Genomic DNA, 57,671 nt, shown 5'->3' with positions numbered 1-57,671 from the left:
GTTTATATACTATAATAATTGAATTTATAATTTAGTTAGCCTATAATTAAGGCATTAGTTGAATTTTGAGGTAAAAATATGAATAAAGATTTGAAATTGGAACAAGAAATATTAAAGGAAAAAAGGAAAAAGATAGATAATGAGCTTTTAGAGAAAAAAAAGAGTTATGAAGGTATAGAAACTAAGCTAAGAGCCTTAACAAAGGAATCAAAAGGAAATTATAACGAGGAAAAAGAAACTACAGAAAAAATATATTCTGTATTAAGAAAAGATATAAAAAATTATGAGGAGGCTATAAAGGTTCCTTATTTCGGCAGAGTTGATTTTAGAGAATTAAGAGGGCAGGATGAAAGTATATATATAGGTAAACAATCAGTAAGTTCAACTTTAGATGGAGAAGAAATAGTAGTAGATTGGAGAACTCCAGTAGCTGATTTATATTATAGTGGAACTGGGGGATACGCATATTATAAATCGCCAGTAGGAATAATAGAAGGAAATCTAGCACTAAAAAGAAAATTTTTATTTAAAGAAGATTCACTAAAAGAGATATTCGATGAAGGTATAAATGAAATTATAATAAAAACTAGCGATGAAGGAAATGACTTAGTTGATGAATTTTTAAAAATAAATCTTGAGGAAAGTAGAGGGAAAAAATTAAAAGAAGTAGTAGCAACTATTCAAAAAGAACAAAATGATATTATAAGATGGCCCAAAAATCTACCTATTATAGTTCAGGGGTCAGCTGGTTCAGGAAAAACTACTATAGCTTTACATAGATTGGCATATTTGATTTATAGATACTCAGAAACTATGAATGGAAAAGATATTTTAGTTCTAGCTCCCAATAAGTTGTTTTTGGATTATATTTCAGAGATATTACCGAATTTAGGTGTTGATGAAGTAAAGCAAACTACTTTTCAAGATTTGGTACTTAAGTATTTAAAAGTTAAAAGTAAGGTAAAGGGAAAAGATGAAAAACTTAAGGAATTAATTGAGTCTATAGATGCAGAAAAATGTAAGTTAATAATAAATTCATCTAAAATAAAGGGAACATTAACCTTTAAATCTATTATAGATAGATACATTACATTACTAGAAAGCGATTCTGTTGATATAACAGATATAATGATTGGAAATTATGTATTGTTTAACAAAAGGGAAATAATGAGACTTTATCTTAAGGACTTGAAAAATTATCCAATAAATAAAAGAAAAGATGAAATAAAAAGATATCTAGGATTAAAGCTCAAAGAGAGAATAGAAATTCTTTGTCTGCAAGTAGATTTAGAATGGGATATAAAGATTAAAGAAATAAAAAATAAACAAGAGGATTGTGGAGATAGGAGAAAGCAATTAATAGAAATTTATTCAGAAAGAGATGAAATTAAAAATAATATAAAAAATAATTCAAAGAAAGAAATGAATGAGTACTTTAAAAGCTGGAGAGGAATAACCTCTAAGGATATATATGTGGATTTATTTAAAAATGAAGAGTTTTTTGAGCTTGCAACTTTAAATAAAATACCAAAAGAACTATCACAATTTATGAAAGAAGAAATAATTTCAAGTTATACTAAGGGAGTTATAGATGAAGATGATTTAGCACCACTTCTATATATTAATATTCTTTTAGAAGGTGTTGAAGAAAAAGAAAAATACTCACATATAGTAGTAGATGAAGCACAAGATTATAATCCATTCCAAATTTATTTAATAAATAGATTAACAAAAGGGAATTCCCTTACCTTAGTTGGAGATATCGCTCAGGGAATATATTATTATAAAGGCATAAAAAATTGGAGTGATATAGTAGAAAAAGTTTTTTACGGTAAGGCGACATATATGCAACTTACTCAAAGCTATAGATCTACAGTTGAGATTATAGATTTTGCTAATGGGGCATTAGAATCGCAAGGGTTAGATTTAAAAAGAGCAAAACCTGTATTAAGACATGGAGAATCTCCTAAAATAATAAAATGTAATAATAGTAAAGATGCAATAAAAAATATAAACAGTATAATTACTGAAGTTATGAATAAAGGTAAAAGTAGTATAGCAATAATAACAAAAGGTATAGAAGAAGGTAAAATTTTAGAAAAACTTATAAAAAAGAATTCCCCGTTTAAAGCAACATTAATAAAAGGAAATGAAAAAGAGCATAATGATGATATATTGATAATACCATCTTATTTAACAAAGGGATTAGAATTTGATGCAACTATTATTTATAATCCGAGTGAGTCTAACTTTAAAAATACCTTATTAGATCAAAGGCTTTTATATGTATCATTAACAAGAGCATTACACTACGAATATATTATAGAAGTTGATAATATAACAGATATGATAAAATTGTAAAAAAAATTATAGAATAATTAAAATATATATAATAAATATATAAAAAAAGTCGAATTTCATAATTGTTTGACAAATATATTTATGGTAAAATATTACTAGAGTATTTAGATAAGAAAGATTAAAGTTGGAGGTAGGGATATGTTACAGGAAATGCTAAAAGATAATATATATTGGATAGGGGTTAAAGACCCAGATTTAAAAATATTTGATATAATAATGGAAACAAAAAAAGGAACAACCTATAACTCTTACGTAATAAATGACGAGAAAGTAGCAGTAGTTGATACTGTTAAAACAGGATTTTATAATGAGTTTAAAAATAATTTAAAAGAAGTAATTGGTGATAAAAAGGTAGATTATGTAATAGTTCAGCATACAGAATTAGATCATAGTGGATCTCTTATAAGATTAATTGAAGATTATCCAGAAATAAAAGTAGTTGCATCTAAAGCTGCATTAAATTACTTGAAAAATATATTGAATAGAGATTTTAATGCTGTAGAAGCTAAGGAAGAAATTTTACTTGGTAAAACAAGTCTTAAATTTATAAGTGCACCTAATTTACACTGGCCAGATACTATTTTCACATATGTAAAAGAAAGAAACTTATTATTTACATGTGATTTTACTGGATCTCATTATTGTCCAGAAGGCGGTATTACAGAAAGCTTAAATCAAGATTATTTTGTGGAAATGGAATACTATTTTAATTGCATAATGGGACCGTTTAAGAAATTTGTATTAATGGGCTTAGAAAAGATAAAAGATTTAAATATAGAATGTATTGCACCTAGCCATGGACCAGTTCATGTTGTTAATATAGATAATATTTTAAATTTATATAAAGAATGGGCAACGGAAGTAGAAGTAGATAAAAATAAAGTGGAAATATTCTATATTTCTGCATATGGTAATACTGAAAATATGGCTAACTTTATGAAGGAGAAGCTAGAAGAAAAGGGATTTGACGCAGATGTAACAGAAATAACCACTATTCCTTTAGAAGAGAGTATAGCAAAGATAGAAAGAGCAAGAGGATTTATGGTTGGATCTCCAACAATAAATCAAGATGCAGTTAAACCCTCTTGGGATTTATTATCTTTAGTTAATCCTATAATAAATAGAGGAAAGCCAGCATTAGCATTTGGATCTTATGGATGGAGCGGAGAAGGAGTAAGAATGCTAACATCAAGACTAAAAGATTTAAAACTTAAAGTAGTTGATCCAGGATTATCATTCTGCTTTGTTCCATCAGAACAAGACTATAAAAATGCAGAAGAAATAGTAAATAAGTTTATAGAACTAATGTAATTATAAAAAATTAATAAATAAAAAAACCTGTGAATAAAAAATCACAGGTTTTTTATTATTTTACGATTAAATATTACTAAAGATATATAATTACAAGGAAAAAGTGTTGGTGATGAAAATTCTCATATATATAATCCAATATAGATAAAAAATAATTAAATTAAAAAAATTTATTCCCTAAACAAGCATCTTAAGAATATCTATATAGTAAATACTAAAAAAAGGGGGGAAACTGCTTCTTAATAATTGCTAAAGCAATTTTAAAGTGGGAAATATATGAGAAAAGAGTTAACTTCACAAGAAGTAAAATTTAATTTTAAATTTAAAGAAAGTGATTTGGAAGGCAGTGTAACAAAAATTCCTGAAATAGATAGTGAGTATGAAAAGATTGGAAGAGCTCTTAATATAAATAAAGAAGGCTATAATCTTTATTTAATTGATTCATTTTCTAAGGAAAAATTAAGGAAGCTGCAAGATTATATAGAGGAGCAGTATAAATATCTGGAACCTCCAAAAGACATTTGCTATGTTTCATTAGAGGATGATAAGAAGCCAGAAGTATTATTTGTTAGCAATGGTAATGGTAAAAAGCTGAAGGACGCAGTTGAAGAAATAAGAAATAATTATATAGAAATAGTAGAGGAGTTCTATAATGCTTCATCTGAAGATGAAAAGGATGAACTTATAGAAGAAATACAAAGTAAGAGAAATGATTATATAAGCGAATTGATGGAAATGGCGAAGAAGGAAGATTTTGAAGTAAAAGTTACTAATAAAGGTTTTGCTTTTATTCCATTAATAAGTGGTAAAGTAATTAGCGAAAGAGAATATGATAATTTAGAAAAAAATAAGAAAGAAGCTATTGTGGCAAAAGCATCTATTTTAAAGAAAAAAGCAGAAGTAGTTTTAGGAAAACTAAAAGAAATAGAAACTAAGTCAATAAAAAAGTTAAAAGAAATATATAGTGATTTTCTAACAAATGAAATGGAAGGATATAAGGATGAAGTTTTACTTGAGTTTATAAATGATGATGCAGCTTATGAATATTTAGAAAAATTATTTATATCAATTGAAAAAGAAATTATAAGTTGCTATACAATGGATATTGAAGAAGATGAAGAACAACTTTATCAAGTTATAAATAAGTATGGTATACATTTACTTGTTGACAATAGTTTAAGAGATACACCACCTGTTATTTATGAAGAGGACCCAAATCTAAATAATTTAATGGGTTTTATAGAGTATGAAAATCATAATGGTGTATATACGACGGATATATCATTAATAAACTCAGGAACTTTACTAAAAGCAAATGGGGGATGTTTAATTGTTAGAATAAATTCACTTGCTAATAATTCATATTCTTATTATCATTTGAAAAAAGCTCTTATAACTAACAAATTAACATATGATATTTCAAAATCATATGTTGAAGTAATTTCAATAAGTGGATTAAAGCCACAACCAATACCTATAAATGTAAAAGTAATTTTAATAGGAGATCAAGAGACTTACGATACACTATACACTTTAGATGAAGATTTCAGAAAGCTATTTCCACTAAGGGCTGAGTTTAATCCTATTGTAGAAACTAATGATAATGTTACAGCTTATATAAATAAGGCTATAAAAGATAAGGTAAAGAGTAATAATCTTATGCCTATTACAGAGGATGGAGTAAATGAAATCATTAAATATTTATCAAGATCTGCAAATAGTAAGACAAAAATAAATATAGATACTACGGAAATAGAAAAATTAATGATTTTGGCTAATGATAATGCAAAAAAGAGAAATTCATTAATGATAAAATCTAAAGATATAATAGATATTGCATATGTTAAAGAAAGAATAGAAAATGAATATGATAAACTTTATAAAGAAAGTAAAATCTTAATATCTGTTATAGGAAAAAAAGTAGGAGTTATAAATGCACTAGCAGTTTTAGATACTGGATATCATTCTTTTGGAAAGCCTATGAGAATAACGTGCGTATCTCATAAAGGATCAGGAAGAATAATAGATATTCATAAGGAAAGTAGACTAAGTGGAAAAATACATGAAAAATCAATAAATATATTAAAGGGATTATTGAATAATATAATTAATCCATATGAAGAAATACCGGTAGATTTCTATTTGAGTTTTGAACAAATTTATGGGTTACTTGATGGAGATAGTGCATCAGTAGCAGAGATGATATGTATTTTATCTTCATTAAGCAAAAGACCTATAAAGCAAACAATTGCAGTAACTGGATCTATAAATCAATTAGGTGAGGTGCAAGCAATAGGAGGTGTTAATGAAAAAATTGAAGGTTTCTATAGAGTATGTGATTTCTTAGATATAGTTAAAAATAAAGGAGTCTTAATTCCTTCTTCAAATAAGGATGAGTTAATATTAATACCAGAAATTGAAAAGTCTATAGAAAACGGGGATTTTCATATATATACTATGGATAATCTAGATGATGCAATAGAAACTTTAATATTAGAAGAGGGAGAATCTTTAGAAGATTTTTATACAGCCCTAAAATCAGAAATAAAAAAATATAAAAAGGTTATGGGAAAAAAAGAAGATTAATATATAAAAAGAATTAATATGTATATGCGTATTAATTCTTTTTATATAAAAAAAGTGTAAAAATTTAAAGTTTTGAAATTATGAGTATATAATTTTTTTTATTACTTTAACATCTAAAAAGAGACTGGGTTCATAATATCTTTATATAGATCACATTAACTTATAGAATTTGTATTATATAATAAATTAAATGTACTGATTTTTCATTAAATTAAATATAATAAGATAAAAAGTTATTATTTTATTTGACTATGAATAAAATAGTATGTTAAAATTATGGAAAAAGAAGGAAAATATTTGAAATAACTATTGAGGAGGTGAGTACTCTAAAGGAAGACTTTAGAGTAGTTTGTATGTATCTAAAATTCGATAAAAAAGAAGACAAACTAGTTGTTAGCTTAATGGGTGAATTAGACCATCATAGTGCTGAAGAGGTAAGAGTTAAAATAGATGATAGGATAGATAGGGATAACATAAAAAAAGTTATATTAAACTTTAATGGAGTAACATTTATGGATAGCTCTGGAATAGGTGTAGTAATAGGAAGATTCAAGAAAATGCAAAACAGGGATGGAAAACTTTGTGTAGCAGAGATAAATAGAACTGTTAATAAAGTTTTTGAAATATCAGGTATGTATAAAATTATTGATGTATATAGCAGTATAGATGAAGCTGTAGTCAATATTTAATGGAGGGGTTTAAAATGGTAGATAATAAAGTGAGTATAGAATTAATGAGTAAATCCCAAAACGAAGGGTTTGCAAGGGTTGCAGTTGCTGCATTTGTATCTCAATTAGACCCAACAGTAGAAGAACTAACAGATGTAAAGACAGCAGTATCAGAAGCTGTAACAAATTCTATAATACATGGTTATGAAAACAAAAAAGAGGGTATAATCAAAATAGAAGCTATTATAAGTGGAGGTGAAATAACTATAAGTATTGAAGATTTTGGTAGAGGAATTACAAATGTTGAACAAGCAATGGAACCATTATATACTTCAAAGCCAGAGCTAGAAAGATCAGGGATGGGATTTACAGTTATGGAGACATTTATGGATAGCTTAGAAGTAAAGAGCGAAGAAGGAAAAGGAACTAAAGTTGTAATGAAGAAGAAATTCAACACAGTAAGTTAGGTGAAGTATATGGAAAATGGAAGTGTAAGAAAAGAGGCGTATAATTATGAAGAAAATTCACAATTAATACCTCTAGCCAAAGCAGGTAATCAAGATGCTATGAATAAAGTCATTGAAATGAATTTACCTCTTGTATCATCCATTAGTAAAAAATTCCTTAATAGGGGGTATGATTACGAAGACATATTTCAAATAGGCTCTATAGGTTTAGTTAAAGCTATAAATAATTTCGATGATAAATTTAATGTAAAGTTTTCTACCTATGCAGTTCCTATGATAATAGGAGAAATAAAGAGGTTTATTAGAGATGACGGAATAATAAAGGTAAGTAGAAATGTAAAAAGTTTAGCAAGAAAATTACATTTTGACAAAGAACAGTTAACTAAAAAATTAGATAGAGAACCAACTATTGAGGAACTATCACAGTTCTCAGGGGTAGATAAAGAAGAGATATTATTTGCTATAGAATCTTCTGCTAGTATGCAATACTTATATGATACTATTCATCAAGATGATGGTGCTCCTGTTTTACTTATAGACAAACTAAGTGAAAAAGGCGAAGATGATAGTGATATGATAAATAAAATTGCATTGAAAGAAGCCTTAAGAAGTCTGGATAGTAAGTCAAGACAAATAATAATGCTTAGATACTTTAAGGATAAAACACAAGTGCAAGTTGCTAAAATGCTTGGTATAAGTCAGGTTCAAGTATCAAGAATTGAAAAGAAAGTACTAGTTTTAATGAAACAAAAGCTACAAGAATAAAGAAAGATAGTAAATTACAAATGATAATAAAGGAAAAGAAAAAATGAATAAGGAATAGTAAAAAATCTTTTGAAGTTATATCAAAAGATTTTTTTTATTGAAAGATTTTGAAGTATATTCCAGTGTTATATTTATTATAATTGGGATAATAAAACTATACATATTTAGAAAGGAGTAATATTATGGCTAAAAAGAAGACACCAAGTGAACAACAGATATTAAATAAATTTCAAACTATTACTAATCAGACAAATCCAAAGCCCAAAATAGTTAGAAATTGTACAAGAGCTTTTTTAGTTGGAGGAGCAATTTGTACATTAGGTCAAATTTTTCAAACGCTTCTAGTTAAATATGGATTTCAAGAAGAAGAAGTTAAAATGTTGTTACCAATAATTATGGTATTTTTAGGAGCACTATTAACTGGAGTAGGCATATATGATAAGATAGCATCTTTTGGAGGAGCAGGAACAGTAGTTCCAATAACAGGTTTTTCAAATGCTGTTGTTGCTCCAGCCATAGAATTTAAAAAGGAAGGTTTCGTGTTTGGAGTAGCAGCTAAAATGTTTACTATAGCAGGGCCAGTGTTAGTATATGGCATAGGAAGTTCTGTAATAATAGGTATTATTTATTATCTTATACAACTATTAGGATAAGAAAGGGGAATTACTATGAGCACTAATAATTTAAATATAAAAAAAGTTGGAAAGCAAACTGTAAAGCTTCAAAACCCCCCTAAAATAATAGCAACATATTCTATTGTTGGACCAAAAGAGGGTGAAGGACCTTTAAAGGAATATTTTGATGAAATATTAAATGATGATATGTTTGGAAAAGAAAGTTATGAAAAAGCTGAGAGCGAAATGATGTATACAGCAATAACAAGTGCAATAAATCGTGCTGGTATGAAAGAAGAAGACATAGATTATTTATTTGCAGGAGACTTATTAAATCAAATAACATCTTCATCTTTTGCTGCTAGAAAATTAAATATACCTTTTTTTGGATTATATGGAGCTTGCTCCACTATGTCAGAATCATTAAGTGTAGCGTCTATGATGATAGATGGAGGATTTGCAAATTATGTTGTTGCATCTACATCATCACATTTTAGTTCGGCAGAAAGGCAGTTTAGATTTCCTTTAGAGTATGGAGCACAAAGAAGCCCATTAGCTCAATGGACAGTAACAGGTTCAGGGGCTATGATTCTTGGGAAAAGTGGTGATTTTCCAGAGGTAACATATATAACAACAGGGGTTGTAAAAGATTATGGCATAAAAGACCCTAATAATATGGGTGCAGCTATGGCACCAGCAGCAGTAGACACCTTAGCAAGACATTTTAAGGATACAGGTAGAGATCCTAAATTTTATGATGTAATTGCAACAGGTGATTTGGGGAAAGTAGGTAAGGAAATAACAAGTAAATTATTATTAGAATATGGATATGATATAAGAGAAAATTATTTTGATTGTGGGGATATGATATTTGATGATACAGTTCAAAATACAGATTCAGGTGGAAGTGGATGTGGATGCTCTGCTGTGGTAGCATCAGGATACTTTTATAAAAAGTTAATGAGAAAAGAAATTAAAAATCTTTTATTAATTTCTACAGGAGCACTTCTAAGTACAACTTCGTCGTTACAGGGTGAAAGTATACCAGGTATTGCGCATGCTGTAGCAATAGAATATAAAGAAAAATAGAAAGGGGAAACTAGTATGGAATATTTAAGTGCCTTTATAGTAGGTGGAATAATATGTGTAATAGGACAAATTCTTATGGATACAACTAAGTTAACACCAGCAAGAATTTTAGTTATATTTGTAACATTAGGAGCAATATTAGGTGCTTTTGGAATATATGATAAATTAGTTGCTATAGGAGGTGCTGGTGCAACAGTTCCATTACCTGGCTTTGGAAATTCTCTTGCTAAAGGTGCAATTAAAGCTGTTGAAGAAAAAGGATTAATAGGTGCTTTTACAGGTGGAATAACCGGAACAGCGGCAGGAATAACAGCTGCAATTTTTTTTGGATACATAATGGCATTAGTATTTAATCCAAAGACTAAATCTTAATTAGTTTATAGTAAATATTAGAAATTAGTACTTTAAAAAAATAGCCTAACAACTTATACTATAAGTGTTAGGTTTCTTTTTTTTATTTAATTTTAAAAATTATATAATTAAAATAACTTTAAAAATTATAGTAATAAATGGCGAATTATTAGAGGTAGGAGGAGGAAAATGAATAGTTATTATGGCAATAGCTGGACTAAAGTAGTAGACTCACTGGGGAGTAATGTAAATAAAGGACTTTATGAATATGATTGTAATATAAGAAAAGAAGAAGAGGGAGATAATAAAATTTCTCTTCCATATTCCAGAGGTATATTTAAATTATCATTAGATATTTTAAAACAAAAATATTTATATGTATATTTATTACTTATAGCATTTTTTTTATTAAATAAATTTTACATGATTAGTTTACTAACAACATTTTTACTATTATTTAATTTAGGATTCAAATTATATCATGAAGTTTCTAAAGAAAAAGAAATAGAAATACTACAAAATCTAAATACTTCTCAAGTACTAGTTTTAAGGGAAGGGATAGAGAGACTAGTAGAAGCAGAAGATTTAGTAAAAGGAGATATAGTATATTTTAGAAAGAATTCTATAATTGCAGCTGATATTAGAATAATAGAATGTGAAAATCTTAAAGTAGATGAAAGTAGTGTAACTGGAGATAGGTTTTTAAAGAATAAATTTTCAACAAAGCTAGATAATAAAGTATCATCTATTAGTGAAATAAGTAATATGCTTTTTAGAGGTTCTTTAGTAAAAGAGGGTTCAGGAAAAGGTATAGTTGTAGAAATTGGTAATGACACACAATTAGGAAAATTAATAAGAATAATAGAAGACTCAAAGAATAAAAAAGATATTACTATAAATAGGGTAGAAGAAGTTTTATTTAAACTTGTATTATGTCTAATTATTGTACAAGCTATTTTCATAGTTGTATTTCCAGGGAAATTAATTGACAAAAAGCAACTGTTTGTACAGGGAACATTTGCAATAATTTGTATCTTTATTCCATTTATAATCATATATTATGGAAAATACGTAAAGGAAAAATTTTTAATAGAAGATGATATTGAACTAACAAATTTTTCAGCTTTAGATTTAATTAATGATATAAAAGTATTTTTCTTAGATAAACTTGGGACTATAACTAAAAAAGAATTGTTTTTAGATAAAATATATACAAATGAACAAATTTATAAATCTAATTCAATAGACATTACTGATATAAATATTAAAAGACTTTTAGATATATCAATACTTTGTAATAATGCAAAGTACAATAGTGATAATAATTGGTCAAAAGGAAATATGTTTGAAGTAGCATATGTAAAATATGGTGTTGAAAATTCTGTTTTTAAAGGTAATTTAGAGAGTAAAAATAAGAGGAAGTTCCAAATAACCAGAGATTCTAATGAAAATATTATAACTACAGTAAATAAAAATAGAAATGGATATAGAGCAAATTCTAGAGGGAGTTTAGAGGCTATATTAAACTGTTGTACACACATCCTTATTAATGGAGTAGAAAGAGAAATTTCTCCAGAGGATATAATGAAGATTAAACTTTCAGATTTAAATTTTTCAAAAGAAGGATTAATAACAGAAGCATTTGCATATAGAAGTTTTAATTATGAGCCTTCTGAGTTTGAAAATATAGAAAGCAATTTGGTATTTATTGGAATTATAGCTTTAGAGAATCCATTAATTGATGATGTGGTTGATGATATTGAAAATATTATGGATCAGGGTGTCTTGCCAATTATATTTACTGAGGATAATAAAATAGCTTCTGAAATACTTGGTAAGAAAATAGGTCTTATATCGTCATTGGAACAGATAACTACAGGAGTTGAATTAGAATCTTTAAGTGATGAGGAAATGATCAAAGTTGTTTCCAGAACAAGGATCTATTGTAAACTAAATCCAGAACAAAAGAATAAAATTATATCATTATATCATACTGATGGATATAAGTTTGCTATTGAGGGAGAAACATTAGGTGATATTTCTCTTATAAGTTTAGCAAGGGTTGGAATAGTTAAAGGAAAGTTATCCATGTTACTTAAAAAAATGGGAGATATATATACTCATAAAAGTAGTATTAAAGCTTTCTTTAAACTAAAAGAAAAACATGATGAAGTAGAAGAAGGAATAAAAAGAGGAATAAGTATATATACAATAGCTATGCTATGCGAAATTATATTTTTAAATTTAAAATATTTTATAACAAGCGGAACGGTAGTAGACGAGTATTTTATTATATTAATGAATTTTTTTATACTTTCACCTATAATACTTATAAATATGATATATGGTAACGATGTTTATAAAGGAAAAAAGGTAGTTTTAAGAGGCATATTATTTTGTGTTATACCTGGAGTTGCAATTTATTTTATAAAAGATAATTATGACATAATAGGGTTTTCTTTAATGGGAGTAATGCTTATTATAGATACTTTAATTAACTGTAGAATATTTAAAAAAGGAAATTTAAAAGGAGTAAAGCTATTAATATTTACTATATTAATTTACATAGCATGTTTATTCATATTAATTATGATAACTAAATTTACTTACTCAATGATATTTGTTATTGTGATATCTTGGTTAATATTTATTTTTTTATTAGGAGATTTAATTATAAAAAAATGGTAAAAATTATTAATGAGGTGTTGCCATTTGAACTATGAGGAAAAAATAAATATACTACCATATATATTTATTACTTTTATATTATCAAGCTATATATTTGTAATTTCAAATAGAAATATTGGGCTAGCAATACTTATTGCTAGCTGTTTTTTTATAATGCTAATATTAAAAATAAATTTGAAGTTAACTATTATACTTATAGCTTTCTTTTCCATACCAATAGTTAATAATATTTATTACTATAATTTGGAAGTGGGTAAAAAAGAAAATGTACGAATAATATCAATTAATTCGTATGGAGCAACTGCTGAGGTATCGAAAAGAAAGATATATTTATCTGGGAATTTAAAAAATATTAAATTAGGGGAAAGACTTATAATAACTGGAGAGTTTACTAAAGAAATAAATCAAGAAAAAGGAGTAGTAGGAGAATTTAAAGTAGATGACTTTAAGAAATTAGATGTCGATTTAAAAGGGAAAATATATAGAATTAGGGAAGATATATTTAATGCATTAAAAGAAAAATTGGGATATAGAAGAGCGGCAATAGTCACATCTATATCGTTCGGATACTCAGATTTTTTAGATAGAGATGATGAAGAGAATATGAAAAATTTAGGGATACTTCATGCAATTTCTGTATCAGGGCTACATATGGTTCTAGTTTATTCCATATTAAAAAGGATATTTGGAAGTAAATTTGCTCCTATAATTTCTATAATTTATGTAATATTTACAGGTGCTGCTTTATCAACCGTAAGATCATATATAATGATGTTATTTATGGGCTTAGCAACTCCTTTAAAAAGAAATTACAATCCTCTTGCATCATTATCTATGGCTGGAGTTATATTAATTTTATATAAGCCATATAGCGTTTTTGAAGTAGGGTTTCAACTAAGTTTTTTAGCTACTCTTGGGATAATACTATTTAACAAAGCAATAAATAAAAAGTTATATAAGTTTCCAAAGTTTTTAAGGGAAGGAATATCTATTTGTTTATCATCACAAGTCTTTACATTTCCAATTTTAATAATATATTTTAAAGAGTTTTCTTTGGGATTTCTAATGGGAAATTTAATACTATTACCTTTAATAAATATAGTAGTTGTACTAGGAAATTTATTAGCTGTTTTAGTTAAATTTAATGCTATTTTTAACTATATAGCTTTTATAACTTATTATGTAACACTATTTATAGATACATCAACAGAATGGTTACTAAATATAACTCCAAATGCCTTATATTTAAATGAGATGGTAATTATATGTTATATTATTATTTCAATTACATGTTATTTTTATTATAAAGGCTATCGAAGGGTTATTTATTTCCCATTAATACTTATTTTCTATTATTACATGTTAGTATATAGTCCATTTCCTAAGATAGAATATTATAAAGACGGAATAATAGCAATAAGCTTTAAAGGAGAACGAAGTATAATTGCCCTGAACAAAAGTGTAGATTTAGAAAAATATAAAATAGTAACTTTATCACAAAATTCATATAAAAATTTTAATAATATAAGAATAAATGATAATTATCAAATGTTAAAATACAATAAAGATATTATACTAAAAGGAAGAAATAAGAGTTATGTACTTAAGATATCAAAAGGGAAAAATGATTCTAATTATGATATAATAGATTGTAAATCAAGCAATTATAGTAAAATAATTTTGCTTGAAAATAAGATTTTAGTATTTAATTAAAGAAAGGTAGATTAATTTGATAGATTTTGATGCACTAGAAGGTGAAGTTAAAAAAAGTAAAATAGAAAATTCTTATATTTTTTGTGGTTTAGATGAGGAACTTATAAAAGAAGGAATAAATTTAATTGTAAATAGTACTGTAGACAAATCCTTGTTAGATTTAAATTATATAAGGTTAGATGGATTAACTACAAATTTTGATGAAATTATGAATGCTTGTGAAACAATGCCTTTTATGGGAGATAAAAAAGTTGTAGTTGTATATAGAGCAGCATTTTTAAAAGATAAAACAGATAGTGCAAACACTAAAATTTATAATGAAGTATTAAAATATCTAAAGGATTTACCACCTTATACAGTGCTAATAATGTATTATTTATTTAATGATAAAAGAGATACTCCTAAAAAAAGTAATAAAATAAAATCCCTAGATAAAGTTTCTAAAGTAGTTTATTTTGATAGGCTTAAAAAAGACAGGTATTATAAAAAGGTAGAAGAAGTATTTAAAGCTAATGGCAAAGAAATAGGAAAGATAGAAGCACGATATTTTGCTGAAAAAGTACAAAATAATTTTGATATAATTAAGAGGGAAGCAGATAAAATTATTTCTTATACTAATGGAAAACAAATAACTAAAAGAGATATAGATAAACTCATAGCTAATTCTAGTGAAGATGATATATTTGATTTAATTGATTTAATATCTCAAAGAAAAGCAGAAAGAGCAATTGATTTACTAGATGAATTATTATTTAAAAGTGATCAACATATGCTAATAATAAGTAATATAGAAAATAATTTCAAAAGACTATATGAAATTAAGATACTTAGTCAAAATGGGTTTAATATAAATGATCTTGCAAGTAAATATAAACTTCCAACTTTTATATGTGAAAAGCTTGTGAACCAGTGTAATAAATTTACTGTAAAGCAATTACAAAAATTAATGGAAGTTTGTTTGGAAACAGAAAATAAGCTGAAAACGTCTGGTATAGATAAAACTATGGAGATGGAACTTATGCTTTTTAATATATTTATGGTAAAGTAATTATGTAAAATAATAGCCGGTCCAGTGGACCGGCTTCTTATTTGATTACGCCATAGCGTTTAACTTTGCAGCTAATCTTGATTTCTTTCTAGCTACCATGTTCTTGTGACATACTCCTTTTTGAGCTGCCATGTCTAAAGCTTTAACAGCCTTAGGGAAAAGAACGTTAGCTTCTTCTGCATTATTTGCAGCAACAGCAGTTTCAAACTTCTTTATAGCAGTTTTTAAAGCTGATTTTATCATTCTGTTTTGAGCAGTCTTAGCTTCTGTAACTTTAATTCTCTTTTTTGCTGATTTAATATTTGCCATTCTAAATTCACCCCCTTAATAATTTTATAGGGTCTCTTTGCAGCTTTGGGGAAATCTGCGTTCGAGTTCGTTTTTAACATACTAGATTATATCATTGAAAGTTTATAAGTTCAAGTATTAAATTATAACATTAAGGAAAAATAAGAAGGATGGAAGAATTTTAGGAGGTATTAGTATGATAAATGTAAGAACAGATTTGGCTATAGAAGCACGAGACATGTATACAAAAGAAAATAAAAGGGAACTTGATGGGGTTATTGTAGAAGAAGAAAAGGAAGATGATATAAAAATAACTACAGTAACTATAGAAAGTGATGAAGCAGGAAAGGAACTTGGAAAACCTAAGGGTAATTATATAACTATAGATTTCCCAGAATTTACACACTATGATGGAGAATCTATGGATAAAGTATCTAAAGTTGTTGACAATGTATTGAAAAGGATGGTTGATATATCAGAAGAAAAGACGGCTTTAGTTGTAGGGCTTGGAAACTGGAATGTAACTCCTGATGCTCTTGGACCAAAGGTAACAGAAAAAATTATGGTAACTAGGCATTTAAAACAAGTGATGCCAGATGCAATAGACGATTCAGTAAGACCAGTTTGTTGTATATCTCCAGGTGTTTTAGGTGTTACTGGAATAGAAACAGGAGAAATAGTAAAGTCTTTAGTAGATAGAATAAAGCCAGATTTAGTTATATGTATAGACGCCTTAGGATCTAGAAAGTTAGAAAGAGTAAATAGAACTATTCAAATAAGTGATACTGGAATTTCTCCAGGAGCAGGTGTCGGTAATCATAGAATGAAGATAAATGAAGAAGTATTGGGCGTAAAGGTTATTGCAATTGGAGTACCAACTGTAGTTCATGCATCAACAATAGCAAATGATACTATTGACTTATTACTTGATGAACTTATAAGTAAGGCAGAAAGTGGGAAAGAGTTTTATAATATGTTAAAGTCAGTAGATAAGGTTGAAAAGAGCGCTTTAATAAAGGAAATATTAGATCCTTTTGTTGGAGATTTAATGGTAACACCTAAAGATGTAGATGCGGTTGTAGAGTCTTTAGCTAAAATAATTGCTAATGGGATAAACATGGCAGTACAACCTAATTTAGATATGGAAGATATAAATAAATTTATGAATTAATTAAATAAATTTAATAAATTTATTAATAATTATGTAACTCCCCTAATATAAATAATATAGAAAAGGGGGAGTTGCCGTTGTATTCATTAAGACAAACTATACCTAAGCAAAAACTAAGAAGTGTTAGGGGAAAACCAGCTTCATCTAAATCCGGCTTTAATTTTGGATATGTAATAATTATACTTGCTGTTATTGTATTTTTTATAAGAGCAATGGGAGTTATAAATAAATACAATGAGCGAGGTGGCTATGCATATGTTCAAATGTTAAACTTTACTATGCCAGTTGTAAAAACTCAAGTATATGATGAAGGTCAATATGTAGAAAACAATCTTTCAGTAAAGAATGTAGTCTTAGAAGCTTTAGGTCTTAGAGGGTTTAGTACTTATGGAATAGTTGGAAGAGAAATAAGCTTGTTTAAAGATAGTACTTTAGGAGATTCTACTTTAGGATCAGCAATAAAAAGCTTAACGCCGTTCTCATTGAAAAATGAAAGTATAGCAAAAATGACTTCAGAGGAAATTGCAGAATTAAATAAAGTAAGTGCAGCATATGATCCAAGTTTAAAGAAACCATTAGATAACTCAAAGCCAGAGGTGCTTATATTCCATACACATACAACAGAAAACTATGCAGAAGCAGGAAAAGATACTACGGATAGTAACTTTAATGTTGTAGGTGTTGGTGATGTTTTATCGAAAGAACTAGAAGAAGGATATGGAATATCAGTAATTCACGATAAAACAAATCATAGTGTTTCTTATAACGATTCTTATACAAGATCCAATCAGACGTTAACAAATTATTTGAATAAGTATGGCGATTTCAAAATAATAATAGATTTGCATAGAGATAGTGTAGCTAATAAAGATGCAGTGACAGTTAATTTAAATGATCAAAATTTAGCTAAGATGATGTTTGTTACAGGACAAAACAGTACAAGATATGAAGCTAATAGAGCATTGGTGGATGAATTGTATAATACAGCTAATACTTTATTTCCAGGGATAATTAGAAATACTTATGAATATGAAATTGCAGCAACATCTATCAATTATAGTTTAAGTGACAATTTTGTACTTATAGAAGTAGGTGCAAATGTAAATACTGCTCAAGAAGCAAAATTAACTGCAAAATATATAGCAAGAATTTTGGCAGAACACTTAAATAGGAATTAAAATTGAATAAAATTTGATATTTATGAGCATCCTTTTAGATAATAAAAAAACTAGGGGGTGCTTTTTTGTTTAATAAAAAAGTCTTGATAGGAACATTAATTTTTTCATTATTAGTTTTTATTGGATTCGTTCAAATTAACATTGTAAATACTAGAGCATTATCACCAATAGGTAATGGAGAAGATAACTATCAATTAGTAAAAGAAGAATTTGGAGAAGATTTTGAAGAGTTTATAAGAGATAATGCAGAAGTTAAAATTTACACTACTGATGAAAATAATGAAAATACAACAATAAAGGTATCAGATAAAGAGTTTATGATAAATGCTAATAATCCAATAACAGAAAAAATTTATATGTTAGGCAGTAGTATATATAATGGATTTAATAGTATAAAGAATAAAATTAATGAGAAAATAAAGAGTGATGACAAAGATGAAGAGTCAAATTCTATAGATGAAAGTAGTCAAGAAGATATAAATGAAAGTAATCAGCATGATGGAAATAATATAGAATCTGAAGAGAAAAACACAAACACAAACATGAATAATAATGATAAATTAGATAAAATAGTAGATGACTTTTTAGAAAAATCTAATTAGATATAGCATTTTACAGAGTTTAACAACTTCACATTTATATTGACATGTATCCTAGACATTGTGATATAATTTACTTTGATTTAATTATAATGGGGGTGAAGTGACTATTAACCAAAAATTCGGTTGTAGTTTTATATATGAGTAGTAATAGACAAAAACATATTAGAAATTTTTCAATAGTTGCCCATATAGATCATGGGAAGTCAACCCTAGCTGATAGATTATTAGAAGCCACAGGAACTCTAACACAAAGAGAAATGGAAGAGCAAATCCTTGACAATATGGAGATAGAAAGAGAAAGAGGAATAACTATTAAGTCTCAAGCCGCAAGACTTATATATAGAAGATCAGATGGAGAAGAGTATATACTAAATTTAATAGATACTCCTGGACACGTAGATTTTACATATGAAGTTTCAAGAAGCTTAGCTGCATGCGAAGGAGCAATTCTAGTTGTAGATGCTACACAAGGGGTTCAAGCACAAACTTTAGCTAACTGCTATTTAGCATTAAACAATGATTTAGAAATTGCTCCAGTAATAAATAAAGTTGACTTACAATCTGCAAGACCAGAGGAAGTTAAACAAGAAATAGAAGATATAATAGGTATAGAAGCACAAGATGCGCCAATGATATCTGCTAAAACAGGTCTAAATATAGGAGATGTTTTAGAAACAGTAGTAGAAAATATACCTGCACCAGATGGAGATGAAGATGCACCGCTTAAAGCATTAATATTTGATTCATATTATGATAGTTATAAGGGTGTTGTTTCATATGTAAGAATATTCGATGGTGTAGTTAAACCAGGAACTAAAATTAAGTTAATGGCTACAAATAAGGTATGTGAAGTAACAGAAGTAGGTGTATTTACGCCTAAGACACTACCGATAGGTGAATTGCGTGCAGGAGATGTAGGATATATTGCTGCATCTATTAAAAATGTAAGAGATGCAAGAGTTGGTGATACTATAACTGAAGCGGATAGACCAACAACTGAAGCGTTGCCAGGATATAAGCCAGCAGTACCAATGGTTTATTCAGGGATTTATCCGGTAGATGGAGCAAAGTATCAAGAACTTAAAGATGCTTTAGAAAAGCTTCAAATAAACGATGCTGCTTTAAGTTTTGAACCAGAAACATCTATAGCTTTAGGTTTTGGATTTAGATGTGGATTCTTAGGATTATTACATATGGAGATAATTCAAGAAAGAATTGAAAGAGAATTTAATTTAGATATAATTACAACTGCACCATCAGTTATATACAAGGTAATAAAAACTAATGGTGATATAATAGAGCTTACAAATCCTACAAATCTTCCAGAAGCAACAGAGATAGAGTATATGGAAGAGCCAATAGTTAAGGCAAGTATAATAGCACCTTCTGATTATGTTGGAGCTGTAATGGAATTATGTCAAGAAAGAAGAGGAACTTTTATTGACATGCAATACCTAGAAGAAACAAGAGTTTCTATAAATTATGATATTCCATTAAATGAAATAGTATATGATTTCTTCGATACATTAAAATCTAGAACAAGAGGATATGCATCATTAGATTATGAGTTTAAAGGATATACTCAAACTGAACTAGTTAAGCTTGATATAATGTTAAATGGAGATGTTGTAGATGCTTTATCTATGATAGTACCAAGAGAGAAAGCTTATGAAAAGGGAAGAGGAATTGCTGAAAAACTAAAAGAAATAATTCCTAGACAAATGTTTGAAGTTCCAATTCAAGCAGCAGTTGGTTCAAAGATTATCGCAAGAGAAACGGTTAAAGCTATGAGAAAAGATGTTCTTGCTAAATGTTACGGTGGAGATATATCAAGAAAGAAAAAACTATTAGAAAAGCAAAAAGAAGGAAAGAAGAGAATGAGACAAGTGGGATCTGTTGAAATACCACAAGAAGCATTCATGGCGGTTCTTAAAGTAGATAAATAAGTTTAAATATTAAAAGGCTAAGTTTCATAAAGAGACTTAGCCTTTTTAATAGATAACTATAAGAGTAAGGTGGTAATATTATATTTTATTATATTTAAATTTACCTAAAGTTGTGCATTATATTAAGTTATTTTAAATAAACATTTTCAATGTAATTGTATAAAGATGATAAGTCGTAAGTATTACCTATTAATTTCAAATAAGGGATGAATTTATAATCATCCATTTCAATAAACTTAGATATTTTAGGGTTTATTCTAAAATATTTAGATTTTAAAAATTCTTTGCAGTACATATCTTCTAAATCTGACATCCCATCCATTAAAAGAGCCAATAATGGAGACTTCATTTTAGATAGTGGGTGGAATGACCATTGTAATATTCCCCATTTTTCTGTTTTGCCATTTATTTTTTCAGGACTATCCCCAGTACCTATAGAAAGTAGTCTTATCTGATCTAGGTTATAAGATGGACCAAGTGCAGATAAAGCAGCTAATAATGAAATAGCTGTAGGGGAATTAGCAATGACACCTCCATCGATAAAGCCTTTATATGATGGAAAGTATGTAGGTGCAGCTGAACTTGATAAAATAGTATCTTTTACACTAAAATCACATGTTGAATTTGGGGATAAGTTATTAAAGAATATTGGTTCCCAAGAATTTCTGTTTAATCCCCTTACATGAAATGCAGGAATAAAGATATATTTTTTTAAGTCTCCAATTTTTAAGTTGTTATCAAAATGATTTGAGATAATATTTTTTAAATTAATATTATTAAACTTTGGACGAAATAGATTAAAATGAGATGGGGAAAAGATTTTTTTTGCAGTAGGATTACTATATAAATTACTTATCTCATTAATAGAAACACCTTTTGCTAGTAATGAAGCAATTATAGAACCAGTTGAAGTGCCTGTAAATAAATCTACTTCATCCAAAAAATTGGGATACTTAGAACAAATCCTACTTAAAATTTCTACACTTAAAGCACCTTTAATTCCACCACCATCGAAGGCGAGTATTTTAAATGTTTTCAAAACAAATATCTCCTTATATACACTATTTATAGATTGAGAATCTATAAATAATATATTCAATCAAAGAGTTATTGATATATAAGTTACAATAAAAATTTAGTATTTAATTAAAGCATAAGTAATTGCTAAAATTTAAATGAATTTAGCAATTTAGCAACCTATATAAAAGCTTAAATAATCGATACTTTTAATTTCGCTAATTAATTTAAATACGTAAATTAATTATTTACTATGTGATTAACTTTAATTATTTAGATAATAAGTTTAATATATAAATTTTTTATGAAATTAGTTACTTATAAATATATTAGTAATTAAATTTAAAGTAAGAAAATATATTTAAATTATATAAACTATTTAGGTGAGGTGTATATTATGTTGGAGGCAAAATTAAGAGATGCAAAAAAGAAAGGAAAAGTATTAAGAAACTTGGGGTTAGTAACTGGTAGCATTAAAAGAAAAAATGGAGAAACATCATTAATATCAATGGTTGGCTATAAATTAGAAACATATATTTTAAGAAACGGACTAAATGCAATAATGTCAGTAAATTTTAAAGGAAATGTAATCGATACAAAGATTAAACGAGCTCAGAAGGATATAGTATTACACAATATTATAAATATAGATCTTATAGAAGTATAAAAAGAGGAGAATAAATTATATTATATAATTTATTCTCCTCTTTTTATCTTTTAATTTTGAAGTAGTTATGTATAATAGCAATAAAGAGAAATTTAAATGATAGAAAGAGTGATTATAGAAATGAAAGATTTAAAAGAAATAGCACTTTATATACATATACCGTTTTGTAAACAAAAATGTTTTTATTGCGATTTTCCATCTTACGCTTCATTAGATCATCTTAAAGATGATTATGTAGATGCATTATGTAAGGAAATAGAAGAAAAAGTAATAGATTATAAAATAAAAAGCATATTTATAGGTGGAGGAACTCCATCATATTTGGAAACTAATCAAATATATAAGTTATTAAAAACTATAAGTAAGCTTAATCTAACTGAAAATATGGAATTTACTATGGAGTGTAATCCTGGAGCATTAGAAAAAGAAAAATTGGAAACCATGCTAAGTGGTGGTGTAAATAGAATAAGCATGGGACTTCAAGCAGTACAAAACTCACTTTTAAAAGACATAGGAAGAATACATAGTTTTAAGCAATTTAAAGAAAATTTCAATTTAGCTAGGGAAGTTGGCTTTAAGAACATAAATGTAGATTTGATGTTTGGATTACCAAATCAAAAAGTAGATGAGTGGAAAGAATCTCTAGAAACGATTGCAAAATTAAACCCAGAGCATATTTCTGCTTATAGTTTAATTATAGAAGAAGGAACAGCATTTTATAAACTATGGGAAAGAAATAAACTAATATTACCTTCAGAGGATGATGAGATAGAGATGTATTCTATTACTAAGAAAATACTTAAGGAGCATGGATATAATCAGTATGAAATATCTAATTATGCAAAATCAGGATATGAGTGCTATCATAATAAGATTTATTGGCAATGTGATGATTATTTAGGAGTTGGATCTGCTTCAAGCTCGTTTATAAATGGAAAAAGAATGAAAAATATAGAAAACGTGAAGTCTTATATAGAAAAAGTTAATAATAATGAGAGTGTTGTAGAAGAAATAATTGAAAATTCAAAAGAAGATAATATGGAAGAATTTATGTTTATGGGACTTAGAATGAATAGAGGCGTAAGCATTAATGAATTTAAAGGTAGATTTGGAATGCATATAAATAGTATATATAAAGATATTATAGAGAAAAATATAAATAAGAATTTACTTGTATTAGAGAATGATATTTTAAGACTAACTGATAAAGGAATTGAGTTATCTAATTTGGTTATGAGTGATTTTATATTATAAATGGAGTATATAGAAAAAACGAGAATAAATTTAAAAAAAAGCGAAAAATAAGGATAAATTAATAAAATTAAATGAGATTATTTAATTTATAAGTTATTCAAATTGACAAAAAAGGTAATAAGGAATATATTGATATTGTAGTCATTAGCACTCGATAATAATGAGTGCTAACAGATAGAGGTGATGTAATGGCTATTGATGAAAGAAAAATAAAAATACTTCAGGCTATCATTAATGACTATATCGTGACAGGGGAACCAGTAGGTTCAAGGACAATAGCTAAGAAATATGATTTAGGAGTTGGATCAGCTACAATAAGAAATGAAATGGCTGATTTAGAAGAAATGGGTTATCTAGAACAACCACATACATCTGCAGGTAGAATACCTTCAAATAAAGGATATAGGCTATATGTAGATAAGTTAATGGAAACTGGAAGGCTAACTCGAGAAGAGGAGCTTAAAATAAGGGAGTACATTATAAATTCAGCAATGTATGAGGTTGATAAGATAGTAAAGCAAGCTTGTTCATTGTTATCAGAGCTTACTAATTTAACTACTGTAGTACAGACTCCATCTGTAAGAAGTAGCTATATAAGATCTATTCAATTACTTACTATTGATAGTCATAATTTGGTTTCAGTAATAGTAGCAGATAGTGGAATTATTAAGAATCACAGAATAAGAATAAATAATATGCCAAAGCCTGAAACTATTCGAATAATAAATGAAGTCTTAAATATGAGGCTAAGGAATTTAACTATTGAAGAAATTAATTTGGAAGTAATTAATAAGCTCAAAGTAGAATTAAATGGCTACGATGAACTATTTAATGGAATATTACCAGCTTTATATGAAACACTAAAAGAAGCTAATAGTACAGAAGTATTTGTTGAAGGAACTACAAATATATTTAATTATCCTGAGTATAATAATATTGAAAAAGCTAAGGAAATTCTTTCTCTAATCAATGATAAAGATAATTTAATAGATTTGATAGAACCTAGTAGTGATATAACCATAAGAATAGGTGATGAAAATTATTTTCCAGAGGCTAAGGAGTGTTCAATTATATCAGCAGAGTATTCATTAGATGGAAGACCTATTGGTAAGATTGGATTGATTGGACCAAAGAGGATAAATTACTCTAAGGTTATAGCTATTATGGGGCAAGTTATGAAAGAGTTAAATAAAAGCTTAAGAAATCAAATTATAGAATAAAAGAGATGAGGTGTTGTTGTGGAAGATAACAAAGAGGTAGTAGAAGATATGGAAGAAACAGTTGAAACTGAAAATAATGAGGATGTAAATTCTACTATTGAAGCAGAAACAGATCAATCTTCAGATGATATAGTTGAAGAAAATAATGATAAGGAAAATGATCTAGATAATATGAGAAAATTAAAAGATGAAAATAAGAAGCTAAGCAATGAAGTAGAAGCATTAAAAGAAAGATTACTTAGAATATCAGCAGAATATGATAATTATAGAAAAAGAACAACTAAGGAAAAAGAAGGCATTTATACAGATGCGTGTACAGATGTATTAAAAGAAATGATTCCAGTACTAGATACATTAGAAAGAGCAATAGCTGTTGATGGAAGTGTAGAAGACTTTAAAAAGGGAATAGATATGACTATAAAGGGTTTTAAAGGATCCTTTGAAAAATTAGGAGTTGAAGAAATAGATGCAACTGGTGAGTTTGATCCAAATCTACATCAAGCAGTTATGCACGTTCAAGATGAATCATTTGGTACTAATTCAGTAGTTGAAGTATTCCAAAAGGGATATAAAAGAGGCGAAAAGATAATTAGACATACAATGGTAAAAGTAGCTAACTAATATTGATATTAACTAAACTTATTAAAAAGATAGTTTTTAGGAGGAAATAAATTATGGGAAAAATAATAGGAATTGATTTAGGAACAACTAACTCATGTGTAGCTGTTATGGAAGGTGGAGAACCAGTAGTAATCAGCAATTCAGAAGGGGCAAGAACTACTCCTTCAGTAGTTTCATTCCAAGCAAATGGAGAAAGACTAGTAGGTCAAGTAGCTAAAAGACAAGCGATAACAAACCCAGATAAAACTATAATATCAATAAAGAGACATATGGGTACAAATTATAAAGTAAATATAGATGGTAAAGATCATTCACCACAAGAAATATCAGCAATGGTACTTCAAAAGATAAAGGCTGATGCAGAAGCTTATTTAGGTGAATCTGTAACTCAAGCAGTTATAACAGTTCCTGCATATTTTAATGATTCAGAAAGACAAGCGACTAAAGATGCTGGTAAGATAGCTGGATTAGAAGTATTAAGAATAATAAATGAACCTACAGCTGCAGCACTAGCTTATGGTTTAGATAAAATGGATACAAATCAAAAAATCTTTGTTTATGACTTAGGTGGTGGTACATTCGACGTATCTATTCTAGAACTTGGAGATGGAGTATTCGAAGTTTTATCAACAAATGGAGATACTAAACTAGGTGGAGATGACTTCGACCAAAGAATAATGGATCATATAGCTGAAACATTTAAGGCTGAAAATGGAATAGATTTAAGAAATGATAAAATGGCACTTCAAAGATTAAAAGAAGCTGCTGAAAAAGCTAAGATTGAATTATCATCATCAATGCAAACAAACATTAATTTACCATTTATAACAGCAGATGCAACAGGTCCACAGCATATTGATATGAACTTAACTAGAGCTAAATTCAATGAAATTACACATGACTTAGTTCAAAGATCAATTGAGCCAATGAAAAAAGCTTTAGCAGATGCAAATCTTTCATTAAGTGATGTCAATAAGGTAATATTAGTTGGTGGGTCAACAAGAATCCCAGCTGTTGTAGAAGCAGTTAAAAACTTTACTGGAAAAGAACCTTCAAAGGGAGTAAACCCAGATGAATGTGTTGCTGTTGGGGCAGCTATTCAAGCAGGTGTATTAACTGGAGAAGTTAATGATGTATTATTACTAGATGTTACTCCATTAACATTAGGAATTGAAACATTAGGTGGAGTTGCTACACCACTTATTGAAAGAAATACTACAATTCCAGCTAAGAAGAGTCAAACATTCTCAACTGCAGCAGATGGTCAAACATCAGTTGAAATTCACGTAGTTCAAGGTGAAAGACAAATGGCAGCTGATAATAAAACATTAGGTAGATTTACATTATCAGGTATTGCTCCAGCTCCAAGAGGAATTCCTCAAATTGAAGTTACATTTGATATAGATGCAAATGGATTAGTTAAAGTATCAGCTGTTGATAAAGCAACTAATAAAGAAGCTAATATAACTATTACAGCTTCAACAAACTTAAGTGAATCTGAAGTAGAAGCTGCAGTAAAAGAAGCAGAAAGATTTGCTGAAGAAGATAAGAAGAGAAAAGAAAAAATAGAAGTTAAGAATAATGCAGATCAAGTTGCTTATCAAACAACTAAAACTTTAGAAGAACTTGGTGATAAGGTAACAGCTGAAGATAAGGCTAAGGTTCAAGCTAAACTTGATGAATTAAACAAAGTAAAAGATGGCGAAGATTTAGAAGCTATAAAGAAAGCTATGGATGAATTAAACCAAGAATTCTATGCAATATCATCTAAGATATATGCTGATGCTAATGCAAATGGTGAAGCAGGTGCTGGATTTGATCCAAACAATATGGGAGGAGCAGGTGCAAGCCAAACTCCAAATGATGATAATGTTGTAGATGCAGATTTCGAAGTTAAGGAAGATAAATAATATTTTAAAGAAGATAAATAGTTGTAACCTATTAATCTAATAGATATAATATATGAGGGAAGGCATAAGTCGTCTTCCCTTTTATAAAGTAAAAAAATGGTGGTGAAAATAGATGGCAAATAAAGACTATTATGCATCCCTTGGGCTTCAAAAGGGAGCTTCAGATGAAGAAATAAAAAAGGCCTTTAGAAAGCTAGCTATTAAATATCATCCTGACAAGAACCAAGGCAACAAAGAAGCAGAGGATAAGTTTAAAGAAATAAATGAAGCTTATCAAGTGCTTTCAGATCCAGAAAAAAAAGCGAGATATGATCAGTTTGGAACAGCGGATTTTGACGGAAGTGGATTTGGATCAGGTGGATTTGGTGGCTTTGACTTCTCAGATATGGGTGGTTTTGGAGATATATTTGATAGCTTCTTTGGTGGTGGCGGTGGTAGCAGTAGAAGAAGAAATGGACCACAAAGAGGTGCCGATTTAGAATATACAGTTAATTTAACTTTTGAAGAGGCTATATTTGGAGTAGAAAAGGAAATTTCTATAAATAGAAGTGAAACTTGTGATTCATGTAAAGGGAGTGGTGCTAAAACTGGCACTTCAGCAAAAACTTGTCCAACATGTAATGGTCAAGGTCAAGTAAGAGTCCAAAGACAAACACCTTTAGGAAGTTTTGTAAGTACTTCAACATGTAACACATGTGGTGGTAGTGGTAAAGTAATAGATGATCCATGTAATACATGTCATGGAAAAGGAAACGTTAGAAAGAATAGAAAGATAACTGTTAACATTCCAGCTGGAGTTGATACAGGAAATGTTATGCCGCTTAGAGGGCAAGGAGATCATGGAACTAACGATGGTCCTCCAGGAGACTTATATGTAAGAATAAATGTTTCTCCATCTAAAAAGTTTACAAGAAAAGGAAATGATATATATATAGATACTCATATATCTATGGGAAAAGCAGCGCTAGGAACTGAAATAACTGTTGCAACTGTAGATGGAGATGTAAAATATACAATTCCTGCGGGAACACAATCAGGTACTTTATTTAGATTAAAGGGAAAAGGTGTTCCAAGAGTAAATTCATCAGGTAGAGGAGATCAATATGTTAAAGTAATTGTTGATATTCCTAAGAATTTAAATGATAAGCAAAAAGATGCTTTAAAAGCATTTATGGAAGCATGTGGAGAAAACGCTGGTGAAGGAACTCCTCATAAAAAAGGACTTAAAGATTTATTTAAATAGAAGAATTAGCATGATGCTAATTCTTTTTTTTTTTTTTTTTCATAAAACATATAATATATGCACAAAATACTGAAAGTGGTATACTTATAATAAGTTTTCCCTATTATTACTATAGAAATATTCGATAAATCCATATTGTATTTAGTGATATAATTAACAATAGCATGAATTTAATAAAGAGGTGGTAAAAGATGAATAAATTAAAAGAAGTTCTATATGGAGAAATAGAAGAGTTTAGGAAAGAAGGACATAAATTTTTAAATGGGGAATTAAATGTAATGCAATTTAAGCATGCATCTGGAGGATTTGGTATATATGCACATAGAGGCGGCAAAGAATTTATGATACGACTTAGAATTCCTTCAGGGATAACGAAGGTTGATGAGATGTATAAAGTTTATGATTTTACAAAAAAATATGGATTAGATAAAATACATTTAACAACACGTCAAGCTATTCAGCTGCATGGACTAAGTATAGATGAAGTTTGCGATTTAATGAAGGAAGCTTTGGATAACGATATATATACTAGAGGAGCTGGTGGTAATTATCCAAGGAATGTTGCTATGTCACCATTATCAGGTGTTGATCCAGAAGAAGAGTTTGATGTAACTCCTTATGCGGTAGCTGTAGGAAATTATTTTTTAGAAAGAATATACACTTATAAACTACCTAGAAAGCTTAAAGTTGCATTTTCAAATAGTGAATATGATGCAGCACACTGCACAGTTCAAGATCTAGGTTTTGTTGCAGTAAATAAAGATGGAAAAAAATATTTTCAAATATATTTAGGTGGAGGATTAGGACAAAATCCTAGAAAAGCAGTTAAATATTATGATTTAATTGAAGCAAAAGATGTACTTTATTATGTGGAAGCAATGGTAAGCTTATTTAAGGCTGAAGGAAATTATGAAAATAGAAATAAAGCTCGTGTTAGATATATTTTAGAAAGAATGGGCGAAAAAGATTTCTTAGAATGTTATAAAAAACATATAGAAGAAGTTATAGAAAAAGGTAATTTAGAAATACAAGTTGAAGATAAAATTTATAATAAAAAAGGAATAGAAGTAGAATTTAATAATCCAAGAATTATTAGACAAAAACAAATAGGATTATATAGTGTTTATCTTCATCCAATTGGAGGGCAATTAGCTGCTAATGATTTAAAAGCGATTCTAGATACAATTAAAAACTTTGAAGATATAGAAATTAGATTAGCTATGACAGAAGGAGTTTATTTTAGAAACTTAAATGGCATTGAAGCGAGAGAACTATTAGAATTAACTGAAAATATGGGGGTAACAACTAACTTCGAACAAAGTGTATCTTGTATAGGAGTACCAACATGTCAAGTGGGTATATGTAATAGTCAAGGAACTCTAAGCTCAATTATGGATTATTTTAAGGATAAAGAATATAAATCAGATGTATTACCAAGAGTTTATATTTCAGGATGTGGTAATTCTTGTGGAGTTCATCAAATTGGATCTATAGGATTTACTGGCAAGAAGAAGAGAGTAGGAGAAAAAATTGAGGAATGCTTTACTATGTTTGCTGGTGGATCATTTGGCGTAGGAAAAACAAACTTAGGAAATTCTTATGGAGATATTCCAGGAAATAAGATTCCAGAACTTTTATATGAAATTGCTAAGGAAATAGAAGCTAGTGAATTAAAATTCGAAGAATATCTAGAAGAAAAAGACGATAGCTTCAAAGAAATAGTAAATAAATACGTTGTATAAGCAGTTAATTAATAGCCTTCGACTTACAGTAGAATATTATAGTGATAAAGGATATTTACAAATAACAATTATCAAGTATAATTGAAATATATAATTTTATGAGATTTTGGAAAAGATAAAATAGAAATCTTAAAGTAAGGAGAAGGATAAAATGAAACAAGTAAAATTTCAAGGTGCACCAATAACATTAGAAGGAAACACATTAAGTGTTGGAGATAAGTTACCTGATTTTTCAGTTGCAACAAATGATTTAGGAGAATTTACTTTTAGTGATACAAAAGGTGTTAGAGTATTTTTAACAGTACCTTCAATAGATACACCTGTTTGTGATATGGAAGTAAAGAGATTTAATAAAGAAGTAGATAACTTAGATGGAGTAACTTGCTATACTATTTCAATGGATTTACCATTTGCACAAGCAAGATGGTGTGGATCAGAAGGAGTAGAAAAGGTTAAGACTTTATCAGACTATAAAGATAGAAGTTTTGCTAAGGCAACTGGAACTTATGCAAAAGAATTAGGATTATTAACAAGAGCATCATTTGTTGTAGATTCAAATGGGATTGTAACTTTTGTTGAGTATCTTGATGAAATAACAAGTGAACCAAGTTACGATAAAATTTTAGAGGCAGCTAAATCAGCAAAATAATATATAAAAAGTAAAAGTATTTGGGTATTCCAAGTACTTTTACTTTTTATAATTTTATAATTTATTTAAAAGGAATTAATTACTTTAATTTTAAATATAGACAGAAAGTTAACATAAGTGTAAAATAATAAATTAGTCAAAGTATGTTTGAAAGGACTGATTTAAATGCAAGGAACTTGGATAGAAGTTAGAGTTATAACTAAAAGTGAAGCACTAGAACCTGTTTCAGGAATATTTTATGGATTAGATTGTAAAGGAGTTGCAATTGAAGATCCAAATGACATATTAGAAAGAGAACAAGGACCATTAACTTGGGATTTTGCAGATATTAATGTATTAGAGCATAAAGGTAAAGTTGCAGTTGTTAAAGCTTATTTCTCAGAAGAAGATAATATAGATGAGATATTAAATTATGTAAATGAAAAAATGATTGAAATTAAGGAACTTGGAATTGATACAGGATTAGCTAAAGTAGAAAGTGAAAAAATGTTTGAAGAAGATTGGGCTAATACATGGAAAAAGTATTATAAGCCAACAAAGGTTGGAGAAAAGATAGTTGTAAAGCCTATATGGGAAGAATATGATGTGCAGGGGGAAGAGTTAGTACTAGAGCTTGATCCTGGTATGGCTTTTGGAACAGGAACACACGAAACAACAAGAATGTGTATGCAATCTTTAGAAAAGTATGTAAAGGAAGATAGTACTGTTTTTGATGTTGGATGCGGGTCAGGAATTCTTGCTATAGCAGCAGCAAAGCTTGGTGCTAAAATGGCTGTTGGAGTTGATTTAGATCCGGTTGCAGTTGAATCTGCTAAAGAAAATGTTGGTTATAATAATTTAGATAATATACAAATACTATATGGTAATTTAGTGGAAGTAATTGATGGAAAAGCAGACATAGTTGTTGCTAACATAATTGCAGAAGTTATATGTATATTAACGGAAGATGTAAAAAGAGTTTTAAAGGATAACGGATACTTTATTACTTCAGGAATAATACATGATAGGGCAGATATGGTTACTAAAAAGCTTGAGGAAACTGGTTTTGAAGTAGTAGAAATAAATAAAGATGGGGAATGGAACTGTATAGTTGCCAAAGTAAAATAGTTTTAAGGAGAATGAACAATGCATAAATTTTTTACTCCTAAAGAAAATTTTATAGATAATAAAGCCAAAATATTAGGTGATGATGTAAAACATTTATATAAAGTATTAAGGCTAAATGAAGGGGATAAAATAGTCTTAAATAATTGTGATGGTGAAGAGTTTTTAGCAACTATTTCATCTATAACTAAGCAAGAAGTGCTTGTTGAAATAGAAGAAAAACTTCAAATAAACAATGAAAGTAGTGTAAAGATATATTTATTTCAAGGATTGCCAAAGGCGCAAAAGATGGATTTAATAGTACAAAAGGGTACAGAACTTGGAATTACTGAGTTTATACCAACTTTAACAGAAAGAGTTGATATAAAGCTAAAAGGCGATTTTAAAAAGTTAGATAGATTAAATAGAATAGCTTTAGAAGCAGCTAAGCAAAGTAAAAGAAGTTTAATACCAAATGTAGTTGATCCAATAGGTTTTGATGAAGCTATAGATAAGATGAAGAATTTAGACATAGTTATAGTTCCATATGAAAATGCAGAAAACTTTGGAATTAAAACTTTATTTAATAAGACTGATATAGAAAAATCTAAAATAAAAACTATTGGAATACTAGTTGGTCCAGAAGGTGGATTTGAGATAGATGAAATAAATAAACTAAAAGAAAATGGGGCTTATATAGTAACTTTAGGAAGTAGAATCCTTAGAACGGAGACAGCAGGTTTTGTAGCTACTTCTTTAGTTCAGTATGAGCTAGGAGATTTAGGAGGAAATTAATAATGAAAGTTGCATTTTCTACATTAGGATGTAGGGTTAACGTATATGAATCAGAAGCAATGGCCGAAAAATTTATTAGAGAAGGCTATGAAGTTGTTGATGCTAGTGAAGCAGCTGATGTATATGTAATAAATACTTGTACTGTTACTAATATGGGTGACAAAAAATCAAGACAAATTATAAGTAGAGCAAGAAGATTAAATGAGAATGCTACAGTAGCAGTTGTAGGATGTTACTCACAAATTGCACCTAAGGAAGTTTCAGAAATACCGGGAGTAGATGTAGTTCTTGGAACAAGAAATAAAGGTGATGTTGTTTACTATGTAAATAAAGCTAGAGATGAAGGTAAATCACAAGTTCATGTTGAAGGTGTACTTAAAAATAGAAAGTTTGAAGAATTAAATATAGAAGAATATCAAGATAAAACTAGAGCATTTTTAAAAATACAAGATGGATGTAATAGATTTTGCACATATTGTATAATTCCATATTCAAGAGGGTCAGTATGTTCAAAAGATCCTAAGAAGGTATTAGAAGAAGTTAATAAATTAGCAGAACATGGATTTAAAGAAATAATTTTATCAGGAATACATACAGCTTCTTATGGCTTAGATTTAGAAGGTAGTGTTAATTTAATAGACATAATAGAAGAAATAGAAAAAGTTGAGGGAATAGAAAGAATAAGAATAGGATCAATTGAGCCAGCATTCTTTACTCCTGAAGTTATAGAAAAAATAAAGAAGTTTAAGAAGTTATGTCCACATTTCCATTTATCATTACAAAGTGGATGTGATGCTACACTTAAGAGAATGAATAGAAGATATACAGCAAAAGAATATGCTGATTCAGTAAAATTATTGAGAGAAACTATGCCAGATGTATCTATAACAACAGATGTTATAGTTGGTTTTCCGGGAGAAACAGAAGAGGAATTCAATGAAATGTATGAATTCTTAAAAAATATTAAGCTTACTAAAACTCATGTATTTAAATATAGTCCAAGAAAAGGAACCAAAGCTGCAGATATGCAAAATCAAATTGATGGAAGCATAAAGGAAAAAAGAAGTAAGCTACTAATAGAATTAAGTAATAAAAATGAAAAAGAATTTATAGAGAAGTTTATAGGAAAAGAAATGGATGCACTTATAGAAACAGAAGTAAAAGGTAAAGATGGCATCTATGAAGGATATACAAGAAACTATATAAAGGTTCAAGTACCATGTACATGTGCAGACGTTACTGGTAAAATAGTTGATATAGAAATAACAGCAGCAGAAAATGAAATTGGAATAGCAAAACTGTTATAGAATGAAAAAATGAAGTGAAATGAAAAAAATTAATGAAATAATTTAACTTCAGCTAAATTATGATAAAAAGAAATTCAGCTTACTGAGTTTCTATGACAATTCTTTCATTAATTAATTGAGAGAGGTGGTGAGTTTATGGATTGTATTTTTTGTAAAATTGCAGATGGTGAAATACCAAGTAAAAAGCTTTATGAAGATGAAAAGGTCATAGCTTTTCACGATATAAGTCCTGAAGCGCCTATGCATTTTTTAGTTATACCTAAAAAGCATATAAAAAGTGTGAATGAATTAAATGAAGAAAATTCAAATATTATTTCACATATTTTCTTAGTTATTAATAAACTAGTAAAAGAACTAAATATAGATGAAGCAGGATATAGAATTGTTAATAACTGTGGAAAAGATGGTGGGCAGACAGTTGATCATATTCATTTTCATGTGCTAGGGCAAAGAGAATTAAAATGGCCACCAGGTTAAATAGTTTTTTATCTGAGAGGTTGACTTTAAGATATGCCTATTGTATAATATAGCGTGTGTTATTAAGCCCGTAGCTGAGTTAAATTAATTAATTTGAGCTAGCGGAGGGAGGGATAATAGATGTCAGAAATAAAAGTTGGAGAAAACGAAACACTTGAAAGTGCATTAAGAAGATTCAAGAGAAAATGCGCTAGAGCTGGAGTTCTTTCAGAAGTTAGAAAGAGAGAACACTATGAAAAGCCAAGCGTGAAGAGAAAGAAAAAATCAGAAGCTGCTAGAAAGAGAAAATTCAAGTAGGAACTATTTTGGTTTGAAATTTTAATAGAACTTAAATAAAAGCTATTATTGGAGTCTACAATTTATCCAATAAGTCTGAATGTATTATTTATAATACATTAAGGTTGAGGACTATAGTTATATATTTTAGCAAAAATAAGTGTAAGAATTATTATACTTGAATTTAAGGGAATAAACAGGATTTAATTAATTGGATATTCTGAAGAGGTAGATCTTGTTATAGTACCTTCCTCAGCAGTTATAAAAGAAAAGATATAATTATTAAAGGAACGGCTACACCATCGGTGTTAATAACATTTAAAAGATAGCTAGGTTTTAATTAGCTTAGTTATGACAAATTAAAGTCAATTTATAAGAAGAATATTAACTAATAAATAAAGCAAAAGGAACTTAATTAGTTCCTCTTGCTTTTTTTGTTATGCTGAAATATATTTTTAAGGCATTGGAACTGTTAACTTTATAAACTCAAATAAATTATAAGTAATTTTCTATATATATTTATCATAAAGTACTATTAGGAAAAATATAAGGAGAGAAGATTATGCAAAGAAAAATGGAGAAGAGCAGAGAAATTATAGCAGAAACTTTTGACTTACCTAAAGATATAGTTTTAAATGTTCCTAAAATAACTATTATAGGAAATGATGAAATAACAATAGAAAATCATAAAGGAATAATATTATTTGAGCGAAATGTTATAAAAGTAAATACAAAAGTAAAGGCCATTAATATTGAAGGTGAAAATTTTGAAATACTTTATATTGGAGATTCTACAATAACAATTAGTGGAAAATTTAAATCTATATCATACGAGGTGTAATATGGCAACAGGAATTTTTGATAGTGGAAAAGTAGTAGTTGAAGTTAACATATTAAAACCGGAGAGACTTTTAAACATATTGTGGAGTGAAAATATAAATGTTATAAATGTTAAGAGAGTAGATATAGCAACTATTAGAATAACAATTGATTATAATGATTATGATGTTTTAATAGATGTTGTAAAAAGATTAAATGGTAAAAGTAAAGTCGTAGGAAGTACTGGAATCTTATTTTTTATAGGAAAACTAAAAAGTAAATTATTTTTAGCTATAGGAGGAGGAATATTTGTTGTATTATTACTATATCTCTCTACCTATGTATGGAGCATAGAAATAACTACTAAAAAGAATGTGTCACCTTATGAGTTAAGACAACAATTATATGAAATAGGGATAAAGCCAGGAATAAGTAAAAATAAAATAGATGTTAAAGATGTAGAAAAGAAACTGGAAAATGTAAATTCTGATGTTTTGTGGTTAAGGGCTAGAATAGAAGGCTCAACATTGAAGATATTTATAGAAGAAAAAGTAAACCCACCAGAAGTAAAAGAAGAAAAGCAGGGGAATTTAGTTGCAAAGATGGATGGAGAAGTAAGTAGGGTTTATGCTTTTTCTGGTAGATCAGCAGTTCATGCTGGAGATATGGTGAAAGCTGGTGATGTTGTTATAGAAGGAATTAATGGTAAAGAGGAAGATCCATATGAAGTTGTACCAGAAGGTGTAGTTATGGCAAATACTTTTTATGAAAAGAGTATGACTACTAAAGTAGAGGGTACAGAGATGAAAAGAAGTGGTGAGAAAGATAGTGATATATATATAGAAATATTCGGAAAAAAAATTTATCTGAAAAAAGCTATAAAAGATTTTAAAGAGTATGATAAAATAGAAGAGAGTGGAAAAATTATAAAGAAGGCTAATTATTTTGAAAAAAAGGAACTCCCAGTTACATACACAAAAGAAGAGGCAATTGATAATGCAGTAAAGGAGTTAGAGGAATCTCTTTATAATAATTTAACTAGAGAAGCAAAAGTGGTTGATAGAATAATAAGTACAAAGGACAATTCTGATGGAGATATAATAGTAAATGTAGTATTTGTTGTAGAGCAAAATATAGTAAATAATGAGCCAGTGGATTATTAAAAAAAACTATAGGGATTAGAGGGTGATGGACTTGTTTTGGAATAAAGGAAAGAAAAAAGATGATATAAAATACAAAAGAGGGTTTACTTATTTAACTGTATTTTTAGTAATATATTTACTTTTATTAACAGTAATTGCACCTAAGAGACACAATCTTTCAGTTGGAGATATAGCAACTGTAGATATAAAAGCACCTATTGATACTGTTGATGAAATTGCAACTAAGCAAAAAGAAGAAGAAGCTATGGCTAAGGCAAGAGAAGATAAGCAGTATATAGTTAAAAGTGAGGTAAAAGCTCAAGCAATTGAAAATGTTAATAAATTATTTAATAAGATTATATCTGAAAATTCTTCTGATAAGGAAGAAAAGGATAAAATAGCTGAAATTAAAAAAATAGAAGAATTTAGTTTAACTGATGACGAGTATAAAATATTAGTTGAATTAAAGGAAAAAGTATCTGAAGTGCAGCACTTAGTAGTAAATGTATTAGAAACAGTTTATAAGGAAGAAATAGAAGAAAATAAATATGAAGATTTATTAGAAGCAAAGTCAATAGCAGATAAGCAATTATCTAATAGTGATATAGATAGAGACTTAGAGGACATTTTAAAGAATATATGTCATATGCAAATTAAACCAAATAAATTTGTTGATAATGATAAAATGGAGGAAGCTGTTAAAGAGGCTCAAAAGAGCGTTCCAAAGGAAATAATAAAGAAGAATCAAATAATAGTAAAAGAAGGTGAACCTGTAACTGAAAGGCAAATAGAAGTTTTAAAGGAATTAGGCCTTTTAAATAATGGTACAACAAAGAGTTACTTATTCTCATTTATTTCTTTAGGGATATTAGTTGCTTTAGTATTATTTATTCAATATAGATATATATCTAAAGAAAAGCCCGAAGTATTTAAAAATACTAAAATGATCATACTTATAAGTAGTATAAATCTTATAATAATTTTGATTTCAATGGGAGTAAATGTAATTTCTCCATATTTAATACCATTAGTTTGTAGTGCTATGCTTATGACAATATTAATTGATTATAAGATATCTTTAGTTGTAAACTTGTTAAATATAATATTTATAGCTATAATAGTTGGATTTAATCCATCAGTAGTTGTTTTATCAATATTAAGTGTTGTTCTTGGGTCAACTGGACTTAAAAAGGTTCAGCAAAGAAATGATATAATATATTCAACTATTTATATAACTGGAATATTAGCTTTATTCTCATTTACTTTAGGTATGATTTCATCAAATAATATAAAAGAAATATTAATACAGACTGGATATACTGCAATAGGTATTTTACTTTCAGGGATTTTAGCGGTTGGACTATTGCCTTTCTTTGAATCAATATTTGATGTAGTTACTAATATAAAATTACTAGAGTTATCAAACCCAAACCAGCCATTAATGAAAAAATTACTAATGGAGGCGCCGGGAACATATCATCACAGTATGATGGTTGCTAATTTGGCAGAAGCTGCTGCAGAGGCTGTTGGAGGAAATCCGGTTGTGGCTAGAGTAGGCGCTTATTATCATGATATTGGGAAAACAAAAAGACCATACTTTTTCGGTGAAAATCAAATGGGAAAGGAAAATCCACACAATAAAATAACACCTAATTTAAGTACATTAATTATCTTATCACATACAAAGGATGGCTTAGAAATGGCTAGAGAACATAAAATTCCTAAGGTGATTCAGGATATGATAGAGCAGCATCATGGAACTACATTAGTTAAATATTTTTATTATAAACTTAAGAATTCATCAGATAAGCCTGATGAGATTAAGGAAGAGGATTTTAGGTATCCAGGTCCAATTCCATCTTTTAAGGAATCAGGTATTCTAATGCTTTCAGATAGTGTGGAAGCTGCTGTTAGGTCCATTAATGAACCTACAAAGGGTAAAATAGAAGAGATGGTAAATAATATAATAAATGATAAACTCAACTCTAGACAACTTGTGGACTGTGATTTAACATTAAAAGATATAGAGGTTATAAGAAAGACTTTTCTTAAGACCTTAGATGGAATATATCATCATAGAATTGAATATCCATCTGAAAAGAAAGTAAAATAGATGAGTAATTAAATTTTATAAAGGATTTGGTAGGGGAGGGTATCATACCTTTCCCTTTAATTTTAAAAAATAAATAAAGGAGATAAAAATGTTATATACTGAAAATAGACAAAATAAATTAGAGGTTACAGAGGATTTTATAGAAAAATTAAGCAATGTTTGTGATTTTGCATTAAAAGAAGAAGGGGTAGACTGTCAATATCAAATTTCTTTATTATTTGTTGATAATGAAGAAATAAGAGAAATAAATAATGAAACAAGAAATATTGATAGGGCAACAGATGTATTATCTTTTCCTATGCTAGATTTTGAAGATAAGAAAGTTTTTAGTGAAATGTATTTAAATTATGATTTTGATGAGACTTTTAAAGATGGAGATGAATTGATTTTAGGTGATATGGTTTTATCATTGGAGAGAGCTTTAGAGCAAAGTGAGGAATATGAGCATTCATATGAAAGGGAAGTTAGCTATTTAGTAGTACATTCGATTCTTCATTTATTAGGCTATGATCATATGGATGAAGATGATAAAAAAAGAATGAGAAAAAGAGAGGAAGAAATATTAAATAAATTGAAAATTAGAAGATAATACTATAAGTGGGGGGAGCTTATGAAAATAAAGAAGATGGTGGAGAGTTTTAACTATGCGATAAATGGGATTATAGAAACTGTGAGAACACAAAGAAACATGAAAATTCATATATTTGCAGCATTATGTGTGCTGTTAGCATGTTTTTTATTTGATATATCAAAGATAGAGTTTCTTATTTTAGCAATTACAATCACATTAGTACTTGGAGCTGAAATAACTAATACAGCAATAGAAGCAACTATAGATATGTCTACCAACCATTATCATCCTTTAGCGAAAATAGCAAAAAATGCATCAGCAGGAGCTGTGTTAGTTACAGCTATAAATGCGTTGCTTGTAGGATATATAATATTTTGGGATAAGATATCTGATTTGTCTTATGATGTAATACACAAGGTAAAGGAATCAGAACCTTATATGATATTTATAGCATTAGTATTTGTAGTTTTAGCTACTTTAATAATAAAATCTATTTTTGGAGAAGGAACGCCATTAAGAGGTGGGATGCCTAGCGGACATAGTGCTCTTTCATTTTCAATAGCAACAGCAATTTCGTTGATAACAGAAGAACCTATATGTATAGTATTAAGTTATTTAATGGCGTTAATAACAGCACAAAGTAGGGTAGATTCTAATGTACACTCTATTTGGGAGGTAATTGTTGGTGCTCTATTTGGAACTTTATTAACATTATTGATATTTGTTATATTTAAGATATAATATAGTATCTTAGTACTTTTATAAATCTTATTAACAATGCTTTAATTTTGAAAAAGTAATGATATAATAAAAGGTACAATAATTTTGAAATCCAAAAGACAAAATAATATTAATAAAAATAAAAATAAGGATAAATATCTAATTAAAACTTTTAAAATAATGCTAGAAGCATTAACTAAAAGATTTAGATAATTAGGAGGAAAAATGTTTAAATCAGGATTTGTAACAATAGTAGGTAGGCCCAATGTAGGAAAATCAACTTTATTAAATCATATAATGGGAGAAAAACTATCCATAGTATCAAATAAACCACAAACTACTAGAAATAATATACAAACAATATTAACAGGAAAAGATCATCAGTTAGTATTCGTAGATACACCAGGAATACATAAACCAAAACATAAATTAGGAGAATACATGGTTAACTCAGCAAAAGATTCTATAAAAGAAGTAGATCTTGTATTATTCTTAATAAATCCTGAAGAGGAAATAGGAAGAGGAGATAAATTTATAATAGAGACTTTGAAGAATCAAAAAGCTCCTGTATTTTTAGTAGTAAACAAAATTGATGAATTTACTCAAGAGAGAGTTGCAAAAACTCTTCAAATGTATTCATCAGAATTAGAGTTCAAAGAAATAATTCCTATTTCAGCACTTAGAGGGAAAAATGTTGATAAATTAGTTGAATTGATGATTGAAACAATGCCAGAAGGACCTAAATACTATCCAGATGATATGATAACAGATGTACAAGAAAGATTTGTTGTATCAGAGATAGTAAGAGAAAAGGCTTTAAGAACATTAAGAGAAGAAATACCACATGGAATAGCAGTTGATATAATTCAAATGAAACAAAGCCCAAATGGAACATGGCATATTGAAGTAGATATGCTTTGCGAGAAAGATTCGCATAAAGGAATAATTATAGGAAAGAATGGTCAATGTCTAAAGAAAATAGGTGAAAGTGCAAGATATGAAATAGAAAAATTCTTAGGTGCTAAGGTTAATCTAAAAATTTGGGTAAAGGTAAGAAAAGAGTGGAGAGATAATCAAAACCTATTAAAAGAGTTAGGATATAAAAAGGTTAAATAAAATAAGGGGATGGTGTTTCTGTCACTACATAAGGTAAATGCAGTAGTTATAAAAACGAAAGAATTTAAAGAAAATGATAAACTTGTATGGTTATATACAAATAAATTGGGGAAAATAACAGCTATAGCAAAGGGATCAAGAAAAAGTAAGAGTAAATTTTTATCTCTTACTTTGCCTCTATGCTATGGAGAATATGTTTTATTTAAAGGAAAAAGTTTATTTAATATTCAAGAAGGTAAAATAATTAATTCTTTCCAAGGTTTATTAGATAACTTAGATAAACTAACTTACTCATCCTATATATGTGAGTTAATAGATATATGTGTAGAGGAGGGGGAAATAAATGAGGGGCTATTTAAAGATTTTTTAACTTGTATGTATCTACTTAATACAGATGCTTTAGATTATGAAATGCTTATTAGATCCTTTGAACTTAGATTATTAAAAGCAACAGGGTATGGATTAAATTTAGAAAGCTGTGTAAGTTGCAGAAAAAAAATATCTGTATCTAATTACATATCTTTATCACATTATGGTGGAGTTTGTGAAGAATGTTCAAGAGAACATGGAATTTATATCTCAAAGCCTGCATATAATGCTATAAGGTTTTTAATGAAGACTCCTATGGATAAGATATATAAATTAAATGTAAATGCAGATGTAAAGAGGGATATAAGTAAGGTAACAACATTTATTATATCTTCAAACTATTCTAAAAAGCCAAAAAGCTTAGAAATGTTAAATTATATAAAGGAGTGAATAGATATGGAAATAACTTTAGAAAAGGTAGATCAAGTTAAAGAGAGAACTGGCGTAAGCTATGCAGAGGCAAAACATGCCCTTGAAGTAAGCAATGGAGATGTACTAGAAGCAATAATATATATTGAAGGAATAAAGGGAATTAAGCAAGACTATATAGAAGATAGTCCAGGAAAAGAAAAGTATGAAACTATAGATGAACTTAAGAAGTGGTTAAAGGATTTAATAAATAAGGGGAATGTAACTAGAATTAAAGTTAGTAAAGACGGAAAAGAACTTGTAGATGTTCCTGTCAATGCAGGAATAGCAGCAGGTGTAATTGCAGTTATTATTCCACCTGTATTAGCTTTTGTCGTTATTGCAGCAGTAGTAACACAAATAACTATAGAAATAACTAAAGCAGATGGTAGTGTTGAAGTTGTCAATAAATATATAAGTAAGGCAGCTAATGATATAAAGGATGCTGCTACAGATGTTGCTTATATGTTTAAAGACAAAGTAAGCGAAGTTAAAAATGAAAAATTTAACAGTAGTGATAATAATAATGAGAAAAAGAAATACGATAAAAATGAGCAAGTAGATGAAAATGTATTTACATATACTGTGAATTTTGATGATGAGGACTAAATTAAAGCAAAATTGAGATAAACAGGAGATACAGTGGAATAAAATAAACAGAAAAGGAATATTCAGCTAATATGACTGATTTTTCAGAAAATTAAGTATAGTCAAACTTTTAGAAAATGTTATAATTAGATTGTAAATATCACACTAATCAAACAAATCTAAATTATCTGAATATTCCTTGTAAATGCAGAAAGAGGGATAAATTTGAAGTTATCACAAAGGCAAGAGGAAATTATAAGGATAGTAAAAGAAGGACAGCCTGTTACAAGCGAAGCTTTAGCAGAGCATCTTGGTGTAACTAGAGCAGCATTAAGAGCAGATTTAGCTATTTTAACAATGATAGGGATACTTGATGCTAGACCTAAGGTTGGTTATGTATATTTAGGAGAAGCACAAAATACTAGAATATTAGAAAATATTTCGAAGGTTTTAGTTGGAGAAATTATGTCTAAACCGGTTACAGTAAATGAGGAAACTACAGTGTATGATGCAATCGTATTCTTATTCTTAAATGATGTAGGTACATTGTTTGTGGAAAGTAACGGGGTGCTTGTTGGAGCGGTTTCTAGAAAAGATTTTTTGAAAAATGCTATAGGGGGAACTGATATTCATAAAGTTCCTGTTGGAGTTATAATGACTAGAATGCCAAATATCATATGTGGATATGCAGAAGATAGTGCTTATAGCCTAGCAAAGAAGATTATTGAGCATGAGATTGATAGTATTCCAATAGTAGAAAAAATAGAAACAGCAGCTAATGAAAAAAATCAATTTAAAATAGTTGGAAAGATATCAAAAACTAACATAACAAAGCTTTTTGTTAAGCTTGGAGAAGGCAATTAAGAGAAGACTATGGGTAATTTATTTAGGGTAACTACAGTGCAAAAGTACTGTTAGTATATATATTCAATTTGATTGAACGGAGGAGTATTGAGATGGAGAAAAAGAAGTACGTTTACCTTTTTAGTGAAGGCAATGGTTCAATGAAGAACCTTCTAGGAGGTAAAGGGGCAAATTTATCAGAAATGATTCTACTAGGGATTCCAGTACCACAAGGATTCACAGTTACAACAGAGGCTTGTAACAAGTATTACGAGGATGGCAAAATAATCGCAGAAGAAGTTATTGAAGAAATCCACGGAAAAATTACAGAACTAGAAAAACTAACAGGAAAAGAGTTTGGGAGTTTAACAAAACCATTATTAGTATCTGTAAGATCAGGTGCAAGAGTATCAATGCCGGGTATGATGGACACAGTATTAAATCTTGGACTAAATGATAAGTCAGTAGTTGCGATGGCTGATTTAACTAATAATCCAAGATTTGCATATGATTCATATAGAAGATTCATTCAAATGTTCTCAGATGTTGTTATGGGGATTGAAAAGAGATTATTTGAAAATCTAATAGATGAGATAAAAGAAGAAAAAGGTGTTGAAGTTGACACTGATTTAACAGCTGATGACTTAAAAGTATTAGTTGGAAGATATAAAGAGCTTTATAAAAAAGAAATGGGAGAAGAGTTCCCACAAGATCCAAAAACTCAATTAATTGAATCTATTACAGCAGTATTTAGATCATGGGATAATCCAAGAGCAATAGTTTATAGAAGATTAAATGATATTCCAGGAGAATGGGGTACAGCAGTTAACGTACAAGAAATGGTATTTGGTAATAAAGGAGAAACTTCAGGTACAGGTGTTGTATTCTCAAGAGATCCAGCTACTGGAGAAAATAAAATATATGGTGAGTACTTAATGAATGCACAAGGGGAAGACGTTGTTGCGGGTATAAGAACACCACTTCCAATAGCTAAATTAGAAGAGCAAAATCCAGTAATATATAAACAATTTACTGATATAGTTCATACATTAGAAAATCATTATAGAGATATGCAAGATATGGAAATAACTATAGAGGAAGGAAAGCTATATTTCTTACAAACTAGAAATGGTAAGAGAACAGCTCAGGCAGCTCTAAAGATAGCTGTTGATTTAGTTGAAGAAGGAATGTTAACTAAGGAACAAGCAATATTAAAGGTTGATCCAAATCAATTAGATTCTTTACTTCATCCAGCTTTCCATACAGAAGACTTAGAGAAAGCTACACCAATTGCAAAAGGACTTCCTGCATCTCCAGGAGCAGCTTGTGGTAAAATAGCTTTCACAGCTGAAGAGGCTAAAGAGAGAAAAGAAAAAGGTGAAGATGTTGTTTTAGTTAGGTTAGAAACTTCACCAGAAGATATAGAAGGCATGATAGCAGCAGAAGGTATATTGACTGTTAGAGGTGGTATGACGTCTCATGCAGCTGTTGTTGCTAGAGGAATGGGAACTTGCTGCGTTGCAGGTTGTGGCGCTTTAAAAGTTAATGAAGAAGCCAAGACTTTAGAAGTTGATGGAAAAGTTTATACTGATAATGATTTTATTTCAATAGATGGTTCAACAGGAAATATATATGGAGAAGCTGTTAAGACAGTTACACCAGAAATATCAGGACACTTTGCTACATTTATGGGATGGGCAGATGAAATCAGAAAATTAAAGGTTAGAACTAATGCTGATACTCCAAGAGACACTAAGCAAGCTGTAGAATTTGGAGCAGAAGGTATAGGTTTATGTAGAACTGAGCATATGTTCTTTGCAGAAGATAGAATAATGGCAGTTAGAGAAATGATAGTGGCTAAGAATGAAGAGCAAAGAAGAAAAGCCCTTGAAAAAATACTTCCAATGCAAAGAGAAGACTTTGTTGGAATATATGAAGCTTTAGGTGGAATGCCAGCAACTATAAGATTTTTAGATCCGCCACTACATGAGTTCTTACCACATAATGATGAGGATATTCATGAATTAGCTAAAGATTTAGATATAACATTTGAAGAATTAAAGGCTACTGTTAATGAATTGCATGAATTTAACCCAATGATGGGGCATAGAGGATGTAGATTAGCAGTTTCTTATCCAGAAATAGCTGAAATGCAAACTAGAGCTGTAATTGAGGCAGCAATAGAAGTTAAAAATACTAAAGGATTTGACATAGTTCCAGAAATAATGATTCCGCTTATTGGAGAAATAAAAGAGTTAAAGTATGTTAAAGATGTAGTTGTTAAAACAGCAGAAGAAGTTATGGTAGAAAAAGGTGTTGAATTAAAGTATATAGTTGGTACTATGATAGAAATACCAAGAGCTGCTTTAACAGCAGATACAATTGCTAAGGAAGCAGAGTTCTTCTCATTTGGAACAAATGACTTAACTCAAATGACATTTGGATTCTCAAGAGATGATGCTGCTAAATTCTTAAAGGATTACTATGAAAAGAAGATTTATGAACAAGATCCATTTGCTAAGCTAGATCAAACTGGAGTTGGTGAATTAGTTAAGATAGCAGTAGAAAAAGGTAAATTAACTAGACCAAACATTAAGCTTGGAATATGTGGAGAACATGGTGGAGATCCATCATCAGTAGAGTTCTGCCATAATATTGGATTAGATTATGTGTCATGTTCACCATTTAGAGTTCCATTAGCAAGACTAGCTGCTGCACAAGCACAAGTTAGAAATAAAAGATAATTTATAAAAAGAGGAGGTTTAAAACCTCCTCTTTAAAATTTTACGTTATAATGTTTTTCAAATGAATTCATAAGCTCATAAGTAAACTCTAGTTGATTTTCAGTCCTATCTAATCCTTTTTCAAGTAGTTTTATAAAGGCATTTTTATTGCATTTTCTTATGTTTTTATAATAATCTCTAGATAATTTCCAAAACTTTTGAGGAAAAGCAATATAGGCTAATACATATTTTAAATCAGAACTACTTAAAATATTTTCTTCCATATATTTATCAAGAACTCCTAATGTTAAATTTATTTGCCAATTAGTATTTTCCCTTTTCAATAATCTTCTTAAAAAATATGAGATATCTCTAGAACAATAATCCATTTTACATTTATCAAAATCAATAAGAGAAATTTTATTGTTATCTATTAATATATTTTTATTTACGTAATCTCCATGGCAAAGAGATTTTGAAAGTTCATTAGGGATAATTGATGATGATACTTCAAATGAAATCTTAGCAAGTTCTAAGTTTTCATTAATATTTTCTAGGAATATTTTTGAAAATCTATCGTTGTATTTATGAGCGTTATTTATACTTAATAGTAGTTGGTTAAAGTGTTTTGATATAGTTTCATTATAATTTTCAAAGCCTTCTCTTAAGCTACTACCAGCTATTGGAGAAAAGTTTTTAGAAGCTATATGTAGTTTTCCTAATGTTTTCGACGATAATAAAACATGTTCTAAATTATCAAAATCACACTTTTCACCGTCAAGCCAAGGAGTCAAGATAAATAGCATGTCTTTATATTTAACATATCTATTTCCATCTATAGTAGGTAATAGTTTAGGAACATCAATGCCATTTCTATAACACCACTCCATAGCTGAATATACATATAAAAGATTTGCTTCATTATAATAAACCTTTTTTAAACAGTAGCTTTTATCATTAAAATCTATTCTATATACAGCCCTTTGCTTTTCTGTATCTTTAAATTTAATGCTAAATATAGATGCTTTCTGAAGGTTATAATGACATAAAATATTATTATTTATCTCATTAACAGGAAGCAGCTCTTCTCTTAAATCTGATAATATGTTTTCCATTACTCTCTCCTTATATAATTACTCTTTATTAAGATATTAGTAAAAAAAAGAAAATATACTTGTATAAAGAAAATATAATTGGTATTAAATATATTATTATAAAATATGTTTAAATAGAGGAAAAAAGAGAAAAATATAGAATATGTAATATAGAGGTGAGATATATGAATGTAAGAGAAAAAATAGAGAGTTTCGAAAGGTTGACATTAGTTCCTCAAGCTACTTTTAGTACTTCGACTTTAGGAAGAAAAAGAGATGAAAAAAGTGATGCTGTGAGAACGTGTTTTATGGTTGATAGAGATAGAATCATTCATAGCAAGTCTTTTAGAAGATTGAAACATAAGACTCAAGTTTATATAAAGACTTTTGGTGATCACTATAGAACAAGGTTGACTCATACATTAGAAGTATCTCAAATTGCAAGAACAATAGGCAGTGGAATTGGATTAAATGAATATTTAATTGAAGCCATATCATTAGGACATGATTTAGGGCATGTAGCATTTGCTCATAATGGAGAAGAGGTATTGAATGAGTTTTTGGAAGGTGGATTTAGACACAATGAGCAGAGTGTTAGAGTCGTTGAGAAACTTGAAAAAAACGGCTTAGGACTAAATTTAACAACTGAAGTTATAGATGGAATATTACATCATAGTGGTCTTGATAATGGCAACAATAAAGCTAAAACATTAGAAGGAAGAGTGGTTAAGGTAAGTGATAAAATAGCATACCTAAATCATGATATAGACGATTCGATAAGGGCTGGGCTCTTAAGCGAAGATGTATTACCAAAAGAAGTTATAAAAGTATTAGGTAAAACCCATTCTCAAAGAATTGAAACTTTAGTTATAGATGTAATAGAAAATACTACTGAGGCATTAAATAATAATGAAGTTGATATAAAATTTAGTAATGAGGTTTGGGAGGCTATGACAGAGCTTAGAAGATTTATGTTTAAAAATGTTTACTTAGGGGATATTTTAAAAGTAGAGAGAAATAAGGCGAAATTTATTTTAGAAAACATAATAAATTATTATTATACTCATGAAGATGAATTACTAAATATATACAAAGAGATAGCTATAGAAGAAGGATTAAAAAGAGCAGTTGCAGATTATATAGCTGGAATGAGTGATGATTATTGTTTAAATAAATTTAACTCTCTATTTGTACCAAAGTTAGTAATATATTAAATAAATGGATACAATAAAAAGTAAATATTTAAAAGGAATTTTAGATTTGATAAAGAATATAAATAAAGAAGATTTAATAAATTTTCATAAAAATTTTCCTTTAAAGAAGGAAATAGAGAAAAAATGTCGAAATGAATATAGGTTGACGAAAATTATTAGTAAGGAGGTGAATCTCCTTGCAGATTTCTGAAGAGATTCTAGAAAAAGTAAAAGAACAAAATGATATAGTAGATGTAATATCTGAGTCAGTTAGATTAAAGCGATCTGGAAGAAACTTTTCAGGACTATGTCCATTTCATAATGAAAAGTCACCTTCATTTTCAGTATCACAAGATAAACAAATATATAAATGTTTTGGATGTGGTGAATCAGGAAATGTAATCACTTTTGTTATGAAAAATAAAAATATGCCGTTTGTTGAAGCAGTTAAGTATTTAGCTGATAGAGTTAATATTACAATAGAAAGTGATAAAGGAAGAATAAGTCCGGCTGCAAAAAAGAGAGAATTGCTCTATAAAGTTAATGTTGAAGCAGCAAGGTTCTTTTATTCAAACTTAAGATTAACCAAAGAAGCGAAGGAATATTTTTTAAATAGGGGTATTAAGGAAGAGACAATAAAAAGATTTGGATTAGGCTTTGCAAAGGATAGTTGGAATAACTTGTTATTTCACTTAAGAAAGTTAGGTTTTAAAGATGATTTATTGCTTGAGGCAGGATTAGTATCTAATTCTGAAAGGACAGGAAATAAATATGATAGATTTAGAAATCGTGTAATATTTCCTGTATTTGATTATAGGGGTAAGGTAATAGGTTTTGGAGGAAGAGTTTTAGATGATTCAAAACCAAAATATTTAAATTCACCTGAAACCTTAGTTTTTCAAAAGGGAACAAATCTTTATGGATTGAACTTTGCAATAAAAAGCAAGCTGCAAGAAAGATACTTCATTATTGTTGAAGGATATATGGACTTAATAACTTTGCATCAGTATGGAATAACAAATGTAGTAGCTTCATTAGGTACAGCTTTAACTACAAATCAAGCAAGATTGTTAAGACGTTATGCAGATAAGGTAATAATATCATATGATGCTGATATAGCAGGTCAGGCAGCAACTATGAGAGGTCTAGATATATTAAAAGATGCAGGATTTGATGTTAGAGTTTTAAGTATTCCACAGGGAAAAGATCCAGATGAATATGTGAGAAGTAATGGAAAAGATGCATTTATAAAATTAATAAATAATGCTCAAGGCTTAATCGATTATAGGCTTAAGAAAGCAGAAGAAGGAATTAATCTTAAAGATAGTAATGACTTAGTTAAATATGGCAAGAGAGTTACAGAAATATTAGCAAGTGTTAATTCTATAGAAAAAGATGTCTATATTAAAAAAATATCTGAAAATACAGGTATAAGAGAACAAACATTATATGATTTATTATCAAAGGAAATGACAAAAAATATAAAAGAAAATGATTTTATGAATAATAAGGAAGAAAATGGAACAAAATTATATTTAGAGCCAGCTTTTATAAAAGCTGAGAGGTCTTTAATGAAATTATGTTTGAGTGAAGAGTATTTTGATTACATTAGTCAGTTAATAAACCAAGATGAGTTAATTCTTCCAGAACATAAAGAGATTTTTTCTATTATTAAAGAAGCTAAAATGGGGAATATAAATAATATAATTACCTTTTTAGAATCGAAATGTACGAATGTAAAAACAATTGAGGAAATTGTAAAAATAAAAGAACATAGTGTACTGATAGGCAAGGATAATAAAAAGTTAATACAAGATTTTATCAAGCAATTGGATAATTATAAATTGAATCAAAAACTAAATGAATTAAAACGTAAGCAAAAGTTATTAGAATCACAGGGTAAAATTGAAGAATCTATACAAATCGCAATTGAATTAAAAAATGTTAATGATCAGTTAAAGAGAGGTGCAAAGTAGTAGTTGGCAATAACGGAAGGAGGTAACAAAATGGTAGATGAAAAAACAAAAGCTAAACAAGGCAAAAAAGAGAATGAGGACAAAAATAGCAAAATGACTATAGTTAAAAATCTACTAGATAAAGGAAAGAAGAGTGGTACTTTAACATATAAGGAAATAATGGATGAGGTTGAGCATATTGATCTAAGTCCAGAACAAATAGAAAAAATTTATGAAGTGTTAGAGTCAATGGGAATTGAAGTAATAGGTGATCCTAATGAAGCAGATGAAGTCGAAGAAGAACTAGACTTAGACTTAACTATTCCAGAGGGAATTGCAATAGATGACCCAGTAAGAATGTACTTAAAAGAAATTGGAAAAGTTCCTTTATTATCTTCAGAAGAGGAAATAGAATTAGCAAATAGAATAGAGCAAGGTGATCAAAGAGCTAAGAAAAAATTAGCAGAAGCAAATTTAAGACTTGTTGTAAGTATTGCTAAAAGATATGTTGGAAGAGGAATGTTATTTTTAGACCTTATACAAGAAGGAAATCTAGGGCTTATAAAAGCTGTAGAAAAGTTCGATTATAGAAAGGGCTTTAAATTCTCTACTTATGCTACATGGTGGATAAGACAGGCAATAACAAGAGCTATTGCTGACCAAGCAAGAACTATTAGAATACCTGTACATATGGTAGAAACTATAAATAAACTAATAAGAGTCCAAAGACAATTATTACAAGAGCTAGGAAGAGACCCATTCCCAGAGGAAATATCAAAAGTTATGGATTTACCAGTAGATAAGGTAAGAGAAATACAAAAGATAGCTCAAGAGCCAGTATCTCTAGAAACTCCTATAGGTGAGGAAGAAGATTCACATCTTGGAGACTTTATACCAGATGATGATGCTTTAGCACCAGCAGAAGCAGCTGCATTTACAATGCTTAAAGAACAATTAATAAATGTATTAGATACTTTAACTCCTAGGGAAGAAAAAGTATTAAGGCTAAGATTTGGATTAGATGATGGAAGAGCAAGAACCCTTGAAGAAGTTGGTAAAGAATTTAATGTAACAAGGGAAAGAATAAGACAAATAGAAGCGAAAGCTCTTAGGAAATTAAGACACCCTTCAAGAAGTAAAAAATTAAAGGATTATTTAGATTAGCACCAAAAGGTGCTAATTTTAATTTAGCAAGGAGAAGAATTATGGAACTAAGCGAAAGATTAAATTTTATAATTAAACACATTGAAAGCACATCAGTATTAGCAGATATAGGAACAGATCATGGATACATTCCTTTATATGCATTAAAAAATGGAATTTGTAGCAAAGCGATTGCAGTAGATATAAATAAGGAGCCTTTAGATAAAGCGAGATTAAATGCTATACTAGAAGGTATGGGAGATGAATTAGAGTTTAGGCTAGGTGATGGACTTAAGGCTCTAGAAAAAGATGAAGTTGAAGTTACTGTAATTGCAGGAATGGGGGGAAATTTAATTAGAGATATACTTGAATCACAAGTTGAAAAAGTTGACTCTATGAAATATCTAATACTTCAACCAGCTCAAAATCCAGAAGTGTTAAGAGAATATCTTTATAATAATAATTATGAAATAATAAGTGAAGATCTTTGTTTAGATGAAAATATATATTATGAGCTTTTTAAGGTAAGACGAAAAGAAGGTGAAGCTACCAGTTTAGATGCAATATATTACGAAGTAAGCCCAAAGCTTTTAATGCAAAAACATCCTTTAATGAAGGAATATTTAATTTCAAAAGTTAAAAACTATAAAAGAATTATTAGTTTTATAACAGAAAGCACTGTTAATGCAAGTGAAAGAAGAAAATCTATACAAGAAAAAATAGATATGATTACTAATATGATTAATTTTCTATAAGGACGATGTTTATGAAAAAAGTTAAAGATATAATTGAAATAATGGAGGAATTTGCTCCTAAAACGCTAAAAGAAGATTTTGATAATGTAGGACTAATGGTAGGAGATAAAGAAAAGAAAGTAGAAAAAATACTTTTGGCTCTAGACTGCACATTAGATGTTATAAAAGAAGCAAAAGAAAAGAAAGTAGATTTAATAATAACTCATCATCCACTTATATTTAGGAAACCTAATAGCATAACTACTGATACGCTGATAGGAAAAAAAATAATAGAACTTATCAAAAGTGATATAAGTTTATATTCAAGTCATACTAATTTAGATTCAGCTGAGAAAGGCTTAAATGAAACTATAGTAAATGTATTAGGATATGAATCTGAAGAGCTTCTAGAGGCTAATAAGAGGGCTAGAAATAATAATGAAGGTCTAGGAAGAATTATTAGATTAGAAGATTATATCCAATTGGACGATTTAATAAAAGATATTAAAGAAAAGCTAAATGTAAAATCATTAAAGGTTGTTAGAGGATGTGAAAAAGTAAAAAATATCGCAGTTATAAATGGGAGTGGAAGTGATTTTTTTGAAAGAGCATACAAAAAAGGGGCAGACTGCATAGTAACAGGTGATACAACATATCATTATGCATCTGATTATAAAGAAATGGGAGTATCTATAATTGATACAGGACATTTTTCCTCTGAATGGATAGTTTTTTTAGAAGTTATAAATAGATTAAATGATAAATTACAAGACTTAGAAATTTTAATATCTACTAAAAGTGAAGATCCTTACACATTTGTGTAAGGTCTTTTTTATACACAAAATTTTTGATTTAAGCATAATATTAATAATAAGAATAATATCGGGGGATGAACTATGAGTAAATCATATTATAAAAAGAAAAACAAATCATGGACAAAAGTATTTCAAGATGGTTTTAAAGATATATGTGATGGTATAGGTAAAAATATTGGAAAGGGTGGAAGCTTTTTTAAAACCTGCGTCAATCCAGGTGCTAGATTATGTATATTCATACTTATAATATTAACTTTATTACTTTCTGGCATAGGATTTTATTCTTGGGTTATACTACTTATGTTAATTTTGATACTACAATTTGTGTAAATTGTAAAAAATATCATTTGCATTATTAATTAAGTTATGTTAAGATAATCTTCGCGAGTAAGACATGCAATCGCTGCTAGACTAGATCTAGGAGAGGAAAGTCGGAGCTCCATAGGGCAGGGTGCTGGATAACGTCCAGTCAAGGCGACTTGAAGGAAAGTGCAACAGAGAGATACCGCCTAAATTTTTAGGTAAGGGTGGAAAGGCGAGGTAAGAGCTCACCAGCATCATGGTGACATGATGGCTATGTAAACCCCACCTGGAGCAAGGTCGAATAGGGAAACATTTAGGAGTTGCCCGCTCCGTTTCCGGGTGTACCGCTTGAGCTTATTGGCAACAATAAGCCTAGATAGATGATTGCTTAATACAGAACTCCGCTTACGGCTTATCTCGCATAAGTAAAATGGATAGTTGGGAAAATTTCTTTGGCTTTTGCCGAAATTTTGCCAACTTTTTTATTTTGCCTTTGGGAGTTGCATTAGATTAGTAATTTTTTCACTTGCTTCTCTTTGCATTTCTTCGGTTACATGGGAATATATATTTAATGTTGTATTTATATCAGCGTGGCCTAGTCTTATTTGGATAGTTTTAAAATTTACTCCTTGAGACAAAAGCAAAGTAGCATTAGTATGCCTTAAATCGTGCCATCGTATTTTTTTATTTATAGATAATTTTTTTAAAACTCTGCTAAACCTATGAGTCCAATAATTTGGATCTATATAAATACCACTTTCCCATATGAAAACAAAATCATATTTTTTCCCATCTAATATATTTTCATTTGTATAAAATTCCCCATAATTAATTTTGTTTTGAAGTAATATTTTTTTATGTTCTTTTAGCATTGATATTAAAGAACCACTTACAACTAACGTTCTCTTACTTTCTTCTGTTTTAGGTGTAGTTACTTTTACTCCAGCATTAGTTTTGATAAAATTATTTTCAATTTTAATTTTATTATTTTTGAAATCAATGTTATCCCAAGTTAAGCCAGATAATTCTCCCCGCCTTAATCCAAGCTCTAATGTCATTGTTAAAGCGAGTTTCATTATATAATCTCTAAAATCTTCATTGTTTAATGAATTTAGAATAGTATGAAATTCTTCAATTGATAATGTCTCGGCAACAAAACGTTCTCTCTTAGGTCTATCAACGAATTTACAAACATTATTATTTATTAATTGTAGCTTCAAAGCTCTATTAAGAGAAGAATTAAGAGCAGTAAAAATATTTTGAAGTGTAGTATTCTTAAGTCCTCTTTCTTTATTGTAATTAAGCATTTTTTCAATATGGATAGGTTTTAAATTTCTAAGTTGTATAGATCCTATAACTGGATTAATAGCATTTTATATAATACCTTTATACCTATAATAAGTATTATCTTTTCTATTTGGCTTTATATAAGTTTCAAGCCAATTATTCAAATAATCTTTTAATAAAGTATTATCTGATTCTATAAAGCCACAATCTCTTTTATAAAGTGCTTCATTTAATTTTTGTTGAGCTTCTTTTTTAGTTACACCTCCAACTCTTTCAACTCTTTTTTTATTGCCTAAGGAATCGAATGTTTCATATGAATAGTACCATTTGTTCCCCCTTTTTCTTAGGCTTCCTGCCATTAAATCACATCCTTTCCGAACGTATGTTCTTTTAATATTTATAAATTAACCAGTTGAGATAAAGGCTCATAAGGAACGTTTATACAACTGGCAATTTGCTTTAATGTCAATCCTTCCATTTCTAAAATATCTAATTTAATACCTGTTAGACAGAGAGCAAAATAATTTGCTTGTTTATCTAACTTACCTATATTAGTAAATTTTGAATTTGATATGTCTGTATGGAGTAGAGCGTGTCCTAATTCATGTCTTAGTATGAACTCTTCATTATATCCATATAGATCATCTCTAATGAAAATTATTTCTTTTTCAAAATAGTTGCGATAATATACAGAATCTTTGTGACATAACAAAGGATTGTTTGAAACTACCCTAAGTATTTGTATTTTTAAATGTCTGCATAATTCATAGGGATTATTTGTTTTATATGTATCTAATAATCCATCAACCACTTCATTAATCCATCTCATAAGTTTCCCCCTTAGAAGTCAATTATTTTTTCTTCTTCATACTATATTTTAATCCTAGTAATTCGGCTTGATTTAGCATTTCATTAGCAAAGTTCAATATTTCTTTATCAGTCATTTTAGATGGGTTTAACCCTCCATAAGCTAAAATTTGATGTTTCATAACATATTCCCTAGCTTCATCTGCATTAATAAATTTTTCAGGAATTAGAGGAAAGTTATTTTCTATTGTTTGTTTATTATTTTTTTCTATAACAGATTCGTGTTCAGAAACTAAATCAGAAAGAGATATCCCTAAACCTTTAGCTATATTAATAAGTGTATCAACGCTTGGATTGTATCGATTTCTTTCTATATCTGCTAGATATGAGCGAGAAATTGAAGCTTTCTTAGCTAAATCTTCTTGTGTTAATTTTAGTTCTTTCCTTAAAGTCTTAATTCTTAAACCTAAATCCATTTTATAACCTCCTGTCGTCATTACCGACTATAGATAAAGTATATAACAATAATGTCGGAAATTCAACTAGTAAAATGTCGTAAATACAAGGGAAAATGAGCAAAAAAGAGGAAGAGAAAGAAAAATATACCCTAATCCTTCATGAAAGTCGTAAATACTAGTAAATTACATTTTACAAAATGTCGTTAATACAATACAATTTAAATATAGAAAGGAGGAGAAAGTATTGAAAATAAATTCAAAAAAAGAAATTGGAAGTATTATAAAGGAAGCGAGGAAAAGCAAGAATATGACCCAACAATTTCTAGCTGATAAATGCTGTCTTTCAAGAAGTTATATATCTGACATTGAAAGTGGAAGATATTCACCTAGTTTAGAAACATTGCTTAATATATCCAGTGAATTAGAGATAAATTTAAATTTATTCAAAAATATCGTAAATACACAGGGTTTACTGGAAAATTAAATACTAGACTTATAAGATAATTTTTATATTTTTATTTCATATATAAAAGTTTACAGGAAATTTATAAAAGGGGGGAAAATATGAAACTTTTAACTGTAAAAGAAGTGTCAAAGGTATTAAGAGTAAATCCTAGTTATGTCTATGAATTAATGAAAAAAGGACATTTAAACTATTTAGTTTTAGGAAGTAAAAAAGTAACTGACTTTGAGTTAGAAAGATTTTTAAAAGAAGCTCAAGGAAAAGATTTTTCAGATTTAGATAATATAACTCAATTAAAAGCTTAGGCTTAACAGAATAAAAATTAAGGAGGATAAGAAATGAATCAATTAATAAAAGTTAATACAAATGAAAATGATATTACATTAAGTGGAAGAGAACTTCATGAGTTCTTAGATATTGGAACAGAATATCCAAAATGGTTTGAAAGAATGACAGAGTATGGGTTTACAAAAGGTGAAGATTATTTAGTTCATTACTATGATAAGAATTCAAGCGAAGTCAAAAATGACGACGCTGAAAAGATGTCAGTAAATCAAAGAAGTGCTAAAGGAATTATCATTAATCATGAAATTAAATTAGACATGGCAAAAGAAATAGCAATGATACAACGTAATGAAAAAGGTAAACAAGCTAGAAAATACTTCTTAGAAGTAGAAAAGGCTTGGAATAGTCCAGAAATGATAATGAAGAGAGCTTTAGAGATTGCAAATAAGAGAGTAGAGAATCTTCAATTAGAAAATACTCAACAGAAGCAAATAATAGGAGAATTAAAACCTAAAGCAGATTATACAGATATTATTCTTAAAAATAAAGGTCTTGTAACTATCACACAAATAGCTAAAGATTATGGACTTAGTGGACAAGCATTAAATGATAAAC

Annotated in this window: 55 protein-coding genes and 1 other RNA gene; 49 read left to right on the top strand and 7 right to left on the bottom strand. The window is 28.7% G+C overall.

Going from position 1 to position 57,671, the window contains the following annotated elements; translation table 11 throughout:
• The first annotated feature begins 78 nt into the window (after window positions 1–78).
• From helD to holA, 12 genes are all read left to right on the top strand, one after another.
• Window positions 79–2,361: an RNA polymerase recycling motor HelD gene (helD, locus tag J7M87_RS17200; RefSeq protein WP_291652913.1), complete on the top strand. Its 2,283-nt coding sequence runs from the start codon at window positions 79–81 to the stop codon at window positions 2,359–2,361.
• Window positions 2,362–2,499: 138 nt separating this feature from the next.
• Window positions 2,500–3,672 (top strand): FprA family A-type flavoprotein, encoded by a 1,173-nt coding sequence (locus J7M87_RS17195; RefSeq protein WP_291652910.1) that lies wholly within the window; start codon window positions 2,500–2,502, stop codon window positions 3,670–3,672.
• Between the two features lie 276 nt (window positions 3,673–3,948).
• Window positions 3,949–6,258, top strand: coding sequence for an AAA family ATPase (locus J7M87_RS17190; protein WP_291652908.1), 2,310 nt, complete (start codon window positions 3,949–3,951; stop codon window positions 6,256–6,258).
• Window positions 6,259–6,611: 353 nt separating this feature from the next.
• Window positions 6,612–6,947 (top strand): anti-sigma F factor antagonist, encoded by a 336-nt coding sequence (gene spoIIAA, locus J7M87_RS17185; protein WP_035284999.1) that lies wholly within the window; start codon window positions 6,612–6,614, stop codon window positions 6,945–6,947.
• 14 nt (window positions 6,948–6,961) lie between these two features.
• Window positions 6,962–7,393, top strand: coding sequence for an anti-sigma F factor (gene spoIIAB / locus J7M87_RS17180; RefSeq protein ID WP_291652906.1), 432 nt, complete (start codon window positions 6,962–6,964; stop codon window positions 7,391–7,393).
• Window positions 7,394–7,402: 9 nt separating this feature from the next.
• Entirely contained in the window at window positions 7,403–8,158 is a 756-nt protein-coding gene (gene sigF / locus J7M87_RS17175) for an RNA polymerase sporulation sigma factor SigF (RefSeq protein ID WP_291652904.1), read from the top strand.
• Between the two features lie 182 nt (window positions 8,159–8,340).
• Entirely contained in the window at window positions 8,341–8,811 is a 471-nt protein-coding gene (spoVAC, locus tag J7M87_RS17170) for a stage V sporulation protein AC (protein ID WP_291652902.1), read from the top strand.
• Window positions 8,812–8,826: 15 nt separating this feature from the next.
• A complete protein-coding gene (spoVAD, locus tag J7M87_RS17165; RefSeq protein WP_291652900.1) occupies window positions 8,827–9,861 on the top strand; it encodes a stage V sporulation protein AD in 1,035 nt (344 codons plus the stop codon).
• Window positions 9,862–9,876: 15 nt separating this feature from the next.
• Complete coding sequence (gene spoVAE, locus J7M87_RS17160; protein WP_291652897.1) at window positions 9,877–10,233, top strand: stage V sporulation protein AE; 357 nt, start codon at window positions 9,877–9,879, stop codon at window positions 10,231–10,233.
• 168 nt (window positions 10,234–10,401) lie between these two features.
• The gene (locus J7M87_RS17155; protein ID WP_291652895.1) at window positions 10,402–12,900 is read left to right on the top strand and encodes a hypothetical protein; all 2,499 of its coding nucleotides are present in this window, start codon (window positions 10,402–10,404) and stop codon (window positions 12,898–12,900) included.
• A 24-nt stretch (window positions 12,901–12,924) separates the two neighbouring features.
• Window positions 12,925–14,613, top strand: coding sequence for a ComEC/Rec2 family competence protein (locus tag J7M87_RS17150; protein ID WP_291652893.1), 1,689 nt, complete (start codon window positions 12,925–12,927; stop codon window positions 14,611–14,613).
• 16 nt (window positions 14,614–14,629) lie between these two features.
• Window positions 14,630–15,661, top strand: coding sequence for a DNA polymerase III subunit delta (holA, locus tag J7M87_RS17145; RefSeq protein ID WP_291652891.1), 1,032 nt, complete (start codon window positions 14,630–14,632; stop codon window positions 15,659–15,661).
• Between the two features lie 45 nt (window positions 15,662–15,706).
• On the opposite strand, the gene rpsT is transcribed toward holA, so the two are convergent.
• Window positions 15,707–15,970 (bottom strand): 30S ribosomal protein S20, encoded by a 264-nt coding sequence (gene rpsT, locus J7M87_RS17140; protein ID WP_008677290.1) that lies wholly within the window; start codon window positions 15,968–15,970, stop codon window positions 15,707–15,709.
• A 175-nt stretch (window positions 15,971–16,145) separates the two neighbouring features.
• Here rpsT and gpr point away from each other — a divergent pair, with 175 nt between their 5' ends.
• The 4 genes from gpr to lepA all read left to right on the top strand — a co-directional run bounded on the left by gpr (window position 16,146) and on the right by lepA (window position 20,846).
• Window positions 16,146–17,120, top strand: a complete 975-nt coding sequence (gene gpr, locus J7M87_RS17135) for a GPR endopeptidase (protein ID WP_291652888.1) — start codon at window positions 16,146–16,148, stop codon at window positions 17,118–17,120.
• Between the two features lie 77 nt (window positions 17,121–17,197).
• Window positions 17,198–18,298 (top strand): stage II sporulation protein P, encoded by a 1,101-nt coding sequence (locus tag J7M87_RS17130; RefSeq protein WP_291652886.1) that lies wholly within the window; start codon window positions 17,198–17,200, stop codon window positions 18,296–18,298.
• A gap of 65 nt (window positions 18,299–18,363) precedes the next feature.
• The gene (locus J7M87_RS17125; RefSeq protein ID WP_291652885.1) at window positions 18,364–18,900 is read left to right on the top strand and encodes a hypothetical protein; all 537 of its coding nucleotides are present in this window, start codon (window positions 18,364–18,366) and stop codon (window positions 18,898–18,900) included.
• Window positions 18,901–19,037: 137 nt separating this feature from the next.
• Window positions 19,038–20,846, top strand: a complete 1,809-nt coding sequence (gene lepA / locus J7M87_RS17120) for a translation elongation factor 4 (protein WP_291652884.1) — start codon at window positions 19,038–19,040, stop codon at window positions 20,844–20,846.
• Window positions 20,847–20,973: 127 nt separating this feature from the next.
• On the opposite strand, the gene J7M87_RS17115 is transcribed toward lepA, so the two are convergent.
• Window positions 20,974–21,885 (bottom strand): patatin-like phospholipase family protein, encoded by a 912-nt coding sequence (locus J7M87_RS17115; protein ID WP_291652883.1) that lies wholly within the window; start codon window positions 21,883–21,885, stop codon window positions 20,974–20,976.
• Between the two features lie 375 nt (window positions 21,886–22,260).
• On the opposite strand from J7M87_RS17115, the gene J7M87_RS17110 reads away from it, so the two are divergent.
• The 23 genes from J7M87_RS17110 to ppdK all read left to right on the top strand — a co-directional run bounded on the left by J7M87_RS17110 (window position 22,261) and on the right by ppdK (window position 46,540).
• Window positions 22,261–22,530, top strand: coding sequence for a hypothetical protein (locus J7M87_RS17110; RefSeq protein ID WP_291652882.1), 270 nt, complete (start codon window positions 22,261–22,263; stop codon window positions 22,528–22,530).
• Between the two features lie 120 nt (window positions 22,531–22,650).
• Window positions 22,651–23,784, top strand: a complete 1,134-nt coding sequence (gene hemW / locus J7M87_RS17105; RefSeq protein ID WP_291652927.1) for a radical SAM family heme chaperone HemW — start codon at window positions 22,651–22,653, stop codon at window positions 23,782–23,784.
• Window positions 23,785–23,972: 188 nt separating this feature from the next.
• Entirely contained in the window at window positions 23,973–25,004 is a 1,032-nt protein-coding gene (hrcA, locus tag J7M87_RS17100) for a heat-inducible transcriptional repressor HrcA (protein WP_291652880.1), read from the top strand.
• Window positions 25,005–25,022: 18 nt separating this feature from the next.
• Entirely contained in the window at window positions 25,023–25,625 is a 603-nt protein-coding gene (gene grpE, locus J7M87_RS17095; protein WP_291652878.1) for a nucleotide exchange factor GrpE, read from the top strand.
• A gap of 53 nt (window positions 25,626–25,678) precedes the next feature.
• The gene (gene dnaK / locus J7M87_RS17090) at window positions 25,679–27,535 is read left to right on the top strand and encodes a molecular chaperone DnaK (RefSeq protein WP_291652876.1); all 1,857 of its coding nucleotides are present in this window, start codon (window positions 25,679–25,681) and stop codon (window positions 27,533–27,535) included.
• Window positions 27,536–27,647: 112 nt separating this feature from the next.
• Entirely contained in the window at window positions 27,648–28,778 is a 1,131-nt protein-coding gene (gene dnaJ / locus J7M87_RS17085) for a molecular chaperone DnaJ (RefSeq protein ID WP_291652874.1), read from the top strand.
• A 191-nt stretch (window positions 28,779–28,969) separates the two neighbouring features.
• Window positions 28,970–30,520, top strand: coding sequence for a nitrite/sulfite reductase (locus J7M87_RS17080; protein WP_291652872.1), 1,551 nt, complete (start codon window positions 28,970–28,972; stop codon window positions 30,518–30,520).
• 151 nt (window positions 30,521–30,671) lie between these two features.
• Window positions 30,672–31,169: a thiol peroxidase gene (gene tpx / locus J7M87_RS17075; RefSeq protein WP_291652870.1), complete on the top strand. Its 498-nt coding sequence runs from the start codon at window positions 30,672–30,674 to the stop codon at window positions 31,167–31,169.
• A gap of 165 nt (window positions 31,170–31,334) precedes the next feature.
• Complete coding sequence (gene prmA, locus J7M87_RS17070; protein WP_291652868.1) at window positions 31,335–32,276, top strand: 50S ribosomal protein L11 methyltransferase; 942 nt, start codon at window positions 31,335–31,337, stop codon at window positions 32,274–32,276.
• An 18-nt stretch (window positions 32,277–32,294) separates the two neighbouring features.
• Window positions 32,295–33,047: an RsmE family RNA methyltransferase gene (locus J7M87_RS17065; RefSeq protein WP_291652866.1), complete on the top strand. Its 753-nt coding sequence runs from the start codon at window positions 32,295–32,297 to the stop codon at window positions 33,045–33,047.
• Window positions 33,048–33,049: 2 nt separating this feature from the next.
• On the top strand, window positions 33,050–34,354 hold the full coding sequence (gene mtaB / locus J7M87_RS17060) for a tRNA (N(6)-L-threonylcarbamoyladenosine(37)-C(2))-methylthiotransferase MtaB (RefSeq protein WP_291652864.1): 1,305 nt from the start codon (window positions 33,050–33,052) through the stop codon (window positions 34,352–34,354).
• A 135-nt stretch (window positions 34,355–34,489) separates the two neighbouring features.
• Window positions 34,490–34,831 carry a histidine triad nucleotide-binding protein gene (locus J7M87_RS17055; protein ID WP_291652862.1) on the top strand — a complete coding sequence of 114 codons (342 nt, stop codon included), beginning with the start codon at window positions 34,490–34,492 and terminating at the stop codon, window positions 34,829–34,831.
• 120 nt (window positions 34,832–34,951) lie between these two features.
• Window positions 34,952–35,128 carry a 30S ribosomal protein S21 gene (gene rpsU / locus J7M87_RS17050; RefSeq protein WP_003441547.1) on the top strand — a complete coding sequence of 59 codons (177 nt, stop codon included), beginning with the start codon at window positions 34,952–34,954 and terminating at the stop codon, window positions 35,126–35,128.
• Between the two features lie 541 nt (window positions 35,129–35,669).
• Complete coding sequence (gene yqfC, locus J7M87_RS17045; protein WP_291652860.1) at window positions 35,670–35,948, top strand: sporulation protein YqfC; 279 nt, start codon at window positions 35,670–35,672, stop codon at window positions 35,946–35,948.
• Between the two features lies 1 nt (window position 35,949).
• Window positions 35,950–37,089 (top strand): sporulation protein YqfD, encoded by a 1,140-nt coding sequence (gene yqfD, locus J7M87_RS17040; RefSeq protein ID WP_291652858.1) that lies wholly within the window; start codon window positions 35,950–35,952, stop codon window positions 37,087–37,089.
• A gap of 25 nt (window positions 37,090–37,114) precedes the next feature.
• Entirely contained in the window at window positions 37,115–39,181 is a 2,067-nt protein-coding gene (locus J7M87_RS17035; protein WP_291652856.1) for an HDIG domain-containing metalloprotein, read from the top strand.
• Between the two features lie 88 nt (window positions 39,182–39,269).
• Window positions 39,270–39,770, top strand: coding sequence for an rRNA maturation RNase YbeY (gene ybeY, locus J7M87_RS17030; protein WP_291652854.1), 501 nt, complete (start codon window positions 39,270–39,272; stop codon window positions 39,768–39,770).
• A 21-nt stretch (window positions 39,771–39,791) separates the two neighbouring features.
• The gene (locus tag J7M87_RS17025) at window positions 39,792–40,493 is read left to right on the top strand and encodes a diacylglycerol kinase (RefSeq protein ID WP_291652852.1); all 702 of its coding nucleotides are present in this window, start codon (window positions 39,792–39,794) and stop codon (window positions 40,491–40,493) included.
• 204 nt (window positions 40,494–40,697) lie between these two features.
• Window positions 40,698–41,588 (top strand): GTPase Era, encoded by an 891-nt coding sequence (gene era, locus J7M87_RS17020; RefSeq protein WP_291652850.1) that lies wholly within the window; start codon window positions 40,698–40,700, stop codon window positions 41,586–41,588.
• Window positions 41,589–41,597: 9 nt separating this feature from the next.
• Complete coding sequence (gene recO, locus J7M87_RS17015; protein ID WP_291652847.1) at window positions 41,598–42,347, top strand: DNA repair protein RecO; 750 nt, start codon at window positions 41,598–41,600, stop codon at window positions 42,345–42,347.
• A 6-nt stretch (window positions 42,348–42,353) separates the two neighbouring features.
• Entirely contained in the window at window positions 42,354–42,974 is a 621-nt protein-coding gene (locus tag J7M87_RS17010) for a DUF4342 domain-containing protein (RefSeq protein WP_291652845.1), read from the top strand.
• 204 nt (window positions 42,975–43,178) lie between these two features.
• Window positions 43,179–43,817 carry a helix-turn-helix transcriptional regulator gene (locus J7M87_RS17005; RefSeq protein ID WP_291652843.1) on the top strand — a complete coding sequence of 213 codons (639 nt, stop codon included), beginning with the start codon at window positions 43,179–43,181 and terminating at the stop codon, window positions 43,815–43,817.
• 92 nt (window positions 43,818–43,909) lie between these two features.
• Window positions 43,910–46,540, top strand: coding sequence for a pyruvate, phosphate dikinase (ppdK, locus tag J7M87_RS17000; protein ID WP_291652841.1), 2,631 nt, complete (start codon window positions 43,910–43,912; stop codon window positions 46,538–46,540).
• Window positions 46,541–46,572: 32 nt separating this feature from the next.
• Here the strand turns inward: ppdK and J7M87_RS16995 are convergent, their stop codons facing one another.
• Window positions 46,573–47,634: a CotS family spore coat protein gene (locus J7M87_RS16995; protein ID WP_291652839.1), complete on the bottom strand. Its 1,062-nt coding sequence runs from the start codon at window positions 47,632–47,634 to the stop codon at window positions 46,573–46,575.
• A gap of 164 nt (window positions 47,635–47,798) precedes the next feature.
• Here J7M87_RS16995 and J7M87_RS16990 point away from each other — a divergent pair, with 164 nt between their 5' ends.
• From J7M87_RS16990 to rnpB, 7 genes are all read left to right on the top strand, one after another.
• Window positions 47,799–48,827, top strand: coding sequence for a deoxyguanosinetriphosphate triphosphohydrolase (locus tag J7M87_RS16990; RefSeq protein WP_291652837.1), 1,029 nt, complete (start codon window positions 47,799–47,801; stop codon window positions 48,825–48,827).
• Window positions 48,828–49,003: 176 nt separating this feature from the next.
• Complete coding sequence (gene dnaG / locus J7M87_RS16985) at window positions 49,004–50,782, top strand: DNA primase (protein ID WP_291652835.1); 1,779 nt, start codon at window positions 49,004–49,006, stop codon at window positions 50,780–50,782.
• A gap of 30 nt (window positions 50,783–50,812) precedes the next feature.
• Window positions 50,813–51,925, top strand: a complete 1,113-nt coding sequence (rpoD, locus tag J7M87_RS16980) for an RNA polymerase sigma factor RpoD (RefSeq protein ID WP_008677348.1) — start codon at window positions 50,813–50,815, stop codon at window positions 51,923–51,925.
• Between the two features lie 41 nt (window positions 51,926–51,966).
• Window positions 51,967–52,659, top strand: a complete 693-nt coding sequence (locus J7M87_RS16975) for a class I SAM-dependent methyltransferase (protein ID WP_291652831.1) — start codon at window positions 51,967–51,969, stop codon at window positions 52,657–52,659.
• Between the two features lie 11 nt (window positions 52,660–52,670).
• A complete protein-coding gene (locus J7M87_RS16970) occupies window positions 52,671–53,462 on the top strand; it encodes a Nif3-like dinuclear metal center hexameric protein (protein WP_291652829.1) in 792 nt (263 codons plus the stop codon).
• Between the two features lie 72 nt (window positions 53,463–53,534).
• Window positions 53,535–53,783: a hypothetical protein gene (locus tag J7M87_RS16965; RefSeq protein ID WP_291652827.1), complete on the top strand. Its 249-nt coding sequence runs from the start codon at window positions 53,535–53,537 to the stop codon at window positions 53,781–53,783.
• A gap of 54 nt (window positions 53,784–53,837) precedes the next feature.
• Window positions 53,838–54,180, top strand: an RNA gene (rnpB, locus tag J7M87_RS16960) — RNase P RNA component class A.
• Between the two features lie 58 nt (window positions 54,181–54,238).
• Here the strand turns inward: rnpB and J7M87_RS16955 are convergent.
• From J7M87_RS16955 to J7M87_RS16940, 4 genes are all read right to left on the bottom strand, one after another.
• Entirely contained in the window at window positions 54,239–55,063 is an 825-nt protein-coding gene (locus J7M87_RS16955) for a site-specific integrase (RefSeq protein WP_291652825.1), read from the bottom strand.
• Window positions 55,064–55,129: 66 nt separating this feature from the next.
• A complete protein-coding gene (locus J7M87_RS16950) occupies window positions 55,130–55,402 on the bottom strand; it encodes a hypothetical protein (RefSeq protein ID WP_291652823.1) in 273 nt (90 codons plus the stop codon).
• A gap of 38 nt (window positions 55,403–55,440) precedes the next feature.
• The gene (locus J7M87_RS16945) at window positions 55,441–55,872 is read right to left on the bottom strand and encodes an ImmA/IrrE family metallo-endopeptidase (protein ID WP_142418524.1); all 432 of its coding nucleotides are present in this window, start codon (window positions 55,870–55,872) and stop codon (window positions 55,441–55,443) included.
• 22 nt (window positions 55,873–55,894) lie between these two features.
• On the bottom strand, window positions 55,895–56,326 hold the full coding sequence (locus J7M87_RS16940) for a helix-turn-helix transcriptional regulator (RefSeq protein WP_195954674.1): 432 nt from the start codon (window positions 56,324–56,326) through the stop codon (window positions 55,895–55,897).
• Between the two features lie 226 nt (window positions 56,327–56,552).
• Between J7M87_RS16940 and J7M87_RS16935 the strand changes: the two genes are divergently transcribed.
• The 3 genes from J7M87_RS16935 to J7M87_RS16925 all read left to right on the top strand — a co-directional run.
• On the top strand, window positions 56,553–56,792 hold the full coding sequence (locus J7M87_RS16935) for a helix-turn-helix transcriptional regulator (protein ID WP_291652817.1): 240 nt from the start codon (window positions 56,553–56,555) through the stop codon (window positions 56,790–56,792).
• Between the two features lie 80 nt (window positions 56,793–56,872).
• The gene (locus tag J7M87_RS16930; protein WP_272470634.1) at window positions 56,873–57,076 is read left to right on the top strand and encodes a helix-turn-helix domain-containing protein; all 204 of its coding nucleotides are present in this window, start codon (window positions 56,873–56,875) and stop codon (window positions 57,074–57,076) included.
• Window positions 57,077–57,109: 33 nt separating this feature from the next.
• A partial coding sequence (locus J7M87_RS16925) for an antA/AntB antirepressor family protein (protein ID WP_291652815.1) occupies window positions 57,110–57,671 on the top strand: 562 nt, incomplete at its 3' end.

The organism is Clostridium sp., from assembly GCF_017888565.1.
In the GTDB taxonomy this organism is placed as follows: domain Bacteria; phylum Bacillota; class Clostridia; order Clostridiales; family Clostridiaceae; genus Clostridium.
Note: the sequence above shows the minus strand (reverse complement) of the source record. Positions and strands in the feature narration are given on the sequence as shown.

What these genes read in the sequence shown, in the direction of transcription:
- J7M87_RS16950 (WP_291652823.1), bottom strand. Translation starts at nt 55,402, where the DNA reads ATGGCAGGAAGCCTAAGAAAAAGGGGGAACAAATGGTACTATTCATAT.
- spoIIAA (WP_035284999.1), top strand. Translation starts at nt 6,612, where the DNA reads ATGTATCTAAAATTCGATAAAAAAGAAGACAAACTAGTTGTTAGCTTA.
- J7M87_RS17055 (WP_291652862.1), top strand. Translation starts at nt 34,490, where the DNA reads ATGGATTGTATTTTTTGTAAAATTGCAGATGGTGAAATACCAAGTAAA.
- prmA (WP_291652868.1), top strand. Translation starts at nt 31,335, where the DNA reads ATGCAAGGAACTTGGATAGAAGTTAGAGTTATAACTAAAAGTGAAGCA.
- yqfC (WP_291652860.1), top strand. Translation starts at nt 35,670, where the DNA reads ATGCAAAGAAAAATGGAGAAGAGCAGAGAAATTATAGCAGAAACTTTT.
- J7M87_RS16990 (WP_291652837.1), top strand. Translation starts at nt 47,799, where the DNA reads ATGAATGTAAGAGAAAAAATAGAGAGTTTCGAAAGGTTGACATTAGTT.
- J7M87_RS17080 (WP_291652872.1), top strand. Translation starts at nt 28,970, where the DNA reads ATGAATAAATTAAAAGAAGTTCTATATGGAGAAATAGAAGAGTTTAGG.
- hrcA (WP_291652880.1), top strand. Translation starts at nt 23,973, where the DNA reads ATGGCTATTGATGAAAGAAAAATAAAAATACTTCAGGCTATCATTAAT.
- rpoD (WP_008677348.1), top strand. Translation starts at nt 50,813, where the DNA reads ATGGTAGATGAAAAAACAAAAGCTAAACAAGGCAAAAAAGAGAATGAG.
- spoVAD (WP_291652900.1), top strand. Translation starts at nt 8,827, where the DNA reads ATGAGCACTAATAATTTAAATATAAAAAAAGTTGGAAAGCAAACTGTA.
- J7M87_RS17035 (WP_291652856.1), top strand. Translation starts at nt 37,115, where the DNA reads ATGGACTTGTTTTGGAATAAAGGAAAGAAAAAAGATGATATAAAATAC.
- spoIIAB (WP_291652906.1), top strand. Translation starts at nt 6,962, where the DNA reads ATGGTAGATAATAAAGTGAGTATAGAATTAATGAGTAAATCCCAAAAC.
- dnaJ (WP_291652874.1), top strand. Translation starts at nt 27,648, where the DNA reads ATGGCAAATAAAGACTATTATGCATCCCTTGGGCTTCAAAAGGGAGCT.
- era (WP_291652850.1), top strand. Translation starts at nt 40,698, where the DNA reads ATGTTTAAATCAGGATTTGTAACAATAGTAGGTAGGCCCAATGTAGGA.
- recO (WP_291652847.1), top strand. Translation starts at nt 41,598, where the DNA reads ATGGTGTTTCTGTCACTACATAAGGTAAATGCAGTAGTTATAAAAACG.
- helD (WP_291652913.1), top strand. Translation starts at nt 79, where the DNA reads ATGAATAAAGATTTGAAATTGGAACAAGAAATATTAAAGGAAAAAAGG.
- J7M87_RS16930 (WP_272470634.1), top strand. Translation starts at nt 56,873, where the DNA reads ATGAAACTTTTAACTGTAAAAGAAGTGTCAAAGGTATTAAGAGTAAAT.
- rpsT (WP_008677290.1), bottom strand. Translation starts at nt 15,970, where the DNA reads ATGGCAAATATTAAATCAGCAAAAAAGAGAATTAAAGTTACAGAAGCT.
- J7M87_RS16940 (WP_195954674.1), bottom strand. Translation starts at nt 56,326, where the DNA reads ATGGATTTAGGTTTAAGAATTAAGACTTTAAGGAAAGAACTAAAATTA.
- J7M87_RS17155 (WP_291652895.1), top strand. Translation starts at nt 10,402, where the DNA reads ATGAATAGTTATTATGGCAATAGCTGGACTAAAGTAGTAGACTCACTG.
- sigF (WP_291652904.1), top strand. Translation starts at nt 7,403, where the DNA reads ATGGAAAATGGAAGTGTAAGAAAAGAGGCGTATAATTATGAAGAAAAT.
- mtaB (WP_291652864.1), top strand. Translation starts at nt 33,050, where the DNA reads ATGAAAGTTGCATTTTCTACATTAGGATGTAGGGTTAACGTATATGAA.
- J7M87_RS16945 (WP_142418524.1), bottom strand. Translation starts at nt 55,872, where the DNA reads ATGAGATGGATTAATGAAGTGGTTGATGGATTATTAGATACATATAAA.
- lepA (WP_291652884.1), top strand. Translation starts at nt 19,038, where the DNA reads ATGAGTAGTAATAGACAAAAACATATTAGAAATTTTTCAATAGTTGCC.
- J7M87_RS16975 (WP_291652831.1), top strand. Translation starts at nt 51,967, where the DNA reads ATGGAACTAAGCGAAAGATTAAATTTTATAATTAAACACATTGAAAGC.
- J7M87_RS17025 (WP_291652852.1), top strand. Translation starts at nt 39,792, where the DNA reads ATGAAAATAAAGAAGATGGTGGAGAGTTTTAACTATGCGATAAATGGG.
- tpx (WP_291652870.1), top strand. Translation starts at nt 30,672, where the DNA reads ATGAAACAAGTAAAATTTCAAGGTGCACCAATAACATTAGAAGGAAAC.
- ybeY (WP_291652854.1), top strand. Translation starts at nt 39,270, where the DNA reads ATGTTATATACTGAAAATAGACAAAATAAATTAGAGGTTACAGAGGAT.
- J7M87_RS17065 (WP_291652866.1), top strand. Translation starts at nt 32,295, where the DNA reads ATGCATAAATTTTTTACTCCTAAAGAAAATTTTATAGATAATAAAGCC.
- hemW (WP_291652927.1), top strand. Translation starts at nt 22,651, where the DNA reads ATGAAAGATTTAAAAGAAATAGCACTTTATATACATATACCGTTTTGT.
- ppdK (WP_291652841.1), top strand. Translation starts at nt 43,910, where the DNA reads ATGGAGAAAAAGAAGTACGTTTACCTTTTTAGTGAAGGCAATGGTTCA.
- J7M87_RS16955 (WP_291652825.1), bottom strand. Translation starts at nt 55,063, where the DNA reads ATGCTTAATTACAATAAAGAAAGAGGACTTAAGAATACTACACTTCAA.
- J7M87_RS17010 (WP_291652845.1), top strand. Translation starts at nt 42,354, where the DNA reads ATGGAAATAACTTTAGAAAAGGTAGATCAAGTTAAAGAGAGAACTGGC.
- J7M87_RS17110 (WP_291652882.1), top strand. Translation starts at nt 22,261, where the DNA reads ATGTTGGAGGCAAAATTAAGAGATGCAAAAAAGAAAGGAAAAGTATTA.
- dnaK (WP_291652876.1), top strand. Translation starts at nt 25,679, where the DNA reads ATGGGAAAAATAATAGGAATTGATTTAGGAACAACTAACTCATGTGTA.
- gpr (WP_291652888.1), top strand. Translation starts at nt 16,146, where the DNA reads ATGATAAATGTAAGAACAGATTTGGCTATAGAAGCACGAGACATGTAT.
- J7M87_RS16995 (WP_291652839.1), bottom strand. Translation starts at nt 47,634, where the DNA reads ATGGAAAACATATTATCAGATTTAAGAGAAGAGCTGCTTCCTGTTAAT.
- yqfD (WP_291652858.1), top strand. Translation starts at nt 35,950, where the DNA reads ATGGCAACAGGAATTTTTGATAGTGGAAAAGTAGTAGTTGAAGTTAAC.
- spoVAC (WP_291652902.1), top strand. Translation starts at nt 8,341, where the DNA reads ATGGCTAAAAAGAAGACACCAAGTGAACAACAGATATTAAATAAATTT.
- J7M87_RS17195 (WP_291652910.1), top strand. Translation starts at nt 2,500, where the DNA reads ATGTTACAGGAAATGCTAAAAGATAATATATATTGGATAGGGGTTAAA.
- J7M87_RS16965 (WP_291652827.1), top strand. Translation starts at nt 53,535, where the DNA reads ATGAGTAAATCATATTATAAAAAGAAAAACAAATCATGGACAAAAGTA.
- J7M87_RS16970 (WP_291652829.1), top strand. Translation starts at nt 52,671, where the DNA reads ATGAAAAAAGTTAAAGATATAATTGAAATAATGGAGGAATTTGCTCCT.
- rpsU (WP_003441547.1), top strand. Translation starts at nt 34,952, where the DNA reads ATGTCAGAAATAAAAGTTGGAGAAAACGAAACACTTGAAAGTGCATTA.
- spoVAE (WP_291652897.1), top strand. Translation starts at nt 9,877, where the DNA reads ATGGAATATTTAAGTGCCTTTATAGTAGGTGGAATAATATGTGTAATA.
- J7M87_RS17190 (WP_291652908.1), top strand. Translation starts at nt 3,949, where the DNA reads ATGAGAAAAGAGTTAACTTCACAAGAAGTAAAATTTAATTTTAAATTT.